Consider the following 54,371-nt stretch of genomic DNA (forward strand, 5'->3'; position numbering starts at 1 on the left):
ATCGGCGGCGGGGGCAAAGGCGGCCCCATCGGGGCGGTCAAACTCGCCCAGTTTCGATTTCAGGTGGCAGTTGAAAACCGTGATCACCGCATCGCCCACCGGCACCCGCACCTTCAGGATCGGACGCGACAGGCGGCTGATGCGGTAGCTGCCGCCATCGCTGCCATCCAGTTCGGTAAACGGGATGTCGACCGGCGCGGGCAGATCCTGGATGACCTCCGCCTCGTCCACGAAACCGAACCGTGACAGCACCGCCACACCGGGCCGCCGCTGCCCCGGCGCGCCGTCGTTCGCGTTCGGCGCGAAGGCGAGCGCCGCGTCGGTATAGGGTCGGTAGGCGAGCTTGCGGAAGATCGCCTTGCGCGCGTATCGTTTCGACCGGTCCGGCACCGTTTCCGCATTGGCCGCGATGCCCATTGCATCGGCTTCCGCGATCACGGCGCGCAGCGGGGCCTCGTCAAAAATCTCCTGAAAGCAGACAATATCGGCGGAAAGGGTCAAAAGCTGATCGGCCAGCCATGCCTCTTTCCAGGCGTATTCCTCTGGCGTGTAGCTTTCGTATTTGTAGTATTCCTGATCCGGGCCGATCAGATTTTTCACGTTGAAACTGGCGATGGTGAAATCGGTCATGCGGGGCCTTTCAGGGTGTCGAGGGCGCGGGCGAACATCGGCGCGTCGACATTCCCGCCGGAGGCAACGGCGATCACCGCATCGCAGTCGATCGTCTCGGGATGGTAGAGCGCGGCGGCTAGCGCCACCGCCCCGCCCGGTTCGATCACGATCTTCAGCCGTTCGAAGGCGACCGCCATCGCACGCAGGCAGTCCTCCTCGCTCACCACGATGCCGGGGCCGCAATGGGCGCGCAGAATTGGAAAGGTGATGTCGCCCGGCTGCGGCGTGATGATCGCATCGCAGATCGACCCGTCGTTGCGATTATTGCGCTGGATCGCGCCCGCCATCAACGACCGCGCCACATCGTCGAATCCTTCGGGTTCCACTGGCCGCGCGCGCAGCCCCGGCGCATCGGCGGCCAGTGCCAGCGCGATGCCGGAGGTCAGCCCGCCGCCGCCGCAGCAGACCAGCACGTCAGCCGCGTCGATCCCCAGCGCGTTCGCGTCTTCGGCGATCTCCAGCCCGACCGTGCCCTGCCCGGCGATGACCTGTGGTTCGTCGAAGGGTTTGATCAGCGTCATGCCGCGGTCCGCCGCGATGGCCGCGCCGATTGCGTCGCGGTCTTCGGTCGCGCGGTCATAGGTCACGACCTCAGCCCCCAGCGCGCGGGTGTTCGCGATCTTCATCGCGGGCGCGTCTGCCGGCATCAGGATCACCGCTGCTGCGCCATGTGCCCTTGCCGCCATCGCCACGCCCTGCGCATGGTTGCCGCTGGAAAAGGCAAACACACCTTTTTTCAACGCTGTTTGATCCAAAGCCGAAACCGCCGACCACGCGCCGCGGAATTTGAACGACCCGGTGTGTTGCAGGCATTCAGGTTTCACGAACACCCGCCGCCCTGCGATCTCGTCGATGAAGGGCGAGGACAGCAGCGGCGTGCGCCGCGCGTGGCCGTCGAGCCGTTTCGCGGCGGCGCGGATCATGTCGATATTCATGGCAGTTGTCCGATCCACTCGCGCAGCGCATCGAGCGCCTCGGGTTCATCCAGAAACGGCACATGCCCGCGCCCCGGCACATCGGCGCGGATCATGTCCGGGCGGCGGCGCTGCATCTCGTCCGCCGTTTCCGCCGTCAGCAGGTCGGAGTTTTCGCCGCGGATCAGCGCCAGTGGCAGACCGTCCATCGCTTCGAACAGCGGCCAGAGGTCGGGGGAGGGTTGTGCGCCTGCTTCCAGCACCGCTTCGCGCAGTTTCGGGTCATAGCGGATCACGAGGCCGTCGTCGGTTTCGCGGTAGTGGTTGCGCACCTCTGCCAGCCAGCGGTCGTGCGGGACATCCTTGAAATGGCTCCAGGCTTTCGCGCGGAACTGCGCGGCCTCTTCATACGTCTTCTGCGCCGGGTTGCGCCCGATGTAATCCTTGATCACGTCCAGCCCGCCCTGCGCGATCTCTGGCCCGATGTCGTTGAGCGCAACGCCGGTCAGCCGGTCCTTTTCCGTCGCCGCGATCACCATCGCGATCAGCCCGCCGCGCGACGTGCCGAGGATCGCCGCGCGGTCAAGCCCCAGATGATCCATCAGCGCCAGCACGTCCGCCGCCTCGCGCGGGATCGTGTAGGTGGCGGGATCGGCCCAATCCGATTGCCCGCGCCCGCGATAATCCATGCGGATCAGGTGGATGCCATCCAGATGCGGTGCCACATGATCGAAATCACCGGTGTTGCGGGTCAAGCCGGGCAGGGCGATCACGGGCGTGCCGCTGCCCTGTTCGGTATAGTATATCTCGACGCCATCGGCGGTCTGGAACTTGGCCATCAGGTCAACTCCGGTATGGTGGTCAGGTCGGGCAGGATGTGGTGGGGTTGGGCATAGAGCCTGTCGACAGGTTCCTCCGCGCGGTTGACCCATGCGGTTTGAAAACCATAGCCCGCAGCGCCCGCCGCGTCCCAGCCGTTGGAAGACACGAACAGAACCTCGGACCGGTCACAACCGAAACGGTCGCCGACTATATCGTAGACGCGCGCGTGCGGTTTGAAAACGCCGACGCTTTCCACCGACAGGGTCGCGTCGAGCAGTTCCGACAGCCCGGCGGATTTCACCGCGCCGTTCAGCATGGCAGGTGATCCATTCGACAGAATTGCCGTCTTCAGCCCTTTGCCCTGCAAGGCGGCCAGCATATCCGGCACTTCCGGGAAGGCGTCCAGTTCCCAATAGAGCGCCAGCAGCCGTTCGCGCAGTTCGGGATCGTGCAGCCTGGATGCCTCCAGCGCCCAGTCCAGACCGTCCTGCGTGACCTGCCAGAAATCGCAGTGCTGCCCCGCCACGGCCCGCAGCCAGGTGTATTGCAACTGCTTGAGCCGCCAATCGCGCGCCAGTGTCGGCCACACCTGTCTGAGCGCATCGCCGCCCGGTTCATCGGCTGCCGTGCGGGCGGCGGCGTTCACGTCGAACAGCGTGCCGTAGGCGTCGAAAATACAGGTGGTGATCGCCATGTGAAGCCTCTGCTGCCGGTTGGCTGCAAGGTGGCATGACCCGCCGGAAACGAAAACCCCAAAGCCGTTTGCATCCCCGCGCCGCGGTTGTTAGGCCTGCGCCCCGAATGAAAGCGAAATGAAAGAGAGCCAGACATGACCGCAGCGAAAAATGGCGATACCGTCCAGATCCATTACACCGGCACGCTGGAGGACGGCACCGTGTTCGACAGCAGCAAGGGCCGCGACCCGCTGGAATTCGAGGTCGGGTCGGGCATGATCATTCCCGGTCTCGACGTGGCGATTCCCGGCATGGAAGTGGGCGATCAGAAGGTCGTGGAAATTCCCTGCGCGCAGGCCTACGGCGAGGTGAACCCCGAGGCGCGCCAAGCCGTGCCGCGCGACCAGTTCCCCGACAACATCCCGATGGAGGTCGGCACGCAGTTGCAGATGCAGACACCCGACGGGCGCGCGATGCCGGTGACGATTGCCGAAGTGGCCGAGACGGAAGTGACGCTCGACGCCAACCACGCGCTGGCCGGCAAGGACCTGACATTCGACGTTGAAATGGTCGGCATCAAGGCGGCCTGAGCCAAAACGCCCGTCACGCGCGATGCGGCGCGTGGCGGGTCAGTCGACGGCCTCGGGGTTCATCCAGACCGGTTCGAACACATGGCCATCCGGGTCGCAGAAACTGCGACCATACATGAAGCCTTCGTAGTCCTGCGTCTTGTCGTTGTCGGTGCCGCCATGCGCGACAGCGGCGGCGACCATCGCGTCGACTGTCTGGCGATCTTCGAGCGACAGCGCGATCAACGCCGCCGTCTGCGTGCCGGTATCGGCAATCGGCTTGGGCGAAAAACCCGCGAACTTTTCATGTTCCAGCACCATCAGATAGATCGTGTCGGACACGACGATGCAGGCCGTCTGTTCGTCGCTGAACTGTTCGTTCACGGTAAAGCCGAGGGCTTCATAGAATTTCCGGCTGCGCGCGACGTCTTTCACCGGCAGGTTGACGAAAATCATTTGCGGCATGGGCGTGAGTCCTTCGTTTTGACAGCCTAAAAAATACGGCTGACGCGAACCCCGATCAAGATGCAATCCGTGCTACAGATGCTCAGGCTGCGGCATCCCCAGCACGTGGAAGCCGCCGTCCACCCGGATCACCTCGCCCGAGGTATGGCTGCCCGCGTCGGAGGCGAGATAGACGGCGGTGCCGCCCACGGCCTCCAACGTCGCGTTGCCCAGGGGCGCGTTTTCGCCGGTATGCTTGTAGGTCTTGCGCGCGCCGCCGATGGCCGCCCCGGCCAGCGTTTTCATCGGGCCGGGGCTGATCGCGTTGACGCGAATGCCCTGTTTGCCCAGATCGTTGGCCAGATAGCGCGTGGCACTCTCCAGTGCCGCCTTGGCGACGCCCATGACGTTATAGAACGGGGTCACCCGGTTGCTGCCCTGATAGGTCAGCGTCAGCAAGGTGCCGCCGTCGGGCATCATCTCGGATGCGCGGCGGGCCACGTCGATGAAGCTGTAGCATGAGATCGTCAGCGAGTTGCGGAAGTTGTCGGCACTGGTGTTGATGAAACGGCCGGTCAGTTCCTCCTTGTCGGAATAGGCGATGGCGTGCACGACGAAATCGAGCGTGCCCCACTTGTCCCTGATCCCGGCGAAGGCGGCATCCATCGAGGCCGCATCGGTCACATCCACATCGACCATGAAGTTGGACCCGACGGATTGCGCCAGCGGTTCCAGCCGCTTGCCGAACGCCTCGCCCTGATAGGTGAAGGCCAGTTCGGCCCCGGCAGCGGACATCGCCCTGGCGATGCCCCAGGCGATGGACCGTTCGTTGGCCACGCCCATGATCAGCCCGCGCTTGCCCTGCATGGAAATTGTCATCTTGGACCTCCCGCGAATGTATCACCCATGAGTGGACGGTAAGGGCGGGAAGGTCAAGATTTCGGTGTGTCGATCAGACGTTCATCGCGTTGATGATGCGCGAGAAATTCAGCTCGTCCACGGTTTCGAGCGCCCATCCCTCAAAATACCGTTGCGTGATCGGCTTTTCGTCGAGAATCTTGAAGCCGCTGTGGCGGGGGTCTTTTTCGATCTTGGCGAGAAGGTCGCGGACGGCGGTGTCCTCTCCTTCGAGACACTGGCAGAAGTTGCGGCCGTTGAAGCCGAGGGCACCGGTAATATCGCGCGCGGCATTGGCCTTCGTCGCATGGGCGACGATGCTTTTGACATCGTCCTCGGTCGTGTCGGCGCTGGCGGTGCTGAAGTAGAGAGATCGGATCATTGGGTCGTCACGTCTTGTTTATTAAGGTTTTACATACCTATCCGCGGGCGGCGGGATGACAAGACCTGTGGCGGGGGCTGCGAGCGGAAATCGACCGTTCGTATGTCATGTGACATACGAACGTGCGTCTTGCGGGCAATGGCGTCGGTGTCAGTCTTTGAGTTTGCTCAGCAACATGGAGCCGTTGGTTCCGCCAAAGCCGAAAGAGTTGGTCATCACCGTATCCAGTTCGGCGTTCTCTACCAGTTCGGTCGCGATTTCGGCAGGCTTCAGCGCGGGGTCGAGCGTTTCGACGTTGATCGAGGGTGCGATGAAATCGTGTTCCAGCATCAGCAGGCAATAGACGGCCTCTGATGCGCCGGTGGCCCCCTGGGAGTGGCCGGTCATGGATTTGGTGGATGAGACCGGCGGAGTGGCACCTTCGCCGAAGACGCGGCGCACCGCCTCGATCTCGCCTACGTCGCCCACGGGTGTCGATGTACCGTGCGCGTTGATGTAGCTGACCTGGCGGCCGTCGGGCAGCGTTTTTAGCGCGCCGCGCATCGCGCGTTCGCCGCCTTCGCCGGAGGGGGCGACCATATCGGCGCCATCAGAGGTGGCTGAAAATCCGGTGACCTCGGCGTAGATTTTCGCCCCGCGGGCCTGCGCGCCGTCAAGGCTTTCCAGAACAACCATCGCGCCGCCGCCCGCGATTACGAAACCGTCGCGGCCCGCGTCGAACGCGCGGGAGGCTTTGCTGGGGGTGTCGTTGTATTTCGACGACATCGCGCCCATCGCGTCGAACAGGCACGACAGGGTCCAGTCCAGTTCCTCGCCGCCGCCAGCGAACATGGTGTCCTGCGCACCGAGCGCGATCTGCTGAGCGGCCATGCCGATGCAGTGCAGCGAGGTGGAGCAGGCGGAGGTGATGGAGAAGTTCATGCCCTTGATCTTGAACGCCGTGGCAAGGTTCGCGCTGACGGTGGAGGACATGGTTTTCGGTACCGCGAACGGCCCGATGCGTTTCGTGGCCCCGGTGGTTTCCACGACCTTGTGCGCGGCGAACATGGCCGAGGTCGACGGCCCGCCGGAGCCTGCGATTACACCCGTCATCGGGTTGACGATATGATCTTCGTTCAATCCCGCGTCGGCGATCGCCTGTTGCATCGCGATGTAGGAATAGGCGGCGCCGGGACCCATGAACCGTAGCGTGCGCTTGTCCACATGGTCGGCCACGTCGAGTTTCAGCGTGCCGGCGATCTGGCTGCGGAACCCGTGTTCGGCCATCTCCGGCGATGCCTCGATCCCGGATTTCCCGGCTTTCAAGGAGGCCAGAACCTCGTCCGCGTTGTTTCCGATGGGGGATACGATCCCCAGGCCTGTGACGACGACGCGACGCATGAGCGCTCCTTTTCCAAAGTCCTCGCCTGTTTAGGGGAGGGGGCAGGGCGGGGCAAGTGTGCCTAGACCGGCAGGGCGCAGGCGTCGTGATGGCGCTGGTAGGCGGTCAGGTTCTTGTCGGGCTCGTCGGGGAACGCGGGCTCCAGCGGCTGCATTGTCCTGATCCGGTCGATCCGGAAATGGCGGAAATCGGCGCGGGATTCGCACCAGCCCGCCATGACCCAGACCGGGCTGAAGAAGAACAGCGCCAGCGGGCGCACGGTGCGGGTGCTGGCCCGGTCGGCCCCGTCGGCATAGGTGATGTAGATCGGACGGCGGGCGCGGATACATTCGCGCAGCTGTGAAAAGCTGACGGTCCAGGGCACGGTCACGCTGCTGGGCGGGGCATGGGTGGTGATCTGGCGCATCTCGCCCTGCAGTTTGCCGGGCAGCACGGCCACGATCTTTTCCAGCGCATCGGCGGCCTTTGCGGCGAATTCCGCGTCGGTCCACTGGCGCACCATGCTGATGCCGAGGCTCAGCGCCTCCAGTTCGTCGGCGTCGAAGGTGATGGGCGGCAGATAATACTGCTTGTCGATGACATAGCCGACACCGGCCTCTCCGGTAATCGGCGCGCCCGAATCCATCAGGGCCTGGATGTCGCGGTAAACGGTGCGCGTGCATATCTCGAACTCCGCGCCGATCTGTTCGGCGGTGACCGCGCGGCGGCGGCTGCGCATGAAATGGGCGATCTTGATCAGTCTGTCGGCGCGGCGCATGGGGATGTCTCCGAAGTGAATATTTTTTCGATGTATGACAACACTGCTGACACCATGCTGTCAGCAGTGTGTCGGTAGCAAGCAAATATCGAAACCCAACACACATCGGAGACTTCCATGAACCGCACCCCCGTCAACCCCTGGAACTGGTCGCAGCAGCTTGGCTACCATCAGGGTGAAATCACCACCGGCGCGACACGCCTGCTGACATGCGCGGGCCAGACCGCGGTGGACGCGCACGGCGCGCCGCAGCACCCGGGCGACATGCGCGCGCAAATCGCGCTGGCGCTCGACAATCTGGAAGCCGTGCTGGCGGGCGCGGACATGACGCTGGCCAATATCACGCGGCTGGGCGTCTATGCGACGGATGTGGACGCGGCCCTGCAGAACTTCGATTTGCTGGGAATGCGGTTCGGGCCGTTGCAGGCGGCCCCGCCGATGACGTTGCTGGGGGTGACGCGGTTGGCGATCCCCGGTCTGATGTTCGAGATCGAGGCGACCGCCGCCGATTGAGGATAAACGGAGGTGCGGCGGCCGGTCATCCGGTCGCCGCGTGCTCGTTTCAGCTTTCGCTGAGGGCGACCTTCATGTCCTTGACCTGATAGATGACCTCTCCGTCGGCCTCTACGATGCCGTCGGCGACGCCCATCGTCAGGCGGCGGGTCTGGATCGCCTTGGTGAAGTCGATCTTGTAGGTCAGCATCTTGCGGTCGGGGCGCACCATGCCGGTCAGCTTTACCTCGCCCACGCCAAGGGCATAGCCGCGCCCCTGCCAGCCGCGCCAGCCGAGGTTGAAGCCGGTCAGCTGCCACAGCCCGTCGAGGCCAAGACAGCCGGGCATGATCGGGTTGCCGGGGAAGTGGCATTCGAAAAACCACAGGTCCGGGGTGATGTCGAATTCGGCGATGATATGGCCCTTGCCATGCGCGCCGCCATCGGCGGAGACATCGGTGATCCGGTCCATCATCAGCATCGGCGGGGCCGGAAGTTGCGCGTTGCCGGGGCCGAACAGATCGCCACGGGCGCATTTCAGCAGGTCGTCCTTGTCGAAGCTGGTGGGGTAATCGGCCATGGTGTCGGCTCTCCTGCCTTGGTGTTCGGGTTGGCGCGGTCTAGCATTGCGTGGTCCCGCGCGGCAAGGGTGCGCCTGTGATCGCCCGATGCAGGGCATTTCGGTGACGTGTGCGATGAAAACCCCATTGGCAATTGAAATCCTGCGGTCAGCGCCTCTATATGAGAGGGATGACGGACGGCGGAGACAGGATGCCACCACAGCAACAGGATGCGCGGGCGGAACGGGGGACAGCATGGCTGGCCACGGCCGATCTGCGTCCGACGCGGCAGCGGGTCACGCTGGCCGGGTTGCTGGTGGGCGACGGGCGCGACCGTCACGTTACGGCGGAAAGCCTGTTCGACGCGGCCTCGCGCGGTGGCGAGAAGGTGTCGTTGGCGACGGTTTACAACACCCTGCGCGCGTTCTGCGATGCGGGGCTGATGCGCGAGATCACGGTGGATGGATCGAAAAGCTATTTCGATACCAACATCACCGACCATCCACATTTCTTCTGGGAAGAGACCGCGACGCTGAGCGATGCGCCTGCCGACGAGCTTGAGATCGCGCGGCTGCCGGGTGTGCCCGAAGGGGCCGAGATCGCGTCGGTCGACGTGGTGATCCGGCTGCGCCGGACCTGAGCCGCGCCCGACAGTAAGGGTAAGGCAATCCGCACCTTGAGCGATGCGCGGTTTCGCGGCACAGTTGCCGCGATTTCGCACGGTCCGGATCTTCCAAATGCCACATGACGCGCATCGCGACGACCTTGTCCTGTCCTATACCCGGGTGCGCACGGCACTGGGCGTGCTGGGGATGATGCTGCCGCTGGTGCTGATCCTGGGCGGGATCCTGGATGCGCCGCGGATCGACAGCGATACCGGACGGATCGAACCGACGATCAGCGATTTCTATCACACCACCTATCGCGACATCTTCGTCGGCACGCTGTGCGCCATCGGTGTGTTCCTGATTTCCTATCGCGGCTATCCGCGCCGGCGCGGCGAGTGGATCAACGACGACTGGCTGGCGACCTGCGCCGGGCTGTCGGCCTTCGGCGTCGCATTCTTTCCCAACGAGGGCGGGGGCGAGGTGATCGCGTCGATGACGCAGCGCAATCTGGGTGTGCATTTCACGCCGGTGATGCATTATTTGTGTGCACTGGTGTTCTTTTCCTGCCTCGCGATATTCTGTTTCTACAAATTCGCGCGCACGGCCCGGCCCGCACGGCGGCGTATCTACATCGCCTGCGGCTGGACGATCGTGTTCGCGCTGGTCGCGACGGCCATCGCGGTGACGTTCAAGCGGTTCATCGGTGGCGCGGGGCGGGAGTTCGTGCTGGATTACAACCTGATCTTCTGGTTCGAGGCGATCGGGATCTGGGCCTTCGGGCTGTCCTGGCTGGTCAAGGGCAAAGCCGATCTGGCGATGGCCCGCAGCGTGCCACTCCGCAAACCGCCTGCGGCGGCCGCGCCGGTTTCGGAAAACGAGCCATAGACCGTTTTTCCTGTCATCCGTTGAAAGGCTGTTAACCCTTTGCGCGGCACAGTCGGCGCATGAGTTATCAGCTCCCGGCGTTCCGCCACCGCCACAGTTTCTTTTTCGACGTGCGTTTGCATGACGATGCGCCCCAAGACCTGACCGACCATGTCGATCTGCTGCGGCAGGCGATCCGGGTCAGTCGCCGCCGTAGGCCGTTCGACATCGACGCGGCGGCGGTGCTGCCGCGCCGGGTGCTGATGATCTGGACGCTGCCACCGGGGGATGCGGGGTTCGCCGCGCGCTGGCACGTGATCAAGGCTGTGGTGCGGCGTCATGCCGGTGGCGGTCGCGGCGATTTCTGGCAGCCGGGGCTGACGGACCACATGATCCGGGATGCGCGCGATCACGAATTGCACACCCATCTGATCCTGACGGCACCGATCCGGGCCGGGCTGGTGGGACAGGCGGCCGACTGGCCGTGGTCGTCGGTGCACCACCGGGTGGATATGTCGGAAACACTGGCCCTGCGCGTGCCGGGGCGGTTGCCGCCGAAGGCCGCGGCGGGCCTGCCGACCTGGCTGATGCAGCGCGCGGGGTAAGGCGCTGCGCTTAGAACGTTGGCATGAACATCCGAACCACGCTTACAGATCGCGTCCCGTCCGGCGGCAACGCCGGTAAGCGCCGAACCACCTGCCCGGAGCGGCGCTCATGGCGCCACCCCGCGGTTCGGCGCTGTCCCTCGTGGCAAGCGTTGGTGTTGCAGTTCCTTCGTTCAGTGCACTCGCCTGGAGCTTTGCAGTGCAATTGCACAGCGCTTTATTCAGAACCACTGTCCGGTTTCCATGAGGCCGAGGTCGAGCAATTGCTGTGACGACCAGGTGAAGCGGTCGGAGTTGCGCCAGGTGAAGCTGCCGATTGCGGCGGCGGAGCCGGGATTGCGTTTCAGCGCCTTGGCGGTGCGGAACGAACAGATCGCCGCCGTCACGTTGTTGTGCCACGGGCAGGCGTAGGTGTTGTATTCGGCATCGTCGAAAGTGTGGTCGGGCCGCAGTCTCAGCCCCGGTTTCGCGCGGAACAGACCGACACGGTCGATCCGCCGTCGCTCGTAGGGGACGTGTTCTTCGAAACGCCAGCGCAGCCCGCCAAAGAAATCCAGTTGCCGGTCGAGATAGCCCGCCTCCTTGTCGTGGCGGGCCAGCGCGTAGTAGCCGGTCTTGTCCAGATGCGCGTCGTCACGGGAAACGGCGTTGGGTGCGGCGTCGATGTCGGTGGCGTAGAGGTCGATCACGAAGGTGATGATCGACGCGCGCCGTTCCTCCATGCTGAAGGCGATCATCTCGCCGACGCTGCGGTGTTCGCAGAAGGGGTAGAACAGGTATTCGCCGTTGTAGCAGTAGTAGAGCCATTGGCCCGGTGCGGCGGCGATGACCGCGTTGACGACATCGCAGAGCGCATTTTCGGACAGCATGTCGTGATCGACCCGGTGCACGCGGGCGTCTTCAGGCGCGTCCAGTACGATGTCAGACGCGCCCACGGCGATCACACTGCGAAAGCCGCAATCAAGGTGGTGCGTGACGGTCGACTCCGCCTCGACACCGTCTTCGAGCAGCACAAGCGCGATCGGCCCCTTGGCGAGGACGGTTTTGCTGTCACGCAGGAAAGTGGCGAGGGTCGGGTGGGACATGGGACCGGGTGCTGGGCGGTTTTCCCGTTTGTCCGTGAAACGGCCCTGCATTGCAAGCGGCCCGCGCCCGCGCTAACAAGCCGCGCATTCCACCCCGACAGATCGGTGCCGCCATGACCACGCCCAAGAAGCTGTTTATCAAGACCTACGGCTGCCAGATGAACGTTTACGACAGTGAGCGCATGGCCGAGGCGCTGGGCGGCAAGGGATACGTCGAGACGCAAAGCCCCGACGATGCGGATATGATCCTGCTGAACACCTGCCATATCCGCGAGAAGGCGGCGGAGAAGGTCTATTCGGAGCTGGGGCGCTACAAGGATTTGAAGGCGGAGAAGCCCGATCTGAAGATCGGCGTTGCGGGCTGTGTCGCGCAGGCGGAGGGTGAGGAGATCATGCGCCGCCAGCCGCTGGTCGATCTGGTGGTGGGGCCGCAAAGCTATCACCGGTTGCCCGCGATGGACGACGCGATCCAGACCGGGGCCAAGGCGCTGGACACCGATTTCCCCGAAGACGACAAGTTCGATACGCTGCGAGGGCGCGGCAAGGCGAAACGCGGGCCGACGGCGTTTCTGACCGTGCAGGAAGGCTGCGACAAGTTCTGCGCTTTCTGTGTGGTGCCCTACACGCGCGGGGCCGAAGTGTCGCGCCCCGCCGACCGGATCATCCGCGAGGCGCAGGAACTGGTCGATGCCGGCGTGCGCGAGATCACGCTGCTGGGCCAGAACGTGAACGCCTATCATGGCCACTCGCAGGGGTTGGCGGGGCTGATCTGGGCGTTGGACAAGATCGACGGACTGGCGCGCATCCGGTTCACAACGAGCCACCCCAACGACATGGACGACGCCTTGATCGAGGCACACGGCACCTGCGGGAAACTGATGCCCTATCTGCATTTGCCGGTGCAATCAGGGTCCGACAGGATATTGAAGGCGATGAACCGCAAGCACACCGCAGAAAGCTACATCCGGCTCATTGAACGGATCCGCGATGCACGGTCCGATCTGCTGCTGTCGGGGGATTTTATCGTGGGCTTCCCCGGTGAGACGGATGCGGATTTCCAGGCGACGCTCGATCTGATCGCGGAGGTCCACTACGGGCAGGCCTATTCGTTCAAGTATTCCACCCGGCCCGGCACCCCGGCGGCGGAAAAGCCGCAACTGCCCGAGGACGTGATGAACGACCGGTTGCAGCGGTTGCAGGCCCTACTGCGCGAGCAGCAGCGGGCGACGCAGAACGCGATGGTCGGACGCGACGTGAAGGTTCTGTTCGAAAAGGCGGGGCGCGAAGACGGGCAGATAATCGGCAAGTCGGAGTATCTGCACGCGGTCTATGCCGACGCGCCCGAGAGCGTTCTGGGCACGGTGCAGCCGGTCAGAATCATTGCATCCAGCCCCAATTCGCTCGCCGGTAGGTTGCAGGCGGCCTGACGCTGCGTCACCTGACGCCCACCCGTTTGATTTATCCACAGGACCAATCGGCGCGGTTAACCTTAACTGTTGCGCGAATAGACACAATATATGGCTATTTGTTCTTTTATTGTTGCTCAATCTTGTTAAGAATACGGCAATACTGTGTGAACAGCGAGGGGCGGCACTGCCATCCGGGGGTGCGCGAACAAGCGAGGGAATAATCGTGGCGAATTTGATGACAAAGACAGTCTCGCAAACGGTATCCGTGATGGCATCGGCGGCGGTTGCGCTGACGATGATGATGACGGCACCGGTGCAGGCGCAGCAGACCATCGTGGGCGAGGAATATACGCCGACAATCTGGATCGACCCGGACGGGTGCGAGCACTGGGTGTTCGACGACGGGTTCGAGGGGTTCATGTCGCCGCACCGCAACCGCGACGGCAGCCCGGTATGCCGCCGTCAGGAAGTGTGTGGCGTGATCCCTTCGGACACGCTTTTCGCGACGGACGAGCCGTGGGTGTCCGATGCCGCCAAGGCGTCGCTGATGCAGTTCTTCCAGAACGCCAACGCGACCGGCTTCCTGATCTACGGTCATACCGACGCCCGCGCATCGGATGAATACAACATGCGCCTGTCGCAGCGCCGGGCCGATATGGTCGCGAGCATCGCACAGGCCGCCGGCCAGCGTGTGATCGAAAGCCGCGGTTTCGGCGAGCGTCGTCCGGCGGTCGCCGGCAACTCGCACGAGGCGTATCGTCAGAACCGCCGCGTCGAAATCATTTGCCTACGGTAAGGAGCAGAACAGATGAAAATGCTTAAAGTCACTGCACTGCTGACCGCGGGTCTCTCGCTTTCCGCCTGTGCCGAAGTCATCGTCTCCGCGATCGAGGGCGGCGAGCGGACAGGGGCCGAACGGTCCTTTGACGCGGGCCGCGACTCCAAGCACCTGAGCCAGCTTGTGGCCGGTGTCTGGGTCGATCCGAACGGTTGCGACCACTGGATCATCGACGACGGGATCGAAGGATACCTGTCGGAGCGTCTGACGCCCGATGGCCGTCCGGTCTGCACCGGTATCGCGCCGCCGAACACGGCGACGGGGCCGTTCCGCGAAGGTACGGACATTCCCGATCCGCTGTAAATTCCGGCAGGACAGACTATATGGCGATGGCCGCGGTGCAGACCGCGGCCATTTGCGTTCTTAATCCTGTGACATGCGCCTGCCACTGCTTGCGCGCGGGGCGGGTTGGCGTCACCATAAAGATATCAACGCCCCGAGCGGGCAAAGGAGACATGATTGGCCACAGGTGCACCGACGATTGCAGCGTCCTACATTGCGGAATCGCTGATCGAATTTCCCGACAACTATCTGTTGATCGACCTCTGCGGTGAATTCGACCGCAACCTTGCCACCATCGAAGACCGGCTTTCGGTGCAGATCCTGCGCCGGGGCAACCAGCTTGCCGTTATCGGCGAGGAGGCGCCGCGCCGTGAGGCGGTGGAGGTGCTGCAATCGCTATACAGCCGGCTTGAGGCGGGCAAGACCGTGGAAAGCGGCGACGTGGACGGCGCGTTGCGCATGACCCCCGCGCCACCGGAGCAGCCTGCGCTGTTCAAGGGCGGCGATCTGTCGCTGCCGGTCGAGATCAAGACGCGCAAGAAGCTGATTGAGCCGCGCACCGACGCGCAGAAGGCCTATGTGCAGGCGCTGTTCGACAAGGAACTGGCCTTCGGCATCGGGCCTGCGGGCACGGGCAAGACCTATCTGGCGGTCGCCGTGGGCGTGAATATGTTCATCAACGGCAAGGTGGACAAGATCATCCTGTCACGCCCGGCTGTCGAGGCGGGCGAGAAGCTGGGCTATCTGCCCGGCGACATGAAGGACAAGGTCGACCCCTATATGCAGCCGCTTTACGACGCGCTGAACGATTTCGTGCCGGGCAAGCAACTGGCGCGGATGATGGAGGAAAAGATCATCGAGATAGCGCCGCTGGCATTTATGCGGGGGCGCACGCTGTCCAACGCCTTTGTCGTGCTGGACGAGGCGCAGAACGCTACGACCATGCAGATGAAGATGTTCCTGACCCGGCTGGGCGAGGGGTCGCGCATGGTGATTACCGGGGACCGGACGCAGATCGACCTGCCGCGCGGTGTGAATTCCGGGCTGTGGGATGCGGAGAGGTTGCTGAAATCCATCCCGAAGATCAGCTTCAACTATTTCACCGCCAAGGATGTGGTGCGCCATCCGCTCGTCGCCGCGATCATCGAGGCGTATGAGGCGGACGGGAATGTTTAGCCTGTGGCGCGGGCTGGCGCTGTGGCTGGTCGTCTTTGCCGCATCACCGGGTTACGCGCAGACACTTCTCACAGTGGACCCGGACGGCCCGGCGCATGTGCTTTATGTTGAAACCGGGGGCGACGCCCAAGTTGAAACCTCCGGCCGTTTGCGGCCCGGTGGACGGGCTGTGCAGGCGGACGATCTGTTCCTGACGGCATCGCTGGGGAAGGTCTATATGGCGGTGGCCGTGATGCAGTTGAGCGAACGGGGTCTTGTCGATGTCGACGCGCCGCTATCCGACTATCTGGACCTGCCACAATTTGACGCCACCGGCGGGCTGGACGATATCTCGCCAGCGATGCTGCTTACGATGACCAGCGGATTGCCGGACTATCTGGACGGCGACTTCGTCGATCTCGATATCGCGGGTCGGGTCACGGTTGACGATGTGGTCGCCGCTGCTTCGGCGCAGAAGCGGTCGTTCGCGCCCGGAACCGGTTTTGAATACAGCAACACCAACTACGTGCTGGCTCAGCTTTTGATCGAAACGGTGACGGGGCAATCGTTCGGTGGTTATCTGCAGGATAATATCTTTGATGTTATCGGTGACGATGCGGCCTTTGTGATCGGCACGCGGGCGGCCCCCGAGAATCTGGCGCAAAGCCTGACGAACAAGCAAACCGGGCAGTACTACACCGACCCCGGGTTCGCCGATGGGGCCATCGTCACGACCGCAGCGGGCGTGGCCGCGTTCTACCGCGCTTTGCTGGGTGAGCGCACACTGGTGTCCGCCGGCAGCCTGCGGCGGATGCTGGAGGATCCGATGGGTGAGGGATACGGCATGGGGATCGGGTTCGAGACCGACCCCGATCTGGGCCGCGTCTATGGCCACAGCGGCGGCGATCTGGGGTATGGGGCCGACGTGCGTTTCCGGCAAAAGACAGGTGACATCGCGGTCCTGTTGTCCACGGATGAAGATGCCGACCTCGACCTGACCTTTCAGGCGCTGTTCGACGCCTGCGCCACATGCTGATCGACCTCAACATCGAAAGCGGCGATTGGGACGCGCTGCCGCTTGAGCCGCTGGCCGAAGCCGCCGCCGTGGCCACGCTGGAGCGGTTGGGGCTGGAGCCTTCAGTGTTCGAGATCGCCGTGCTGGCGTGCGACGACGCGCGGATTGCCGCGCTGAACGCGGATTTCAGGGGCAAATCACAGCCCACCAATGTGCTGAGCTGGCCGTCCGAGGAGCGCGGTGCCGTGACAGAGGGCGAGGCCCCGCTTTCGCCGGATCCCGCCGAGCCGGAACTGGGGGATATTGCGATTGCCTTCGAGACCTGCGCAAGAGAGGCGCGGGACGCGGGCAAGCCGCTGGCCGATCATGTGACGCATCTGATCGTGCACGGGGTGCTGCATCTGCTGGGCTATGACCATGTGCGTGACGGAGACGCCACGCTGATGGAGAGTCTGGAGACGGAGATACTTGGCAAAATGGGTCTGCCTGACCCATATTAGGCTACCGCCCGCAGGGGCACGACAAAGGCAGGAGAGAATGGGCGACACGACTGACGGATCCTCTAGTGCGGCGCAGAGCGCGCAAGAGGATGACATACCCCCCGAAAATCGCGGTTTCCTGTCGCGTATTTTCGAAGCCCTGACCCCTGCCGCCGACATCGAGACGCCGGTGACCAACGCGCCTGCGATGCAGGGGCCGATGCCCGGGATGTTGAACCTGCGCCGGATGCGGGTCGAAGAGGTGTCTGTGCCAAAGGCCGATATCGTGGCGCTGCCGGTCACGGCGACCAAGGAAGATACGATCGCGATGTTTCGCGAAAAGGGGCTGACGCGGCTGCCGGTCTTTGACGGGACACTGGATACGCCGCTGGGTTTCATTCACCTGAAGGATTTCGCGCTGCGCTACAGCTTTGCCGAAAACGGCAACGGCTTTGATCTGGCCGAGATGCTGCGCCCGTTGCTGTTCGTGCCGCCGTCGATGCCGCTGGGCGTGCTGCTGCAGAAGATGCAGGCCGAGCGCAGCCATATGGCGCTGGTGATCGACGAATACGGTGGCACCGACGGGTTGGTCACGATCGAGGACTTGATCGAACAGGTCGTCGGCGCGATCGAGGATGAACACGATATCGCCGAGGAAAAGGGCTGGGTGCTGGAAAGCCCGGGCGTCTATATGACGCTCGCAAAAACACCGCTGGAGGCCTTCGAGGCCGAGATCGGGATGGACCTGACCTCGCATGACGAAATCGACGAGGAAGAGGTCGATACGCTGGGCGGTCTGGTGTTCATGCTGTCGGGCGCTGTGCCTGCGCGGGGGCAGGTGATCGTGCATCCGGGCGGCCCGGAGTTCGAGGTGATCGACGCCGACGCCCGCCGGATCAAGAGGCTGCGGGTGCGGATGCCGCACGCACAGGACGGCTGACCCCGTGTTCGACCGGCTGGCCGGATTGCACTGGGCCTTGCGTGGTGGCCTGCTTTTGCTGGCCGGTGCGGTGGCCGGGCTGGGGCATGCGCCCACAGGCCAGCCGCTGCTGACGGTGCTGGCGCTGGGCGGTGTGTTCGCGCTTTACAAATCCATGACCGGGGTGCGGGGCGCTGTCTGGCTTGGCTGGGCGCTGGGCGCGGGATATTTTGCACTGACCCTGCGCTGGATCGTGGCACCCTTCATGGTGCATGCAGAGCGCGACGGGTGGATGGCACCTTTTGCGCTGCTGTTCATGGCGGGCGGTGCGGCACTGTTCTGGGCCCTTGCCGCCGGGGTCGCGTGGCGGCTGCGGCCCGGTAGCGTGTCGCTTTTCGCGCTGCTGCTGGCGCTGGTCGAGGCGGCGCGATCGCTGATCCTGACCGGGTTCCCCTGGGGCTTGCTGGGCCATGTGCTGATCGACACGCCCTATGCGCAACTGGCAGCTTTCGGCGGGCCGCATCTGCTGACCGGGCTGGTTTGCCTTGCTGCCTTCGCCATCGCCGCTTTGCTACGCGGATCGCGGCGCGAGGGTGCGGCGATTGCCTTGATTGCCGCAGGGCTTTGGCCGGTTCTGGCGCCGGGGCCTGCCCCTGCCGCAGATCCCGCGGCACCGGTCGTGCGATTGATCCAGCCCAATGCCCCGCAGGAACAGAAATGGGACCCGGCCTACAGCGGCGTGTTTTTCGACCGGATGCTGGACTACACGGGCGGGGGCGACGTGCCCGATCTGGTGGTCTGGCCCGAGTCGGCGATCCCGGAATTGCTGAACTACTCCGAAAGCTATCTGGAACAGATGTCGGATGCGGCGCGGGGCGCGCCGCTGATCTTTGGCGTCAATCGTCGGGATGGAAGCCTCTATTACAACAGCTTCGTGGAACTTGGTCGCGGCGGGCTGATCGACACGCTTTACGACAAGCAGCATCTGGTGCCGTTCGGCGAGTACTTTCCAGGCGGAGAGCTGCTGGGTATGACCGGGATCACGCAATTCGCATCGTCGCAGGGCGGCGGTTTTTCCACCGGGACCACTGCGCGGCTGATGGATGTGACGGGGATCGGGGCGGTGCGCCCGCTGATCTGCTACGAAGGTATATTCGCCGAGGAAATCGGGACCGATGAACGCCCGCGCGCGATGATCCTGATCACCAACGACGCGTGGTTCGGCAAGGACGCCGGGCCGTTCCAGCACCTGTCGCAGGCCCGGCTGCGCGCGATAGAGCAGGGCGTGCCGATGGTGCGGGTCGCCAATACAGGCGTCAGCGCCATGATCGACGCCAAGGGTCGAATCACGGGGCGGATCGCGCTCAATACCGCCGGTTTCCTTGATTTGCCTCTTCCCGAACCGGCCCGCGCCACAGTTTACACAAAATCGGGGGATATCCCGGTCCTGACTGTGATGCTTTTGTTGGCCGGGGGACTCGCGTGGCGGGGACGCCGCGAAACGGGTTGACCAGCAGCAAAGCGCAACCTAACGACCCATCATCATTCCCGTCACAACGGCTTCCTGACGTGGCGGGCAAACTTTATCGGAGCACGACCCCATGAGCAGAAAAGACTATGTATTCACCTCGGAATCCGTGTCCGAGGGGCATCCCGACAAGGTATGCGACCGGATTTCCGACGCTATTCTCGATGCGTTTCTGGCCGAGGAACCCGAAGCACGTGTCGCCTGCGAAACCTTCGCCACCACCAACCGCGTCGTCATCGGCGGCGAGGTGGGCCTGTCGTCCAAGGACAAACTGGCCGAGTATATGGGCCGGGTCGAGGGCATCGCCCGCGACTGCATCAAGGACATCGGTTACGAGCAGGACAAGTTCCACCACGCCACCTGCAAGGTGACGAACCTTTTGCACGAACAGTCCGCGCATATCGCGCAGGGCGTCGATGCGGCCAAGGACAAGGACGAGGGGGCGGGCGACCAGGGTATCATGTTCGGTTATGCCACGACCGAGACCGACGCGCTGATGCCCGCACCGATCCAGTACAGCCACGCCGTGCTGCGGCGTCTGGCCGAGGTCCGCAAGGACGGCACCGAGCCGACGCTGCGCCCGGACGCGAAAAGCCAGATTTCCCTGCGCTATGCCGACGGCAAGCCGGTGGAGGTGACCTCCATCGTATTGTCGACCCAGCACCAGCACGAACACCAGACCAGCGCCGATATCCGCGCGATTGTCGAGCCCTACATCCGCGAGGTGTTGCCCGACGGGTTGATCACCGCGAAAACCGAATGGTGGGTGAACCCCACCGGCATTTTCGTGATCGGCGGGCCGGACGGCGATGCGGGCCTGACGGGCCGCAAGATCATCGTGGATACATACGGCGGGGCCGCCCCGCACGGTGGTGGCGCGTTTTCCGGCAAGGACCCGACGAAGGTGGACCGCTCTGCCGCTTACGCCGCGCGCTATCTGGCGAAGAACGTCGTGGCCTCCGGCATGGCCGAGAAATGCACGATCCAGCTGTCATATGCCATCGGCGTGGCCAAGCCGCTGTCGATCTATGCCGATCTGCACGGCACCGGTGAGGTCGACCCGGCGGCGGTCGAAAAGGCCATCGCGCAGGTGATGGACCTGACCCCGCGCGGCATTCGCGAGCATCTGGGCATGAATCGCCCGATCTATGCGCGCACCGCGGCCTATGGTCACTTCGGGCGCGAGCCTGAGGCGGACGGTGGGTTCTCTTGGGAGAAGACGGACCTGGTCGCGGCGTTGAAGAACGCGGTTTGATCACGGACAGACGATGAGGTGAGGGGGCAGATTGCGCAGGCGGTCTGCCCTTGCTACATCGCGCGCCATGAGTAAAGACACCCCCTCCGACCGCCACCCGTCCGGCGCGCCTTGGCGCAACTTCTATGGCCGGTTCAAGGGCAAGGGGATGCGCAAGAGCCAGGAAGCCTATCTGGACGAGGATCTGGCCGCATTGTCGCCCGGTGCCGTGACCTGGGAGGAAAACCCCGACCGAGATCCGATTGATTTGAGTAGCCTGTTCGGCGACCGGCCTGTCTGGCTCGAGATCGGGTTCGGCGGGGGCGAGCATCTGGTGCATATGGCCGGGCTGAACCCGCAGATCGGGCTGATCGGGTGCGAGCCCTATATCAACGGCGTGGCGATGCTGCTGGGCAAGATCCGCAAGGCCGATGTGTCGAACCTGGCCGTGCATCCCGGCGACGTGCGCGACCTGTTCGACGTGCTGCCCGATGCGTGCCTGTCAAAGGTGTTTCTGAACTACCCTGACCCATGGCCCAAGAAGCGGCATCACCGCCGGCGCTTTGTCACGCCCGAACATCTGAACCCGTTGTTTCGGGTTATGAAACCGGGCGCGGAACTGCGGGTCGCGACGGATATCGAGGATTACGTGCGCCAGACATTGGAAGAGGTGCCGCGTGCCGGGTTCGACTGGCTGGCCGAGCGGCCCGCCGACTGGCGCGACCCTTGGGACGACTGGCTGTCGACGCGGTATGAGCAGAAGGCGCTGCGCGAGGGGCGCACGCCGCACTATCTGACATTCCGACGTGTCTGAGGGGCGTGCAAATTCTTCGCGAAGAATTTGGGACAAATCCTCTGGCGAGGATTTGAAGGCAGAGTTTCTGCGAAACTCTGTGCCTCCGGCGGGAGTATTTTTGGCAAGGTGATAGACAGTGTGGTGGACCGTCCGCCGACCCTGCGCTAGAGGGTTGGCGAACAGATGGAGACAGCCCCATGTCCGGCCACGGCACCGCAATCCCGATGACGTCACGCCCCTGTGGCCCCTTGAAGGGTGAAGCGCATGTGCCCGGCGACAAGTCGATTTCGCACCGGTCGCTGATCCTGGGTGCGATGTGCGTGGGCGAGACGCGGATCACCGGATTGCTGGAAGGCGAGGACGTGCTGGACACGGCAAAAGCAATGCGCGCCTTCGGGGCGACGGTGACGGATCACGGCGACGGCAACTGGTCGGTGCAGGGCGTGGGCGTCGGCGGGTTCGCCGAACCCGATCAGGTGATCGACTGCGGCAACTCCGGCACCGGGGTGCGCTTGATCATGGGAGCGATGGCGACCTCGCCGATCACGGTCACGTTCACCGGTGACGCGTCGCTGAACGGGCGGCCCATGGGGCGGGTGACCGATCCGCTGGCGCTGTTCGGCACACAGGCGGTGGGGCGCGCGGGCGGGCGGTTGCCGATGACGCTGGTGGGTGCTATCGACCCGGTGCCGGTGCGTTATACCGTGCCGGTGCCCTCCGCACAGGTGAAATCGGCGGTGCTGCTGGCCGGGCTGAACGCTCCGGGGCAGACCGTCGTGATCGAAAAGGAAGCGACCCGCGACCATACCGAGCGGATGTTGCAGGGGTTCGGGGCGGACCTGACTGTGGAGGAGACGGAGGAGGGGCGGGTGATCACGCTCACCGGGCAGCCGGAACTGCAGCCGCAGGATATTACCGTGCCGCGTGACCCGTCCTCTGCCGCCTTTCCCGTCTGTGCGGCGCTGATCGTGCCCGGTTCCGACGTGCTGGTGCCCAATATCGGGCTGAACCCGACACGGGCGGGGCTGTTCCTCACGTTGCAGGAGATGGGCGCGGATCTGACCTTCGAGAACATGCGCGAGGAAGGCGGCGAGCCCGTGGCCGACCTGCGCGCGCGTTATTCGCCGGATATGAAAGGGATCGCGGTGCCACCGGCGCGGGCGGCCAGCATGATCGACGAATATCCGGTGCTGTCGGTCGTCGCGGCCTTTGCCAGCGGCGTGACGGATATGCAGGGTGTGAAGGAGTTGCGCGTGAAGGAAAGCGACCGGATCGACGCGATGGTCAAGGGATTGCGCGCTGCCGGGGTCGCGGTCGAAGAGGGACCCGACTGGTGGACCGTCACCGGGCTGGGTGCCGGAAACGTGCCGGGCGGGGCCGAGGTCGACAGCGTGCTGGACCACCGGATCGCCATGACGTTTATGGTCATGGGCATGGCCACGCAAAAGCCGATGTCGGTCAATGACGGCAGCCCGATCGCGACGTCGTTTCCGGTGTTCGAGCCGTTGATGGCAGGGCTGGGAGCGCAGATCGTGCGGGTGAACCGCTAGCAGGTCGCGCCCGCTTTGCCAGCGCCTGTTCGGGCAGGCGGTCCGCGCCGAGGAATTCCGCGACGGTTTTGCCCGGGCGGCGGCGGTGCGACAGCCAGTCGCGCAGTTCGTGCAGCACCACGCGGCGGCCCATACGGGCGTACCAGCGCATCGCGTGGCGGATGCGCGGATCGGGGTGCAGGAACGTGCGCCAGATCGCCTTGGGGCGGGCCTGCAATGTGATCTCGATCAGCTTTACCCAGAGGAATACGCGCCAGGAGGGGACTGCGGGGACCTCCATCACCTGATGCTTGTAGTCCCATTTGCGCTGATCGGGTTCGATCACACGGCGGTCCTTTACGGTGTCGAAAAATGGCGTCCAGCGGTGCGGGGTGGCGAAGACCGACATGATCTGGTCCGGGTCATAGCGCAGCAGGTGGCGCAGGAGGTGCCAGTAGTCGCGATCCGTTTCTTCGGCAAAGCCTATGGCGAAGGTGCAGAGCCCGATGATGCCGTGTTCGCGCAGCAGTTGGATCGCCTCGCGGTCCTTGGCGCGGGTGCCGCCCTTGCGGACGGTGTCGAGCGTGGCGGCGTCGGTGCCTTCGAGACCCATCAGGAAGCGGATGCAGCCGGCCTTTTTGTAAAGATGCAGGATATCGCGGTCGCGCACGATGTCGTCGGCGCGGGTGGAGCCGACGATCTGCACCGGCACGTCTTCGGCGATCATCGCGTCGAGGAACGCGCGCCAGGCCTTGGGTGACGTGGTGGGGTTTTCGTCTGCCAGGTTGATCAGCGTCACGCCGTGGGTGCGATGGAGCCAGGCGATTTCTGCGGCTAAGGCCACGGGGTCGCGATGGCGCCATTTTGTCCAGAACCCGCGCTGGCCGCAGTAGGTGCACAGGTGCGGGCAGCCGCGCGAAAACTGCATGATCACCGCGCGGTGCCCGCCCCAGTAGCCGTATCGCGCGAAATCGATCAGCTCCCACCCGATGCGGCAGGCCGAGAGATCCGTGATCATCGGAGCGGGGGCAGTCGCGTGGGGCCGCCCATCACGGCGGTATGCAATGCCGTTGACCTGGGCCAGGTCGGACTTTGCACTCAGCGCGGCCATCAAGGCGACGGCGGTGGCCTCGCCCTCGCCGCGCACGATGACGTCGATGGCGGGGCAGTCGCGCAGGATGTCCTGCCAGTGATACGTGGGCCAGACGCCGCCGTAGATGATGATGACATCGGGGAGTGCGGCCTTGAACCGCGCGGCAATGTTCACGACCGTGGGATGGGCGGAGGTCGACCCCGAATGACCGATCAGGATCGCGTCGGGCCGGGTGGCGACGACGGCGGCGAGGCTGTCGTCATGATCCAGCGGGCCGAGGTCGGCGTTGACCAATGCCACGTCGAAACCCGCGTCGATCAGCGGGCCGCCGATGCAGAGCAGCCCAAAGGGCGGCAGATTTTCCTTTGGCACACGGCTGCCGATGGATGTATGGGCGGGGTGAAACAGGGTGAGGCGCATTGGGGTTCTCCGGGATGTGGTTCCGAGAGTGGCCCGGTGCGTCCGCAGACGATGCGAGGGATATGATGAGTTTTACCGTGGCGATCGACGGTCCGGCTGCTGCCGGAAAAGGCACCGTATCCAAGGCTGTGGCGGCGCATTTCGGTTTTGCGCATCTGGATACCGGGCTGCTGTATCGGGCGGTTGGTGCAAAGGTGCTGGCCGGTGCCGATGCGGTGGACGCGGCGCGCGCGCTTGACCCCGCCGACCTCGAAAACGCCGATCTGCGCACACATGCGGTGGCCCAGGCGGCAAGCGAGGTCGCGGTCAATCCAGAGGTGCGCACCGCGCTTGTGGCGTTTCAGCGCGACTTTGCCCGCCGCGACGGTGGCGCGGTGATGGACGGGCGTGACATCGGCACGGTGATCTGCCCGCAGGCCGAGGTGAAACTGTTCGTCACGGCCTCGCCTGAATGCCGGGCGCGGCGGCGTCATGCGGAACTGAACGGGCGGGGCAATGCGATCAGCTATGATCAGGTGCTGGCCGATGTGATCGCGCGCGATAAGCGCGACAGTGAACGGGCGACGGCGCCGATGCTGGCCGCCGAGGATGCACATGAGATCGACACCTCGGACATGACGATCGATCAGGCCGTTGCGGCGGCGGTTGCCGTCGTCGCAGCCCGGCGCTGACACAAACGCTCACGCAGGGTTTTGTGGTGTGTGACGGGTAAGCCGCGCTAGGCTCCGGCAGCGACGAGAGGACCGTGCCGATGCTTCGCCAGATACGCCTTATGATGACCGCGCTGATGATCGTCGGTGCCGCGTTGCCCGCCGCAGCACAGGATGCCACGCCCATGACGCTGGAACGCATGGCGCAGATCGCGTCGGCGCTGGATGCCGATGCGCAGGTGACCGGGGCGGGCATTCAACTGACCATCGACGACGTGCCGGTCCTGATCGTGGCCGACCCGCAGGCCAACCGGATGCGGGCGATGGTGCCGATCCGTTCGGCGGCCGATCTGACGCCCGAAGATTTGGAGCGGATGATGCAGGCGAATTTCGACAGTGCGCTTGATGCGCGTTACGCTATCGCACGCGGGCGGCTGTGGGGGGTGTTCATTCATCCGCTGGCGGAATTGCAGCGCGATCAGTTGATTTCGGGTCTGGCGCAGACGGTGACCGTCGCGCAGACCTACGGCACGCTTTATTCCAGCGGGGCGGTGCAGTTCGGCGCGGGCGACAGCGGCGGCCTGCAGGCGGAGTTGCTGGAGCGCCTGCTGGATCAGGGCGAGGATATCTAGCCGCGCCCGCGCGTGGCACGGCAGTGCCAAAGTGTGAACGGGATGATTGCCCAAAAGCCGACACCGGCAAGATCGTCGGACAGTGTGCCGGGAGCGCGCAGGTCGATGGCGGTGCGCAACCGGCCCGGTATCTGATCGGGAAAGATGACCCATTGGACGGGCAGGTCCGCAAAGATCGTCCGGTAGAATGTGTAGAATATTTGTGGCGAGACGGCGAGAAGCAGCGCGTAGATGCCGGTGCCCGCGAGCGTCCAGGTCAGGGATGTCGCCGGTGTATGTGGCCCCGTCCGCCGGATCGACGTGGCGAGAATCAGAAAGAACAGGATCAGTCCCGTGGCGCTGATCGCGATGACCCCGATGCGGCCGATCGGGTCCAGTGTCCAGAAACTGTCGCCAGCATAGCCGTCGGTGATACCGTCGCGCACGGTGGGAGAGAGGGTGGCGATGGCGAAAGCGCACACCAGTGCCGGAGCCAATCGCCGGCATAGCCCCATCGCTCAGCTTTCGGGCAGCACGATGGGGGTGCGGTCACCCAGCAGCCAGCGCAGCACATCGGTATAGTCGAAAGCGAGCGAGATCACGATGATCGTGCAGATCGCGATCATGATCACCCGCGGCGCGCCCGGCATGTCGGGCCGCCGGATTTGATGGATCAGCCAGACGACAAGCGGCGTCCACAGGATGATATGCGGCATCCCCAGAAACTTGCTGTAGCCCATCCGCGCGTAGAGATAATCCACGCCGAGCGCGCTGAGCACACCCGCAGCTATGGCGAGCACTGCGGTCAGGCGGCTTTGCTTCCAGATCAGCAGAGTTAGCGGCAGGATGAAACCGCCCAGCAACAGCACGTAAAGCCAGTATTGCAGCCACGCGGGGCCGTGGGTTGCCATCGCCTCGGGCAGTGTCATGGCGGTGTCTCCTTGCGCAGATGCGGCGTTGGTGAGACGTTAGCGCCAAACGACGGAGCGGGCCATGGCGGAAACCAAAGTCGATCTAGCAAGCTGGCCGCGTGCGGCGCAATTCGCGCTGTTTCGCACCTATGACAGGCCACATTATGCCGTCACCAGCCGGATCGACGTGACGCATCTGCTGACCATAGCCAAGCCGCGCGGGGTGTCGCCCTATCGCGGGTGCCTCTACGCCATCGGGACCGGGCTGCACAGCGTGCCCGAACTGCGGATGCGGTTTCGCGGCGATGCGGTGGTGCTGCACGACGTCGTCACTCTGTCGATGACCGTGCCGCAGGACGGCGGCAGTTTCGGCTATGGCTATGTGCCGTTTCAGCCGGATTTCGCCCGCTTCGATGCGGATTGCGCGGACCATATCGCGCAGGTGGCACGCGGGGGTGGCCTCGATGCCAATCAGGGCGAGCGTGACGATCTGGCCTATGTGTCCTGCATGCCGTGGCTCGACTATACCAGCATCAACAACGCGATGCCGGGCCCCGAGGATTGTATTCCCCGCGTGTCCTGGGGGAAGTTTGTGGATCAGGGCGACCAGTGGGACATGGCGATGACGCTGGAGGTGCATCATGCGCTTGTCGACGGCGAACAGGTCGGGACCTGTTTCCGCACCGTGCAGGAGACGCTCGATGGCTTATAGAGTGATGCTTGTCGCGGCGGCCATCGCGCTGGTCTGCTGTGCGACGCTTTTGCACGCGCAGGACCGGCGCGCGGTCGAGGCGCAGTTTCGCGGCTGGTTGGAAAGCACCGTCTGGCCGCGCGCCAGCAGCGCGGGCGTGCCGCGTGTGGTTTTCGACGCGGCTTTCGATGGCGTGACGTTAAACTGGGACCTGCCCGATCTGGTGCCGCCCGGTACCACGGCACAACCCGTCCAGCGGCAGTCGGAATTCGGCGCGCCGGGGCGGTATTTCGCGGCGAACACCGTCGGCGGTGCGGCGTCGGTCGGGCGGCAGATGGCGCGGACATACGCGAATACGCTGGCCGCCGTCGAACGCGCGACTGGTGTTCCGGGGCGGATCGTGCTGGCGATCTGGGGGCGGGAGAGCGCCTATGGCCGCGCGTCGATCCCCTACGACGTGTTCGAGGTGTTGGGGACAAAGGGGTTCATGTCCACGCGCGCCGCATATTTTACGGATGAACTGGTGGCGGCGTTGCAGATCGCCGCGCGGGGCGACGTGCCCGAGAGTGCGATGAAAAGCAGTTGGGCCGGGGCCATGGGCCAGCCGCAGTTTATGCCGTCGAGTTTTCTGCGCTACGCTGCCGACGGGTCCGGCGACGGGCGCGCGGATATCTGGGGATCGGAAGCGGATACACTGGCCAGCATCGGCAACTATCTGGCGCAACACGGCTGGGTGCCGGGGCGCGACTGGGGGTTCGAGGTGCGGGTGCCCGCAAACGTGTCCTGCGCGCTGGAGGGGCCGGATCAGGCGCGCGCGATTGCCGATTGGGTCGCGATGGGCGTGACCCGTGTTTCGGGCAATCCGTTTCCGGCGCATGAATTGCCGCAGAGCGGGTCCCTGATGATGCCGGCGGGGCGCAACGGCCCCGCGTTCATCGTGACGCCGAATTTCTATGTGATGAAAGACTACAACAACAGCGACCTCTATGCGTTGTTCGTGGGTCATGTGGGCGACCGCATTCAGTACGGTGTGGGTGATTTCGCCGCGACCTGGGGTGCCATCGACCGGATGCGCCGCGCCGACGTCGCCGCGATGCAGAGTGGGTTGGAGGCGCGGGGCCACGATGTCGGCGGTGCCGATGGGCTGGCCGGTTTCAAGACCCGCCGCAGCATCGGCCGCTGGCAGGAAGCGACCGGGCAGGCAGCGACATGCTGGCCCGATGCCGGGATCGTCGCGGCACTGGCGCGGTAAGATTCTGATACTCCGCATAAGTGCTTTCTTCGCACAAATTTTCTAACGCTATTTCGTGAGGGATAGAGGCAATGATGGCAGATAACAGAGCGAATCCTTGGGCGGGCGATCTGCTGGGTATCTCCGAGGTTGGTGAGACATTTACCAGATTAGTTCAGTCGATCGACGACTCGAAGGTCATTTCGATCGAGGCTGGCTTCGGTCGTGGCAAGACTTTCTTTAGTCAGGCTTGGTCAGAGCATCTTCGGGCTGAAGGTGAAGTTGTAATCGAGATTGACGCCCAGTTATCTGATCATTCCGGTGATCCGGTAGTGACATTTATCGGCGCTTTGGTTGCCGCACTTGGAACAGACGAAAAAAGCGCGGTAGAAAAGGCCAAGGATGCTGGGCTGAAATACACAGGTATTGTGGCGCGGACGGTCGCGAAGACTGTGCTACGGACTGGCGCTGATGAAATCATCGAGGCTTTTGAAGAGAAGCTAGTGGGAGTGACAAAAGACTCGGAGGTTCTTGAGAAAGTTGTGGCCGAGTTTGGAGATGGTATGTCGAAATTTGCTGGGCAAATTATCGCCTCACAACTAGCCGCCGAAAGAGCGCGAGTAAAGGAGTTGCCCGAACAACTTGATGCTTTGCGTAGGGCGCTAACCAGCGGTAATGATTCCGGGCGTTTAGTTATTCTGATTGACGAACTGGATCGCTGTCATCCTGACTATGCAATCGCGCTACTTGAAGCAATGAAGCTAATCTTTAATCGCGACGGTTATATATTCTGCTTAATGGTCAATGATGATTACCTCGAAGGACTTGCGGCAAAGCGGTTCGGAAAGCTGATCACTGGTGAAAGGTATTTAGATAAGTTTATCGACATTCGCCTGAATTTACCGAATTCTGGAAAGGCAATGGGACAAGCAGCAAAATCTCTGGCACTGGGGCTGCCACTTGAAGTTCCTTACGGGGATGATGAGTCTTTTTCAATCAATGCCGCTGCGGATTTGGCTAAAGTGCTTGCTCCCATCAGTAGGCTGTCGATGAGACAGATTAAGAGTATTCTATTGAGGGTTGAGCTTGCGTTAAGGTGTTATCGAAACGTTCCTCTCGACGCCCCCCTTCTCGTATTTTTAGGTTTTCAAGAAGTGGCCGGACCAGAACTAATTTCCGACAAGTATTTGTCACGCGCCCGTTTGACTCCTCTGTTGGCGGATGAATGGAGCGAAGCCCAGAGGAACTCTGACTTTCATAATGCTGATAAAATGAATAGTCGCCTCCATAGGTTCCTGAAGAGTGGTTCTAGCGAAATGCTTACATTGGACAAAAATCGTTATTTCCTCTCGGAGGAGGACGTGGCGAGATTTGATAGCCTCTATGATTGGGCGAAAATAATGTATCTTGCGCGCAGATTTATTCCGATCCATGAGGGTGTTCTTAGAGCTGTGCATAGCGTTGCTCGAGTGGATGTTGACTGATTCCACACCCTTGCCCCGCTGCCTCAAACGCCGTATAGGCACCCTCGTCAAAGCGTCGAGACAGGCGCGGATGTGAGACTTGAGCAGGGTTCAGCGCAGGCTGGCCCTGTTGTTTTATGTTCGCACCGCGCCCATGATCGGCACGCGACCAACCCGAAACCCAAAGACCGGCGGAGACAACCGCACGGCCCGTATAAACAAACGATTAGGAAACCAACGCCACATGGCTAACAACGTATCTATGGACGAATTCGAAGCGCTCTTGAACGAGAGCTTCGAAATGGACACACCCGCCGAAGGGTCTGTCGTCAAAGGCAAGGTCATCGCCGTCGAGGCAGGCCAGGCCATCATCGACGTCGGCTACAAGATGGAAGGTCGCGTCGACCTCAAGGAATTCGCGAATCCCGGTGAAGAGGCCGAGATCAACGTGGGCGACACTGTCGAAGTGTTCCTGCGTCAGGTCGAGAACGCCCGCGGCGAAGCCGTCATTTCCCGTGAAATGGCCCGCCGCGAGGAAGCCTGGGATCGTCTCGAAAAGGCCTATGCCGACGAAGAGCGTGTCGAAGGCGCGATCTTTGGCCGCGTCAAGGGCGGTTTCACCGTCGATCTGGGTGGTGCCGTCGCGTTCCTGCCCGGCTCTCAGGTCGATGTGCGCCCCGTGCGCGATGCCGGCCCGCTGATGAACCTCAAGCAGCCGTTCCAGATTCTCAAGATGGACCGTCGCCGTGGCAACATCGTCGTGTCGCGTCGTGCGATCCTCGAAGAATCCCGTGCCGAACAGCGCGCCGAAGTCATTGGCAACCTGGTCGAAGGTCAGGAAGTGGACGGCGTGGTCAAGAACATCACCGAATACGGTGCCTTTGTTGATCTGGGCGGTGTCGACGGCCTGCTGCACGTGACCGATATGGCATGGCGCCGGGTCAACCACCCCTCCGAGATCCTGTCGATCGGCGAGACGATCAAGGTGCAGGTCATCAAGATCAACAAGGAAACCCACCGCATCAGCCTTGGCATGAAGCAGTTGCAGGACGATCCATGGGATTCCGTGCAGGCCAAGTATGCGCTTGATTCCACACACACCGGCCGCGTGACCAACATCACCGACTACGGTGCGTTCGTCGAACTGGAGCCCGGTGTCGAAGGTCTGGTTCACGTCTCCGAAATGTCCTGGACCAAGAAGAACGTGCACCCCGGCAAGATCGTGTCGACCTCTCAGGAAGTCGAGGTGATGGTGCTGGAAATCGATCCCGTGAAACGCCGCGTGTCGCTTGGCCTCAAGCAGACGCAGCGCAACCCATGGGAAGTCTTTGCCGAGACGCACCCCGAGGGCACAGAGGTCGAGGGCGAGGTCAAAAACATCACCGAATTCGGTCTGTTCGTGGGTCTCGAAGGCGACATCGACGGCATGGTTCACCTGTCCGACCTGACATGGGAAGGCCGTGGCGAAGATGTCATCGGCGATTTCCGTAAGGGTGACGTGGTGAAGGCCAAGGTTGCGGAAGTCGACGTCGAGAAGGAGCGCATCTCGCTCTCCATCAAGGCGCTGGACGGCGATCCCTTTGCCGAAGCCATCGGCGGCGTGAAGCGCGGTTCGATCATCACAGTCGAGGTGACGAAGATCGAGGACGGCGGTATCGAGGTCGAGTATGAAGGCATGAAATCCTTCATCCGGCGCTCCGACTTGTCGCGCGACCGTGCCGAGCAGCGCCCCGAGCGTTTCGGCGTGGGCGACAAGGTCGACGTGCGTGTGACCAACGTGGACAGCAAGACCCGCAAGCTGGGTCTGTCGATCAAGGCACGCGAGATCGCCGAGGAAAAGGAAGCCGTGGAACAGTTCGGCTCCTCCGACTCCGGTGCGTCGCTGGGCGACATCCTGGGTGCGGCGCTGAAGGGCGACGACAAGTAGCCCGCCGCCGTGTGGTACGGATGGAAAAGCCCCGCCGCATGGCGGGGCTTTTTTCGTCCAGCGTGCCGACCGTGGTAGGCAATCCGGAACCGCCTGTCCGATGTCTGCATTCTGTTGGTGTCGACTGTATGAACCGAAAGGGCAGACCGATGGAGATCAACGATATTTTTGTGAGTATCAATGCAGCGGATTTCGAGCCTCAGTCGGAATGGTGGAGCCGTCTGATCGGACGCCGGTGGGACCGGGAGCCAATGCCCTCCTGCCGCGAGTGGAGCCTGACGGAGGATGTGCTGTTTCAGGTTCTCGACAATGACAAGGCGCAGGGCAAAACCACCGTTACCCTGCGCGTGCCGGAACTGGCACCGGAAATCACACGGCTGGACAAGGTGGGGATCGCGGTGCCGGAGCCTGTGAGGATCGACGGATTTGAGAGCCTGCGCTATGCCGAGTTCACCGATCCAGAGGGCAACACGGTGGGTTTGCTGGACGGACGCTGAAAAAGCACCGGTAAGGGTAGTCGCTCGCGATATGGACAATTCAATGGACGGTGCTGTGCACCCTGCCTAGGGTTGCCGCCATGACACAAAACTATGCGTTGACTGGCCCGGCGGGGCCACGGACGGATGTTCCGGCGGCACCCAAGTGGTATCGTACGCGGGTCGACCCGGCGGCGATACGCGCGCTTATGGTGAAATCAGACGCCATCGCCACACGTGACACCGCGCTTTGGCTGGGCGGGATGATCGTGTCCGCGGCCATCGCCGTCTGGCTCTGGCCGTCGTGGTGGTCGGCCCCGTTCTGGCTGATCTACGGGGTGCTTTATGGTTCCGCGTCCGATGCGCGCTGGCACGAATGCGGACACCAGACCGCGTTCAGGACACCGTGGAAGAACACGGTCGTCTATCATATCGCGTCCTTCATGCTGATGCGGAATCCTTATGCCTGGCGGGCGAGCCATGTGCGCCACCATACCGACACGATCATCGTGGGCCGCGACCCGGAGATCGTGGCGATGCGCCCGCCCGACCTTCTGCGTGTCGTGCTGAACCTCGCAGGGCTGGTCGATACCTTCCATCTGATCCGACGGATGATCATCCACGCATCAGGGCGTGTTCTGCCGGATGAGGCGACATATGTGCGCGCTGCTGATCACCCGAAGATCATCAGCGCCGCGCGGATCACCTTGGCGATCCATCTTGCCGTCGTCGGGCTGGCACTTTGGCTGGGGTCGTGGCTGCCGGTGATGCTGGTGGGGCTACCGCGGCTTTATGGTGCGTGGCATCATGTGCTGACGGGTCTCATCCAGCATCTGGGGCTGGCTGAAAATGTGACCGACCACCGGCTGAATACCCGCACGGTGATGATGAACCCGGTCAGCCGGTTTATCTATCTGAACATGAACTATCATCTGGAACACCATATGTTCACGATGGTGCCCTACTACCACTTGCCCGCGCTGCACGCGCTGATCCGGCACGACACGCCGACGCCGGACCCGTCGATGATCGTGACCTTCCGTCGCCTTCTGCCTGTGCTGATCCGACAGTTGCGCGACGAAAAGGCGGTGATCGTGCCTGAATTGCCACCCACCGCGACACCATACCGGCCCGAGGTGGACGCCCTGCGACCCCACGCGGTCTGATTGCCCGCGCGCGTCCGGCCAGCGCCTGCGAATCGGTGAATATTTCCGGCGAAGACGACCCTGCGACTTTCCGGCATCGCTCCGCTGATCGGATTTCCGGTGCATTGCGGGACAGGGCGGGGGCGGAATGTGGCCGCTTTTTCCGGGTTTTCCCAATAGCTTCTATTTCGTGAACAGATTTTTGTCGCTAAGGTTGCGGAATGCCGGGCGCGCGAAGACCCGCTGAATACCAAGACTGCCTTTGGGGGGCACCATCATGATACGGTCGGAACTGATCCAGAAAATCGCGGACGCCAATCCGCATCTCTATCAGCGGGACGTCGAGAAAATCGTGAATACCATCTTCGAGGAAATCATCGGCGCGATGGCCAAGGGCGACCGCGTCGAACTTCGCGGCTTCGGCGCGTTCTCGGTCAAGAAACGCGACTCGCGCATCGGACGGAACCCGCGTACTGGTGAATCCGTTAACGTCGAAGAGAAACACGTGCCGTTCTTCAAGACCGGCAAGCTGCTGCGAGACCGCCTGAACGGCGGCTAAGAGGACAGATGAATACCATTCGCTACATTTTCTGGGCCATCGTCGGCCTTTGTCTGGTTCTGGTCGGCCTGGCGAACCGCGGTATCGTGACGCTGCAGGCGATGCCGTCCGCACTTGCCGATCTGCTGGGGATTTCGCCGGTCATCAGCCTGCCGCTCTTCGTGGTGATCTTTCTGGCGGTGGGCGCGGGCCTGCTGATCGGATTCCTGTGGGAATGGGTGCGCGAGCATCGTGTCCGCGCCGAAGCCCGTGCGCGTGCGCGCGAGGTCGATCAACTGAAGACCGAAGTCGCGCGGTTGAAGACCGCCAACAAGAGCCACGATGACGACGTGCTGGCGATGCTGGACAGCCCTCGGTGACATCTGACATCGCGGTCAAGATCTGCGGACTGCGTACGGCGCAGGACGTGCGCGCAAGCGTGGACAGCGGCGCGCGTTATCTCGGGTTCAACTTCTTTGCAAAATCGCCGCGGAGCGTCACGCCCGCGGAGGCCAGTGCATTGGGTGCGGACGTCCCGGTCGGCGTCGCCCGGGTTGCGCTCGTAGTAAACCTGGAAAATGCCATGCTGGATACTATCGTGGCGGATGCTGCGCCGGACATGATCCAGTTGCATGGTAAGGAAAGTCCGGAGCGTGTCGCGCAGGTCAAGGCGCGTTACGGTCTGCCGGTGATGAAGGTCGTGGGCGTTTCGGAACGGGCCGATCTGGCGGAGATCGACGCGCATCTGCCGGTCGCCGACCAGATTCTCATCGACGCCAAGGCCCCCAAGGATGCGGTACTGCCCGGCGGCAACGGTCTGGCCTTCGACTGGGCACTGCTGCAGGGACGCCGCTGGCCGATCCCCTGGATGCTGGCGGGAGGGCTGACGCCCGCGAATGTCGCGGAAGCGATCCGTCAGACGGGTGCGCGGCAGGTCGATGTGGCCTCCGGCGTGGAGAGTGCGCCGGGCGTTAAGGATGCTGGGCTGATTGCCGCTTTTTGCGCGGCGGCGCGTGGTTAACCACGCGTTTACTGTGATCCCGTAACCAATGCACATGACGCGAATGCCAATTCATGTAACGCCCGACCGGTGGCTGCGCCAGATGTTCTCATCAAAGGCAGCCTGTGACGGCGGTATCGTCCGGCGGCAAGTCCGCGATGTCGAGCGGCTGGTGGGTCGCCGCACGTTTGAAAATGAAATCCGACGACGCGGGTATCGCGCGATCGAGAACGCCGGACAGTACATTGTGATCTGTAATCGCGATGCGTTGCGACTGATCGACTGAGCGACAAATTTCTTCGAAGAAATTTGCCAAGACTTTTGGAAAAGTCTTGGCGGCACGCTGTGTACTTTACCCTCTCGCGTGTTCACGCTAATCCTGACCGGCAACGCGCAGGGGGCATGGCCATGGCAAACGATCTCTTCAATTCCTTCATGACCGGACCGGACGAAAACGGCCGGTTCGGCGATTTCGGCGGGCGCTTCGTGTCGGAAACGCTGATGCCGCTGATCCTCGAGTTGGAAGCGCAGTACGAACACGCGAAGACAGACGACAGCTTCTGGGCCGAGATGCATGACCTGTGGACGCATTACGTGGGCCGCCCAAGCCCGCTCTACTACGCCGAACGTCTGACGCAGCACTTGGGCGGCGCGAAGATATACCTCAAGCGCGACGAGCTGAACCACACCGGCGCACACAAGATCAACAACGTGCTTGGGCAGATCATCCTCGCCCGCCGCATGGGCAAGACCCGCATCATCGCCGAAACCGGCGCTGGGCAGCACGGGGTCGCCACCGCCACCGTCTGCGCGAAGTTCGGTCTGAAATGCGTCGTCTACATGGGCGCGCATGATGTCGAACGCCAGGCCCCCAATGTTTTCCGCATGCGCCTGCTGGGCGCGGAAGTGGTGCCGGTGAAATCCGGACGCGGGACGTTGAAGGACGCGATGAACGACGCCTTGCGCGATTGGGTGACCAACGTGCGCGACACGTTCTATTGCATCGGCACCGTCGCTGGGCCGCACCCCTATCCGGCGATGGTCCGCGATTTCCAGGCGATCATCGGCAAAGAGACCAAAGAACAGATGCAGACTGCCGAGGGGCGACTGCCCGATACCGTCATCGCCGCGATCGGCGGCGGGTCCAACGCGATGGGGCTGTTCTTTCCCTTCCTCGACGACAAGAGCGTCAACATCATCGGCGTGGAGGCCGGTGGCAAAGGTGTGAACGCCAAGATGGAACATTGCGCCTCGCTCACCGGTGGTCGCCCCGGCGTGTTGCACGGCAACCGCACCTATCTGCTGCAGGACGACGACGGGCAGATCCTCGAAGGTTTCTCGATTTCAGCGGGCCTCGATTACCCCGGCATCGGGCCGGAACACGCCTGGCTACACGAGATCGGGCGCGCGCAATATGTGTCGATCACCGACAAGGAGGCGCTGGAGGCGTTCCAGCTGTGCTGTGCGCAAGAGGGGATCATCCCCGCGCTGGAGCCGTCACACGCGCTTGCCCATGTGATGAAGATCGCGCCCGATCTCCCCGCCGATCATCTGCTGGTGATGAATATGTGCGGGCGCGGCGACAAGGATATCTTTACTGTGGCCAAGCACCTCGGCTTCGAGATGGGCGATTTCGCCTAGCTGTCGTCCAGTGCCTGCGCGCGCAATATGTCCAGCGGCACGATCTCCAGTGCGCGTCTGTGGGTCGCGGCAAGGTTGACCTGCGGCGCGCAGCCCTCGTCATGGGCTTGCAGAAAGCGCGACGCGCAGAGACACCAGCTGTCACCCGGTTTCAGCCCCGCGAAACCGAATTCGGGGCGCGGTGTGCTGAGGTCGTTGCCGACGTATTTCGAATAGGCCAGAAACTCCGCCGTCATGACGGCGCAGACCGTATGGCTGCCGGTATCGGCGGCGCAGGTGTTGCAGGCCCCGTCGCGGAAATATCCGGTCAGGGGGTCCGTCGAACAGGTTGTGAGCGGGTCGCCCAGCACGTTGATGGGGTCGTCCTTTTCCATGGTCACTCCAGACTGTCCGCGATCAGGCGGAAGATGTCCTCGTTCTGCCGCGACACGCCCGGTTCGCGGAACGCCCGGTCGGCGGCGGTTGTGGCGATGACGATATTCCGGCGGCGGTCGATCCAGATATACTGCCCATAGATGCCCCGCGCCATGACCTGGCCGGGGGCGGAATCAGGCGGGATCCACCACTGGAAACCATAGCCATGTTCGTCCGGTCCTGTGTTGGCCGAAGCCCGGGTCGACACATCGACCCATCCGCCCGGCACGATCTGCTGCCCGTTCCAGGTGCCGCCCTGCGCGATCATCTGGCCGAAACGGGCGTAGTCGCGTGTTGTCAGGTTCAGCCCGCCCAGCACGAACGCGACATCAAAGCCGTCGGTCAAGTAGTAGGGTTCCGCCTCCAGCCCCAGCGGTTGTATGATCTTTTCGGACAAGAGATCGGGAATACTGCGTCCGGTCGCGCCGCGGATCACCATGCCGATGACATGGGTGTCGATAGAGACATACTGCCAGTCGGTGCCGGGTTCGGTGAAGGTTGCAGTCAGGTCGGCGGCGAAATCGTCCATCGAGCCGCCCAGCGCCAGCACCCGACCCATGCGGTTGATATCGCTGTCGTAGTCGAGATAATCCTCGTCGAAAGTCACGCCGGAAGACATCTGCAATACGTCGCGGATGCTGGCCCCGTCGTAGGCACCGCCAGTCAGCTGTGGCGCGTATTTGGTGACGGGATCGTCGAGACTGTCGATGGCGCCTTCGGCGAGCAAAACGCCGGTCAAGGCCGATAGAAAGCTCTTCGCGACCGACCAGCTGATGCGGCGGTCGTCGGATGCCGTGCCCAAATAGTAGTTCTCGAACACGATTCTGCCTCGGTGCAGAACGACCAGCGAGGTCACATTTCGTTCTGCCACCCAGTCATCGACTTCGGCGGGCAAGGTAGCGGGCGGGCCCGACGGCAGGTCCGAGACCGGGCCGGTGCCGCGCGGCACAGGGATCGTCAGAAAAGCACTGTCCATATGCGAGAAGTTTTCCACGATCTTTTCCTCGGAGAAGAGGCTGTTGACCGCCAGCAGGCGTGCGATCTCCTCGCGTTTCCAGATGCCGACGACAAGCGCCGCCAGCAGCAGTGCCAGCACGATCCGCAATCCCCATTTCAGCGCAGTCCGCATGATCTATCCTCGCAAAGACGTCCCCTATCCTGCCGCAGCGCGGATCAGGATGTAAGGGTCGGATCGGGTGCGATCCAGTTGACCCAGCGTCCGTGAAAGTCGACCCGTCCCATCGGAATGGTCAGGTCGCCGGGCCAGAGCCGCAGGGTGAGCGCCGCGCCGAGGGCATTGCCGTCCGGCTCCATGCCGAACCACGCCAGCGGGCGGTTGGGGGTCGCGCGGGCACCCGCCGCCGCGATGAGGGCTTCGCCTTCGGCTTGAGTCGGTTTCGGGAAATATTGCCACGCGATGGTGTGGTAGATCAGGTGAAGCGTGCCGTCCGGCTGGTCGAGATTGTCACGCAGCCAGTCGATGGCGTCTGCCTGCTTCACGGTCGCGTCGTTGATGGAAATCGCGGCTTCCGTTCGCGCCAGCCGCTCGGGTTGATCCGGCCAGAGATAGGCGCGCAGGCGCAGGGCATCGTGCGGGTCACGCGGGTTCAACGGGTTGAGGTCCACGCCACGGCGATGGGTGATGCTGGGTGTCGCATCCGGTGGTAGTTCGCCGGTCCAGTTGGGCGACAGCACCAGCGCGCTTTTATCCGGCCCAAATTTGTGATCGCCGATCTGCATGGCGAAGCGGTCCCACATCAGGTTCAAGCCTCCGCTCGCCCCCAACTCGCTGATCTGCATCGGCAGGTCGTATCGCCGGGTCAGCCAGTGGCCGACGGCGATCAGCACCGCCGCGCGGCGCACCTCGTTCGTCTGGGGCGGACTGTCGATCCAACGGTCGATGAAATCGGCGTGGGTGGAGAACGCACTGCAAATGGCGTCCCACAGAGTATCGTCCGGCACCATTTTGGGCGGGTAGATGGCCTGCAGGTTGGGCGCATCGCCGCGGAGCACCAGCGCGTGGAACGCGCCACACAGCCGCAGCGGCACGGACTCGGCGCGCGGTGATATGTCGCCGGGCCAATCATAGAGCCGCTGGCGCAACGGGGTTTCGGGCAGAGGGCGCGCGGCCAGAAGATCGCAAAGCTGCGCCATGAACGGTGAGCCGAGGTCGGCACAGGCGCGCGATTGAAACGCGAAGGCGTCGGACAGTTTCGAAGGAATCACTTGAACCGGTCCATTAGCTTTTGCATCGGGCTGCGGGTGTCTTCCGGTGTCGGCGCGGGTGCGGCGGTTTTGTCCGGTGCTGGCTTTGCCTTACCGGTCGATGGTTGCGCCGGGGCGACGCGCAATGCGATGGCGTTGAGAAACCGCCCGCTGTCGCCCGCTACCAGATCGCCGATCCCGTCGCTAATGCCGCGCAGAACGTCGTCCAGCCACGCATGATCAGCCTTGGCGAAGTCGCGCAGAACGTAGCCGGGCACGGCGTCCTTGTGGCCGGGGTGGCCGATGCCCATGCGCACACGGTCATAGTCCGGACCCAGATACCCGTGGATCGACCGCAGGCCATTGTGCCCCGCGTGTCCGCCGCCGGTCTTGACCCGCACCTTGCCGGGGGCCAGGTCCAGTTCGTCATGGAAAACGATCACATCCGCGGGGTCCAGCTTGTGAAACTGCATGGCCGCCTGCACCGACTGTCCACTCAGGTTCATGAAGGTTTCAGGCTTGAGCAGGATCACTTTTTCAGACCCGAAACGTCCGTCGCAGGTCTGTCCCTGGAATTTCGACCGCCAGGGCGAGAACCCGTGATCCGCCGCGATCCTGTCAACGGCCATGAAGCCGATGTTGTGACGGTTCTGCGCGTATTTCGCGCCGGGATTGCCAAGGCCAACGATAAGTTTCATGGCGGCACTCTAGGGGATGGTGCGGGGCTGTGCCAGAGGTGCGCACCCACGAAAAAGGGCACCCGTCGGGTGCCCTTCTCTTTTTCTTAAAGGGGAACGGAATTACTCCTCTTCGCCCTCTGCGGCATCCTCGTCCGTGGTCGGGACCTCGTCCGGTGCGACCTCGTCTTCTTCCTCGTCCTCGGCGACGACAGCACGCGGTGCGGTGACGGCGGCGATGGTGAATTCACGGTCGATGACCGGGGTTACCCCATCAGGCCATGTCACGTCGCTCGACGTGATCACGTCACCCATTTCGGCGTTCGACAGGTCGATGTCGATGCTTTCAGGGATGTTGTTGGCGGTCACGAGCAGTTCGACTTCGTTGCGGTTCACGGTCAACATGCCGCCCTGCGGCTTGAAGGGTGCCTCCTCCTCGTTGAGGAAGTTCACGCTGACGAACAGTTTGACCTTCGATGTCTGACGCAGGCGCATGAAATCGACATGCGTTGGCAGGTCCTTGACCACGTCACGCTGAACGCCGCGGCAGATCACGCGGACGTCCTCTTCGCCCTCGACCTTCAGGTTGAAGAGCGTCGCAAGGAAACGGCCCTTGCGCAGGCGTGTCAGAAGGTAGTTGAAATCAAGTTCGATCGGCATCGGGTCTTTCCCGCCGCCATAAACGATCCCCGGCACCATGCCATTGCGACGTGCTGTGCGGGCGGCCCCCTTGCCTGTCCCCGCGCGTGCTGTCGCTTCCAGATCTGGAATCTTACCAGCCATGTGTATTCTCCATATGCAAAAGGGCCGCCCTCCAAGGGTGTGCGACCCGGTGAAGCCGTGCCTATAGGGCGGAATCGCGGGCAAGGGAAGGGTGTTTTTTGGCCGCATTTAGAAGCACGCGCCGGCAAATCCTCATCGAGGATTTGGGTACAGACTTTCGGGGAAAGTCTGCCGTGCGATGATTTGCGGGCCTCAGGCCTTGCGCAGGCAGGATTTCCCTGCAATCGCTTGCGCCATGTCCATTCGCAGCGCCCTCGTCACCTCTTATCGCCCCGCCACCGCCTTTGTCATCGTCGGCATGTTCTGGGGGTGTTTCGCCGCGCACGTGCCGGTGCTCAAGGCGCAGCTTGGCGTGAACGATGCGGTGTTCGGGACGCTGCTGCTCGGCTCTGCTACGGGACTGGTCGGGTCGATGTGGCTGGCCCCTTGGGCCGACCGACTGTTGCGGTCACGCGGGATGCAGGTGGGAGCTGTCATGCTGGCCTGCGCCTGGCTGTTGCCGTCGCTGATTTCCACACCGTTATTTTTCGCGCTGAGCCTCGGTCTCGTCGGCCTCGCCTCCGGTCTGCTGGACGTCGTGATGAACGCGCGCGTCAGTGAGCTGGAAGCCCGCACCGGCCGATCCCTGATGAATGCCAATCACGCAATGTTCTCTGTCGCCTATGCGGCCTCTGCCATCATCTGCAGTTTCACGCGCGACGCGGGTGTGCAGCCGATCTGGGTCTTTGCGGGCTTTGGCATCGTGGCGGTTCTGTGCCTGCCGTTGCTGCGGCAGGAGGTCACGATCGTCGATGCCGAGGACGGCTATACCGGGCGCTATCCGCTCTGGCCGATCATCCTGTGCGGCGGGATCGTGCTGGTGGCCTTCATGTCCGAGGCCACGGTCGAGGCCTGGTCGGCACTGCATGTCGAACGCACGCTGGGCGGCGGTGCCGCCGAAGGCGCGCTCGGCCCGGCAATGCTGGGGTTGACGATGGCGTTCGGGCGGTTTGCCGGGCAGGTCGTGTCGGACAGGTTGCGCGAGGTGCAGGTCGTGGTGTGGGCCGCTGTCATCTCGGCATCCGGTGCCGTGATCGCAGCACTCGCCGGATCGCCCGCGATGGCCTATCTGGGTTTCGGTGTGCTGGGGCTGGGTGTGTCCGTCATCGGGCCGATGGGGCTGGCACTGATCGGCAAGGTCGTGGCACCGCACCTACGGACAGAGGCGATTTCACGTGCTGCGGTGATCGGTTTCTCCGGGTTCTTTTTCGCACCGGTCCTGATGGGGCTGGTGTCAGAGGCTGTGGGGCTGCGCTGGGCATTTGCCTGCGTGGCGGGGTTGCTGCTGGTCGCGGTGCCGCTAGCGATCATGGCGTCGCGATTGCCGGAGCCTGCGCGACGCAAGCCTGCCGTATAGCGTCAGGCCCAGTCGCCCTCGAACCCCTTGGGCACCAGCAGGATATCGCGGTCGACCTCCTTGATATCACGGCGACCGCAGAGGGCCATGGTGACATCCATTTCCCTATGAATGATCTCAAGTGATTTGGTCACGCCCGCCTCGCCCATGGCACCAAGGCCATAGATATAGGCGCGCCCGATCATGACGCCCTTCGCGCCGAGTGCCACGGCCTTGAGCACGTCCTGACCGGACCGGATGCCACTGTCCATCAGGACCTCTGTCCGGTCGCCGACGGCGGCCACGATGCCGGGCAGCACGCGGATCGCCGACAACGCACCGTCAAGCTGCCGGCCGCCATGGTTCGACACCACGATCGCATCGGCGCCGACATCGGCGGCCCTGCGCGCGTCGTCGGCATCGAGGATGCCTTTCAGGATCAGTTTGCCGCCCCATTTTTCCTTGAGGCGCGCGACGGTGTCCCAGCTGAGCTTGGGGTCGAACTGTTCGTTCGTCCATGAATTGAGCGACGCCATATCGCCCACCGACTTCGCGTGCCCGACGATGTTGCGAAACGTGCGGCGATTGGTCTGCAGCATTTCGATTCCCCACCGCCATTTGGTCGCGAGGTTCAGCATCGTCTTCGGGGTCAGCTTGGGCGGTGCGGTGAGGCCGTTCTTGATGTCCTTATGTCGCTGCCCGAGGATTTGCAGGTCCAGCGTCAGGACCAGCGCATCGCAACCGGCGTTCTTGGCGCGGGCGATGATGTTGTCGACGAAATCCTCGTCCTGCATCACGTAAAGCTGGAACCAGAAGGGTGCCTGCGTGTGTTCGCGGACATCCTCGATCGAACAGATCGACATCGTGGACAGGGTGTAGGGCACGCCGAATTTCTCGGCGGCGCGGGCAGCCTTGATTTCGCCATCGGCGGATTGCATCCCGGTCATGCCGACAGGGGCCAGCGCGACCGGCATCGCGACCTCACGCCCGATCATGGTGCTGGCGGTGGTGCGGTTCGTCATGTCGACGGCAACACGCTGGCGCAGTCTGATTTGATCGAAGTCGGACGAGTTTTCGCGGAACGTCTGTTCTGTCCAGCTGCCGCTTTCCGCGTAGTCATAGAACATTTTGGGCGCGCGGCGTTTATGCAGGCGCTTGAGGTCGTCGATGTTTGTGATGATCGGCATGGTGACGCTTCCGGAATTGGTTAGGTTTGCTTACCAATTTCGGCGGCCAGCTTCAAGATGCGGTGTCGGAGCCTCCGGCGGGAGTATTTTGGGCAAAATGATACGAAGGGGCGCTCTCAGCCCCGGTGCGCGCCTTCGGCCAGCGATTTGACGAATGCCAGAACATCGGCAGGGCTTTCGCCCGCACCGATCTTTTCCACGATGGCGGAACCGACGACCGCACCGTCGGCGATCTTCGCGATATTCTCGGCAGCGTCGGGGGTCTTTATCCCGAAACCCACGATCACCGGCAGATCGGTCTGTGATTTGATGCGCGCGACCTCTGGTCCGACCTCTGCCGCCTGTGCCGCCGCCGCGCCCGTGATCCCGGTGACAGAGACGTAGTAGACAAAACCGGAGGTGTTTTCGAGCACTTTGGGCAAGCGCTTGTCGTCGGTGGTCGGGGTGGCCAGCCGGATGAAGTTGATACCGGCTGCCTGGGCCGGGATGCAGAGTTCGTCGTCTTCCTCGGGCGGCAGGTCGACGATGATCAGACCGTCGATGCTGGCCTCTTTCGCCTCTTTCAGGAAGCGGTCGACGCCGCGCAAATAAATCGGGTTGTAGTAGCCCATCAGCACGATGGGTGTGTCACTGTCGGTTTCGCGCACCGCGCGCGCGTAAGCCAGCGTCTTGTCGAGGTTCTGGCCGTTTTCCAGCGCGCGCTGACCTGCCAGCTGGATGGTCGGGCCGTCGGCCATCGGGTCGGTAAACGGCAGGCCAAGTTCGATGATGTCGACACCCGCATCCGCCAGACCGCGCACGATTTCCAGCCCGGTGTCGTAGTCGGGGTCACCTGCCATCACGTAGGCCACAAAGGCTTTCCTGTCCTTTGCCCGCAGTCGTTCGAAGGTGGCGTCGATCCGGCTCATGTCTGTTGTCCCCGCGCTGTCGTCAAGGCGGTTTGCTGGATTGCGCGGGGAAAATCAATGGGGCAGGCGGCTATTCTGCGGGGGTCGCGGTGTCGATCATCCATCGGATGCCGAACCGGTCCGTCAGCGTGCCGAACCCCGGCGACCAGAACGTCGGCTCCCACGCCATCCGTACTTCGCCGCCGTCGGCCAGCTTGTCGAACACTGCCTTGCTTGCCTCGGGCGTCGGCAGGGCCATCGCCACGTTGCAGCCTGCCATCGGTTCGCTGTTCGCGGCGAAATCGTCGGACAACATGATCGTGCCGCCGCCAAAGTCCATCTCGCAATGCATGATCCAGTTCTTGCGGTCTTCGGGAACGTCCATCTCGGGCGGCGCGCCGTCCATCGTCATGAATTCGGGCACTGCCACGTCGAATATCTCGGCGTAGGCGGTGGCGGCTTCGCGGCAGGTGCCGTTGAAAAACAGGTAGGGTGTCGGGTTCATGATCGTGTCCTCCTGAAGGGTAGCCTAGCAGATTGTGCGCGTCGTCATAGCTTGCACGCGCAGGCGCGGCGTCTTAGACGGGCGCAACTGTCAAAGGAGTGCCGCCATGGGTTTCAAAATGGGTATCGTCGGGTTGCCGAATGTCGGTAAATCGACCCTGTTCAACGCGCTGACCAAGACGGCGGCGGCGCAAGCCGCGAATTTTCCGTTCTGCACGATCGAACCCAACGTGGGCGAGGTCGCGGTGCCCGATGCGCGGCTGGAAAAACTGGCGGCGATAGCCCAGTCCAAGCAGATCATCCCGACGCGGATGACCTTCGTGGATATCGCCGGGCTGGTGAAGGGCGCGTCCAAGGGCGAGGGGCTGGGTAACCAGTTTCTGGCCAACATCCGCGAGTGCGACGCCATCGCCCATGTGCTGCGGTGTTTCGAGGATGACGACATCACCCATGTCGAGGGCCGCGTGGATCCGGTGGAAGACGCCGGCGTGATCGAGACGGAACTGATGCTGGCCGATCTGGAGAGCATCGAGAAGCGTTTGGCGAACCTGACCCGCAAGGTGCGCGGCGGCGACAAGGAAGCGGTGCAGCAGGTGCGGCTGTTGGAAGCGGCGCAGTCGGCACTGGAAGACGGCAAGCCCGCGCGCACCGTCGACGTGGATGCCGACGACCGCCGTGCCTGGAAGATGCTGCAACTGCTGACGACGAAACCGGTTTTGTATGTCTGCAACGTCGAGGAAGACAGTGCCGGCACGGGCAACAGCCAATCGGCCCGCGTCGCTGAAATGGCAGCGGCACAGGGCAATTCGTCGGTCGTGATCTCTGCCAAGATCGAGGAAGAGATTTCGCAGCTGGAGCCGGAAGAAGCGGCGATGTTCCTTGAAGAAATGGGTCTGGAAGAGCCGGGTCTGGATCGGCTGATCCGCTCGGGCTACGAGCTTTTGCACCTGCAGACCTATTTCACTGTCGGCCCGAAAGAGGCGCGCGCCTGGACCATCAAGGAAGGCACATCCGCCCCACAGGCCGCCGGTGTGATCCACGGCGATTTCGAACGCGGTTTCATCCGCGTCGAAACTATCGCCTATGACGATTTCGTCACGCTGGGTGGTGAACAACCCGCCAAGGAAGCGGGCAAGATGCGGGCCGAGGGCAAGGGCTACATCGTCAAGGACGGCGATGTTCTGCATTTCCTGTTCAACACCTAGGTCAGGCGGCCAGCGTGTTCAGATGTGCGTGCGCCGCGCGCAGATCGTCGACGAAAGCGGCCTCGGCCTCTGATCGCGCAGAATCGGGCAGCCGCAACAGATAGCTGGGATGAACGGTGATGAAGACCGGGCCGAATGCGCTGTCGTCGATCCGGCCGCGCCGTTTCAGCAAACCGGCACGCTGCCCTGTCAGGCTTTCGACCGCCGTCCCGCCCATGGCGAGGATCAGCTTTGGCTTGACCAGCGCGATCTCTGATTGCAGCCACCACTTGCAATGCTCGATTTCCGACCGCTCCGGGTTCTGGTGAATGCGCCGCTTGCCGCGCTGCTGGAATTTGAAGTGCTTGACGGCATTGGTGACGAATGCGGTATCCCGGTCCAATCCGGCCACCGTGGCCAGCTTGTCGAACATCTGACCGGCAGGGCCGACGAACGGCACACCCGCCAGATCCTCCTGATCGCCGGGCTGTTCACCCACGATCATCAGCGGCGCATCGCGCGGCCCGACGCCCGGCACCACCTGTGTCGCGGGGCCGTGCAGAGGGCAGCGGGTGCAGGCACGCAACCCGGCCTCCAGCATGTTCCATGACGCGGGCTGCGGTTTATCGGTCAACTGTTCGCGGATACGTGCCACCCTGTCCGGTGCCAATGTGGGTGCTTTCGCCTGCATTTCGGCCACCTTTGCCTCTGCCCCCGCAATCAGGGCGGGGATATGGCGCGCCTCCGGCATGTTCTTCCAGTATTTCTTTGGCATCTCGGAGGTCATCGCTGAAATCTTCAGACGTGCAGGATTGAAGATATTGCAGAAATACGTGCCCCAAAGCGCCTCTGCCGCGTCTTCGGGCAGGTCAGGTTTTTCCTGACCGGAGGCAAAGCGCAACGTGCCATCGGCGAAATGTGCGGTCACGTCGGGGGTGACGATCATCCAGTCCATGTCGGCAAAGCGGCGGGCAAAGAACGGGGCGGTGGGTTCCACGGTATGGTGTGTCGGTTCGAACCAGGCGGCAAAGGCACGGCGCGGGCCGTCCGTCGCCAGATCGCGGAACCGGACAAAGGCTTTCATCTTGTGTTTGCAGCGGCTCACGTTTTTTTCCAAACCACGCAGCATCGCCAGCGCCGGATCGGCCCGGTCGCGCATCAGCTGCGGGTCGGATTGCAACCGCCACAGCATCTCGTAAAGCCGGGCGAAACGCTGCGGGTCACTGTGCCAGACGACATTCTGTGCAAGGCTGACAAAGCTGCGGGGTGCCGTCACACTGTGCGTAGCCGCAGGCAGCGGCGTTTGCGTCGCGAAAAGATCGCCATCCGCACCGTCGAAATTCCACACGATATCCGTCGGCGGCACCCGCGCGCCGGCCAAGGCCCGCGCTGCATCGCGCCAGGCGGTATCGGTGCCGATCCGGGGCAGGGGAACCGTGATCATCAGAACAGCGACAGTTGTTCCGGTGGCGGGGCGAACCGCGCGCGCAGGTCAGCGCTGTCGGTCAGTGCGCCGGGCGTCCAGCCCGCCGCGGTGATGAAGGCACACGCTTTCTTCAGGCTTGCGCCCATGCGGGTCAGATCCTCGTATCGCAACGTCCGGTAGCGCCGGGTCGTCAGGATGCGGTTCACCGTTTTCACACCGAACCCCGGCACGCGGAGCAGCATGTCCCGGCTCGCATGATTCACGTCGAGCGGGAAGTGATGCCGGTTTTGCAGGGCCCAAGCCAGTTTCGGGTCGATCTCAAGATCAAGGTTGCCGTCCATCGTGGCCAAAGTGATGTCCTCCAGCCCGAAGCCGTAGAACCGCAACAACCAGTCGGCCTGATACAGACGATGCTCGCGCGCCAGTGGCGGCTTGATCAGTGGCAACCGCTCCGTGGCATCCGGAATCGGCGAAAAGGCCGAATAATAGACACGCTTGAGCTTGAAGCCGCTGTAGAGCCGCGTCGACTGGTCCAGGATCGTCGCATCCGTCGCCCCATCGGCCCCGACGATCATCTGCGTGGATTGCCCGGCCGGGGCGAAACGCGGCGGGCGCTTGCCGGTAAAGCTGCGTTCCTTGCCCGCATCCTTGCGCGCCTTCACATCGCCCATTGCCTTGCGGATCGTCTTTGGTGATTTTTCCGGCGCAAAGGCCCCCAGCGCCTTGTCGGTCGGCAGCTCCACATTGATCGACAGCCGGTCGGCATACAGCCCCGCTTCCTCGATCAGCAGCGGATCGGCATCGGGGATCGTCTTGAGGTGAATGTAGCCGCAAAAGTTCTCTTCCTGCCGCAGGCGGCGTGCGATCTGCACCATGTCCGACATCGTCGCATCCGGCGATTTGATAACGCCTGACGACAGGAACAGCCCCTCGATATAGTTGCGGCGGTAGAATTCCAGCGTCAGCCTTACCACCTCGTCGGGGGAAAACCGCGCGCGGTCGACGTTGGACGACACGCGGTTGATACAGTAGGCGCAGTCGTAGATGCAGAAGTTCGTCATCAGGATCTTCAGCAGGCTGATGCACCGCCCGTCCGGCGCATAGGCATGGCAGATGCCGGATCCTTCGGTCGATCCCAGCCCCTTGCCATCGCGGCTGTCGCGCCGCGACGTGCCGCTCGACGCACAGGACGCATCGTAACGGGCAGCGTCACTGAGGATCGCGAGCTTTTGCTGAAGGTCCATACGCGCCATATGTTCATGATATGTTCACTGTGTGTCGGAGGCAATAACCGATGGCGGCAGAGGGGCGGAAATCCCTTGCGGCGCGTTGCCGCAGCGGATATGCGGGTCAGCGGAGACGTGGCCGAGTGGTCGAAGGCGCTCCCCTGCTAAGGGAGTAGGCGAGGAATCGTCTCGAGGGTTCGAATCCCTTCGTCTCCGCCACCGCCCCCCACCTTTATAATTCTGCGTTGGCGGCTATTGCGACTGCTCTGCGGGGAGTGGCGCGGGTGTCGAGGGCGCCGGTGCCGCCGATGGATTGGACGGCTGCCGCGCCGCAGGAGTTGCCGCGCGACAGGCAGTGGTCCAGCGGCTTACCCGCAAGCCATGCGGACAGAAAACCGGCATTGAAGGAGTCGCCCGCGCCCGTCGCGTCGCGCACCTTGACCGGCGTCGTGGCGACCGATGTCCATTGTTGGTCATCGCGATGCCGTGCCTTTGCGCCCCGGCTGCTTTCCTTGACGACCGTCAGTGCGGCGCAGCGGTCGGGCACGCCGCATGCGGCAAGGGCCTTGGCCTCTGCCGCGTTGGGCAGGAAGACATCCAGGTTCGCAATGAGGTCTGCGACTGCCGGGTCGAAGCGATCCTGCCAGCCGCAATCTGCCGATATCGTCAGCCCTGCCGCTCTGGCCGCCGCGATCAACCCGGGTGAGTCCTGCAAGGTCCGTAACTCGCCGATGTGGAAGTGGGCAAAACCGTTCGTGTCCAGTGTGGTCACATCCGGCGTGGCAGGGCCGTCGGCGCGGGTCAGAAATGCGCGGTCGCCTGCGCAGGCCATCGCGACGGTGATCTGTGGCTCTGCCGCGGGATCTGCGGGCTGACACCGGTTTGTGGAAACGCCAAGACGCGCCATTTCCGCGGTGACGATCCCGTCGAAGGGCGGCGCGGGCAAAGTGGAAAATTGTGCTACCTGATGCCCCAGCGAGGCAAGGGTGGCGGCGGTGATGAACGCGCCGCCGCCTGCGTGCATGGTAAGCCCGGGGGCAAAAACCTCCGTTCCCAAAGACGGCAGGCGCGGAACATCCGGAAAGACCAGATCGCAGTAGAGCCTGCCGGCACAGAGAACCGACTTCTTCACGACAGCGCATCGCCTGTTTGTGCGTCGAAGACATGCAAGTTTTCGGGTGCCGCGCCAAGCTGCACGATCTCACCTACCTGTGGCGGGGTGCGGCCGTCGGCCTTGGCGATGATCTCGCCCGATGCGGTTTCGACGTAGATCAGCGTTTCCGCGCCGAGCGGTTCGCGGAGGATCACCTTGCCGGTCAGGATGGTATTGCCACTGTCCGGGTGCAGGTCATCCGGTCTAACGCCCAATAGAATGCTTTGATTTTCAGTGCTTTGCAGGTTCGGGACATGGACCTGTTCGCCGGCGTCGAGTGCGACCTGCGCGCCGTTGATGCGGCCCGGCAGCAGGTTCATCGACGGTGCCCCGATAAAGCGGGCGACGAAAGTGTTGGCGGGTTTGTGGAAGACCTCTGCCGGGGTGCCGACCTGCTGGATGTGACCGTCTTTCATGATCACGATCCGGTCGGCCATGGTCATCGCCTCGACCTGATCGTGAGTCACGAAAATGATGGTGTTGCCGACGCGCTGGTGCAGCTTCTTGATCTCCAGCCGCATTTGCGTGCGCAATTGCGCATCGAGGTTCGACAGCGGTTCATCGAACAGGAACACCGCCGGATCGCGCACCATTGCGCGGCCGATGGCGACACGCTGCCGCTGCCCGCCGGACAAAGCGTTTGGTTTGCGGTCGAGCAGCGGCACCATGTCGAGAATACCGGCAACCTCTTGAATACGCTTTTCTTTATCCGCTTTTGGCATCTTCGAAGACCGCAGGCCGAAGGCGATATTCTTCTTCACCGACATATGCGGATAGATCGCGTAGTTCTGGAACACCATCGCGATGTCGCGTTCCTTGGGTTCCAGGTTGTTGACCTCGCGTCCGCCGATCTCGATCACGCCGCTGGTGGTTTCCTCCAGGCCCGCGATCATCCGCAGTGTCGTGGATTTGCCGCAGCCCGACGGGCCGACGAAGACTACGAATTCGCCGTCCGCCACGTCGAGCGATATGCCGTGCAGCACTTCGGTCGTGCCGTAGGATTTGGTCAGATTGTGCAGGGCAAGGTTGGCCAAGATCAGGTCTCCAGCAGTTGGGCGAAGGCGGTGGCGCGGGTTTTTTCGGAGTCGCGAATCCGCGTTTTCCGGGTGTCACTTTGCGTGCACAACCCGTGCACCGCACGTGCACTGGCTTTCAGCGCCTTATCAAGGGCTGCGGGGGCGGGGCCACCAGTGCGGTCGCGCCGGGTGACGAAGTTTTCGGGTGACACGGCGGCGGCAAAATCGGCCGCGCTGAGCGATGTCATGCGCCCGTTGTTGCGCGTCGTTGCCTTGAGCAGGGCATCATAGCCGGCGCTGAGCGGTTTGCCTTCAAGCGCAAGCGCGCGTGCCACGTCGGCGGCGACCTCGTGCGCCTGTCGGAACGTCATGCCGTCGTCGCGCACGAGCGTGTCTGCCAGTTCGGTGATGGTAATGCTGGCGGCATCGGTGTTGCGGCGCACCTTGTCCGCGTTGATCGAACAGGCGGGCAGGAAGGCCGTCAGCAAATCCAGCACGCGGCCGCCGCTCTCGAATGCGGCGTAGCCCGCCTGCTGCACTTCGCCTTCGCTGTCATTCATGTCGGTGAACGGCGTGTTGTGCATCGTGTTCACGACCATATCGCAGCGCCCGCAAGTAACAGAGGACAGGTGCCGCATATGTTCGATAGGGACCGGATTGCGTTTCTGCGGCATGATGGAGCTGATCTGCACCAGCGCATTCGGCACATACAGCTGCCCGACTTCGAAGCTGGACCAGAACGCGAGGTCTTGGATGACGCGGCCCAGATGCAGGAACACCAGCTTGATTGCGGAATACAGCCCGGTCACGTAATCGACGCTTGCGATGCAGCCGTAGGAATTCACCAGCGGCGCGTCGAAGCCCAGCAGGTCGGCCATCCGTTCGCGGTCGATCGGAAAGCCGGATGTGGTGATCGCGGCGGCGCCCATCGGACAATGCTGCAGGTTGTCGATGGCGGCCGACAGCCGCGCGCCGTCGCGGATCAGCACCTCGATCATCGCCGCCAGGTAGTGGCCGAAGGTGGTGGGTTGCGCGGGCTGACCGTGGGTGTAAGCGACGATCAGCGTGTCCGATTCCGCCCGCGCCTTGGCGATCAAGGCGTCGGTGAGCGTGGTTATCTGATCCAGCATCTGTTCCGCCCGTGTGCGCAGGGCCATCTTGAACAGCGTGTGGTCCATGTCGTTGCGGCTGCGGGCGGTGTGCAGTGCGCCGCCCAGATCGCCAAGGCGACGTTTCAATTCCGCTTCGACGTAAAAGAAGTAATCCTCGTGCTCGCCGGTGTATTGCAGTGCCGCCACATCCGTGTCCGCGTCGATAGCGTTCAGCGCCTGCGCGATCTTTTTCCCGTCGCCCGGAGGCAGGATGCCGGATTCCACCAGCATCACCAGATGCGCCCGGTTGATCGCCGCCATGTGGGCCGCGTAGTGCGTCTTTACGCCTTCGAACAGCGGGGCGAGGACCGTGGTTTTGTAGGTCGGATCGGGGAATCGCGAAGTGTCGGTCATGACTGCAATGCCTCGCGCGCCGCTTCGTGTTCGTATGTGACGAGTTCGAGGTGATTCCCCGCAGGATCAAGAAAGTTGAAGGTCAGCGCGAGGCCATAGTCGTGATGGCCAGAGGGCAGCAAGGTGTTGCCGTCGATGGCTTTGATATCGTCGCGCGGCAGGGCGCGCGCGAACGTGATGAACTGCGCTGCCGTTGCGTGAAAAGCGACAGTCCGGTCGCCGCCTGTCGGCCTTGCGCCGACGAAAACAGAGACGCAATGATCGGGCGTATTTGCCGGTGCCAGAAATACAGGATGGTCCGGTGCGGGATCGTCGTTGCGCCATTTGCCGAATGGGCCGAGGCCAAGAACGCGGCCATACCAGTCGATCGTGGCGGGTCGGTCCTGTACGTAGAGGTGTACATGATCGAGACCCCGGGTCTGGATGAGGGCGTCGTGCGCAGGGCTTTCGCCGTTGCGCCGGGGTTCTGCCGGACCGCCGCTCACCCTTTCAGCCCCGCCATGACCACACCGCGGATGATGAACCGCTGGAAGATCAGGAACACGACCAGCGTGGGGATCGTGGAAATCGCGGCTCCGGTCATGATGAGTTCCCACGCCACGTCCGCCTCGTCCCCGAAACCCGACAGCCCCACGGGGATCGTGTACATATCGACCGAGTTGGTCACGATCAGCGGCCACAGGAACGCGGTCCAGTTGCCAAGGAAGACGAAGATCGCAAGTGCTGCCAGCGCCGGTTTCACCAGCGGCATCGCCACGGTCCACCAGATCTGCAACTCGTTCAGCCCGTCGATCCGTGCGGCCTCGATGAAATCATCGGGGACGGATTCAAAAAACTGCTTCATCAGGAAGGTGCCGAAAGCGGTCATCAACCCGGGGAACATGATGCCCCAGTAAGTGTCCAGCCAGCCGAAGGACTGCGACATCAGATACCACGGGATGACCAGCATTTCGGTGGGGATCATCAGCGTCGACAGAATCGCGATGAAGACGATCATCCGGCCCGGGAAGCGGAATTTGCACAGGGTATAGCCGACCAGTGAATCGAACAGCAGGTTACAGATCGTCGTGATCGTCGCGATAATGATCGAGTTGACGAACCACCAGTAGAACCTCCCGTCCTCCAGCACGTAACGGTAGTTGTCGATGGTTGGCTCTTCTGGAATCAGGTTTACGTTATAGACCTCGTGCGGCCACTTGAGCGAGGTCGAGATCATGTAGGCGATGGGCATCACCATCAGAATGCCGCCGATGAATAACAGCAACCAGCGGATGATCTGGCCCATATTGCGCGGCCGCTTGGCCGGTTCGGTCTTCAGCAGGGCCTCTGCACTCGCGCGGGGGACATCGGGGGCGGCGACCATATCAGTTACTCCGCAGCAGGCGCAGCTGGATCAGCGACACGATCAGCAGGATGGTGAACAGCACGACCGTCTGCGCCGCCGCATAACCCATGTCGAACCCGTTGAAGGCGGTGTCGTAGATCATCAGCACCAGCGGCTTGGTTGCATTGAGCGGCCCGCCGGGATTGTTCGTCGTCATGTTGAAAACGTGGTCGAAGATGCGCAAAAAGCCGATGGAGGAGAAGACGACGATGAAGACGATTGTCGGGCGCAGCAATGGCAGCGTGATCTGGGTCAGAACGGTGAACCATCCGACGCCGTCGATCTTGGCCGCCTCGTAGTAACTGGTTGGGATCGCCCGCAGCCCGGCCATGAAGATGATGACCTGAAAACCGAGGCCCGCCCAGACGGCAGGGGCCAGCACGGCGGGCAGCGCGTTGGTGGTGGATTGCAGGAACTTGATCTGCGGGATGCCGAAACCGGCAAGGATGTTGTTGAACAGACCGATCGGCACGTCCTGATAGAACCAGCGCCAGACCCACGCCATCGCCACGGCGGAGGTCATGAACGGCAGGAAATAGAGCATCCGCAGAAACCCGTGCATGAACCGGGTCTTGTCCAGCTGGTAGGCGATCACGAATGAGATCACGAGGCTGACGGGTGTGCCGAGCAACAGATAGACGAACGTGTTCTGGAAGACTTTCCAGAAGACCGGGTCGTTCCACAGCTTGACGTAGTTTTCCATACCGGCCCAGGTCCGGTCGCCGAGCAGGTTCCAGT

Annotated in this window: 61 protein-coding genes, 1 tRNA gene and 1 riboswitch (2 of these 63 cut by a window edge); of the genes, 32 read left to right on the forward strand and 30 right to left on the reverse strand. The window is 63.0% G+C overall.

What is annotated here, in order from left to right; genetic code table 11:
* The 4 genes in view from AC04PH_RS13870 to AC04PH_RS13885 are tightly spaced (each overlapping or abutting the next) and all read right to left on the reverse strand, a layout consistent with a single transcriptional unit that may run on beyond the window.
* A protein-coding gene (locus AC04PH_RS13870) for an endonuclease/exonuclease/phosphatase family protein (RefSeq protein ID WP_483066411.1) crosses the window boundary here: on the reverse strand, positions 1-630 show its 5' portion. It extends 582 nt beyond the left edge of the window; the window shows 630 of its 1,212 coding nt (coding positions 1-630); its start codon is at positions 628-630; the stop codon falls past the left edge of the window.
* A complete protein-coding gene (locus AC04PH_RS13875) occupies positions 627-1,607 on the reverse strand; it encodes a threonine ammonia-lyase (protein ID WP_483066412.1) in 981 nt (326 codons plus the stop codon). The genes AC04PH_RS13870 and AC04PH_RS13875 overlap by 4 nt, the downstream gene beginning before the upstream one ends.
* The gene (locus tag AC04PH_RS13880; protein WP_483066413.1) at positions 1,604-2,425 is read right to left on the reverse strand and encodes an alpha/beta fold hydrolase; all 822 of its coding nucleotides are present in this window, start codon (positions 2,423-2,425) and stop codon (positions 1,604-1,606) included. Before AC04PH_RS13880 ends, AC04PH_RS13875 begins: the two co-directional genes overlap by 4 nt.
* Positions 2,425-3,102 (reverse strand): haloacid dehalogenase type II, encoded by a 678-nt coding sequence (locus tag AC04PH_RS13885; protein ID WP_483066414.1) that lies wholly within the window; start codon positions 3,100-3,102, stop codon positions 2,425-2,427. Before AC04PH_RS13885 ends, AC04PH_RS13880 begins: the two co-directional genes overlap by 1 nt.
* A 135-nt stretch (positions 3,103-3,237) precedes the next feature.
* On the opposite strand from AC04PH_RS13885, the gene AC04PH_RS13890 reads away from it, so the two are divergent.
* On the forward strand, positions 3,238-3,672 hold the full coding sequence (locus AC04PH_RS13890) for an FKBP-type peptidyl-prolyl cis-trans isomerase (RefSeq protein WP_483066415.1): 435 nt from the start codon (positions 3,238-3,240) through the stop codon (positions 3,670-3,672).
* A 39-nt stretch (positions 3,673-3,711) separates the two neighbouring features.
* Here the strand turns inward: AC04PH_RS13890 and AC04PH_RS13895 are convergent, their stop codons facing one another.
* The 5 genes from AC04PH_RS13895 to AC04PH_RS13915 all read right to left on the reverse strand — a co-directional run bounded on the left by AC04PH_RS13895 (position 3,712) and on the right by AC04PH_RS13915 (position 7,512).
* A complete protein-coding gene (locus tag AC04PH_RS13895) occupies positions 3,712-4,116 on the reverse strand; it encodes a VOC family protein (RefSeq protein WP_483066416.1) in 405 nt (134 codons plus the stop codon).
* Positions 4,117-4,188: 72 nt separating this feature from the next.
* Positions 4,189-4,974: an enoyl-ACP reductase FabI gene (locus AC04PH_RS13900; protein WP_483066417.1), complete on the reverse strand. Its 786-nt coding sequence runs from the start codon at positions 4,972-4,974 to the stop codon at positions 4,189-4,191.
* Positions 4,975-5,047: 73 nt separating this feature from the next.
* Positions 5,048-5,374, reverse strand: a complete 327-nt coding sequence (locus tag AC04PH_RS13905) for a BLUF domain-containing protein (RefSeq protein ID WP_483066418.1) — start codon at positions 5,372-5,374, stop codon at positions 5,048-5,050.
* Between the two features lie 150 nt (positions 5,375-5,524).
* Positions 5,525-6,754, reverse strand: a complete 1,230-nt coding sequence (locus tag AC04PH_RS13910; RefSeq protein WP_483066419.1) for a beta-ketoacyl synthase N-terminal-like domain-containing protein — start codon at positions 6,752-6,754, stop codon at positions 5,525-5,527.
* Positions 6,755-6,816: 62 nt separating this feature from the next.
* On the reverse strand, positions 6,817-7,512 hold the full coding sequence (locus AC04PH_RS13915) for a helix-turn-helix transcriptional regulator (protein WP_483066420.1): 696 nt from the start codon (positions 7,510-7,512) through the stop codon (positions 6,817-6,819).
* 117 nt (positions 7,513-7,629) lie between these two features.
* On the opposite strand from AC04PH_RS13915, the gene AC04PH_RS13920 reads away from it, so the two are divergent.
* Positions 7,630-8,025 (forward strand): RidA family protein, encoded by a 396-nt coding sequence (locus AC04PH_RS13920; protein WP_483066421.1) that lies wholly within the window; start codon positions 7,630-7,632, stop codon positions 8,023-8,025.
* 49 nt (positions 8,026-8,074) lie between these two features.
* On the opposite strand, the gene fabA is transcribed toward AC04PH_RS13920, so the two are convergent.
* Complete coding sequence (fabA, locus tag AC04PH_RS13925) at positions 8,075-8,584, reverse strand: bifunctional 3-hydroxydecanoyl-ACP dehydratase/trans-2-decenoyl-ACP isomerase (RefSeq protein ID WP_483066422.1); 510 nt, start codon at positions 8,582-8,584, stop codon at positions 8,075-8,077.
* Between the two features lie 191 nt (positions 8,585-8,775).
* Here fabA and irrA point away from each other — a divergent pair, with 191 nt between their 5' ends.
* From irrA to AC04PH_RS13940, 3 genes are all read left to right on the forward strand, one after another.
* Positions 8,776-9,204 carry an iron response transcriptional regulator IrrA gene (gene irrA / locus AC04PH_RS13930; RefSeq protein WP_483066423.1) on the forward strand — a complete coding sequence of 143 codons (429 nt, stop codon included), beginning with the start codon at positions 8,776-8,778 and terminating at the stop codon, positions 9,202-9,204.
* 97 nt (positions 9,205-9,301) lie between these two features.
* The gene (locus AC04PH_RS13935; RefSeq protein ID WP_483066424.1) at positions 9,302-10,057 is read left to right on the forward strand and encodes a hypothetical protein; all 756 of its coding nucleotides are present in this window, start codon (positions 9,302-9,304) and stop codon (positions 10,055-10,057) included.
* Positions 10,058-10,116: 59 nt separating this feature from the next.
* Complete coding sequence (locus AC04PH_RS13940; RefSeq protein WP_483066425.1) at positions 10,117-10,641, forward strand: REP-associated tyrosine transposase; 525 nt, start codon at positions 10,117-10,119, stop codon at positions 10,639-10,641.
* A gap of 221 nt (positions 10,642-10,862) precedes the next feature.
* On the opposite strand, the gene AC04PH_RS13945 is transcribed toward AC04PH_RS13940, so the two are convergent.
* On the reverse strand, positions 10,863-11,726 hold the full coding sequence (locus AC04PH_RS13945) for a glycosyltransferase family 2 protein (RefSeq protein WP_483066426.1): 864 nt from the start codon (positions 11,724-11,726) through the stop codon (positions 10,863-10,865).
* 113 nt (positions 11,727-11,839) lie between these two features.
* Here AC04PH_RS13945 and miaB point away from each other — a divergent pair, with 113 nt between their 5' ends.
* From miaB to aroA, 11 genes are all read left to right on the forward strand, one after another.
* Positions 11,840-13,153 (forward strand): tRNA (N6-isopentenyl adenosine(37)-C2)-methylthiotransferase MiaB, encoded by a 1,314-nt coding sequence (gene miaB / locus AC04PH_RS13950; RefSeq protein ID WP_483066427.1) that lies wholly within the window; start codon positions 11,840-11,842, stop codon positions 13,151-13,153.
* A 217-nt stretch (positions 13,154-13,370) separates the two neighbouring features.
* Entirely contained in the window at positions 13,371-13,931 is a 561-nt protein-coding gene (locus tag AC04PH_RS13955) for an OmpA family protein (RefSeq protein WP_483066428.1), read from the forward strand.
* 12 nt (positions 13,932-13,943) lie between these two features.
* Complete coding sequence (locus AC04PH_RS13960; RefSeq protein ID WP_483066429.1) at positions 13,944-14,276, forward strand: hypothetical protein; 333 nt, start codon at positions 13,944-13,946, stop codon at positions 14,274-14,276.
* Between the two features lie 156 nt (positions 14,277-14,432).
* Positions 14,433-15,431 (forward strand): PhoH family protein, encoded by a 999-nt coding sequence (locus AC04PH_RS13965; protein WP_483066430.1) that lies wholly within the window; start codon positions 14,433-14,435, stop codon positions 15,429-15,431.
* On the forward strand, positions 15,424-16,446 hold the full coding sequence (locus tag AC04PH_RS13970; protein WP_483066431.1) for a serine hydrolase domain-containing protein: 1,023 nt from the start codon (positions 15,424-15,426) through the stop codon (positions 16,444-16,446). The genes AC04PH_RS13965 and AC04PH_RS13970 overlap by 8 nt, the downstream gene beginning before the upstream one ends.
* Positions 16,440-16,925 carry an rRNA maturation RNase YbeY gene (ybeY, locus tag AC04PH_RS13975; RefSeq protein WP_483066432.1) on the forward strand — a complete coding sequence of 162 codons (486 nt, stop codon included), beginning with the start codon at positions 16,440-16,442 and terminating at the stop codon, positions 16,923-16,925. The genes AC04PH_RS13970 and ybeY overlap by 7 nt, the downstream gene beginning before the upstream one ends.
* Before the next feature lie 37 nt (positions 16,926-16,962).
* The gene (locus tag AC04PH_RS13980; RefSeq protein ID WP_483066433.1) at positions 16,963-17,844 is read left to right on the forward strand and encodes a hemolysin family protein; all 882 of its coding nucleotides are present in this window, start codon (positions 16,963-16,965) and stop codon (positions 17,842-17,844) included.
* A 4-nt stretch (positions 17,845-17,848) separates the two neighbouring features.
* Positions 17,849-19,333, forward strand: coding sequence for an apolipoprotein N-acyltransferase (gene lnt / locus AC04PH_RS13985; protein WP_483066434.1), 1,485 nt, complete (start codon positions 17,849-17,851; stop codon positions 19,331-19,333).
* A gap of 35 nt (positions 19,334-19,368) precedes the next feature.
* Positions 19,369-19,417, forward strand: a riboswitch (SAM-SAH riboswitch).
* Between the two features lie 7 nt (positions 19,418-19,424).
* Positions 19,425-20,606, forward strand: a complete 1,182-nt coding sequence (metK, locus tag AC04PH_RS13990; protein WP_483066435.1) for a methionine adenosyltransferase — start codon at positions 19,425-19,427, stop codon at positions 20,604-20,606.
* 67 nt (positions 20,607-20,673) lie between these two features.
* The gene (trmB, locus tag AC04PH_RS13995; protein ID WP_483066436.1) at positions 20,674-21,399 is read left to right on the forward strand and encodes a tRNA (guanosine(46)-N7)-methyltransferase TrmB; all 726 of its coding nucleotides are present in this window, start codon (positions 20,674-20,676) and stop codon (positions 21,397-21,399) included.
* A gap of 179 nt (positions 21,400-21,578) precedes the next feature.
* Positions 21,579-22,931 carry a 3-phosphoshikimate 1-carboxyvinyltransferase gene (gene aroA / locus AC04PH_RS14000; protein ID WP_483066437.1) on the forward strand — a complete coding sequence of 451 codons (1,353 nt, stop codon included), beginning with the start codon at positions 21,579-21,581 and terminating at the stop codon, positions 22,929-22,931.
* Here the strand turns inward: aroA and bchE are convergent.
* Entirely contained in the window at positions 22,840-24,423 is a 1,584-nt protein-coding gene (gene bchE / locus AC04PH_RS14005) for a magnesium-protoporphyrin IX monomethyl ester anaerobic oxidative cyclase (protein ID WP_483066438.1), read from the reverse strand. The genes aroA and bchE overlap by 92 nt on opposite strands.
* A gap of 65 nt (positions 24,424-24,488) precedes the next feature.
* Between bchE and AC04PH_RS14010 the strand changes: the two genes are divergently transcribed.
* Positions 24,489-25,094: a (d)CMP kinase gene (locus AC04PH_RS14010; protein WP_483066917.1), complete on the forward strand. Its 606-nt coding sequence runs from the start codon at positions 24,489-24,491 to the stop codon at positions 25,092-25,094.
* Between the two features lie 80 nt (positions 25,095-25,174).
* Complete coding sequence (locus AC04PH_RS14015) at positions 25,175-25,705, forward strand: hypothetical protein (RefSeq protein WP_483066439.1); 531 nt, start codon at positions 25,175-25,177, stop codon at positions 25,703-25,705.
* On the opposite strand, the gene AC04PH_RS14020 is transcribed toward AC04PH_RS14015, so the two are convergent.
* Both AC04PH_RS14020 and AC04PH_RS14025 read right to left on the reverse strand, forming a co-directional pair.
* Positions 25,702-26,181, reverse strand: a complete 480-nt coding sequence (locus AC04PH_RS14020; protein ID WP_483066440.1) for a hypothetical protein — start codon at positions 26,179-26,181, stop codon at positions 25,702-25,704. The genes AC04PH_RS14015 and AC04PH_RS14020 overlap by 4 nt on opposite strands.
* A gap of 21 nt (positions 26,182-26,202) precedes the next feature.
* The gene (locus AC04PH_RS14025; RefSeq protein ID WP_483066441.1) at positions 26,203-26,613 is read right to left on the reverse strand and encodes a hypothetical protein; all 411 of its coding nucleotides are present in this window, start codon (positions 26,611-26,613) and stop codon (positions 26,203-26,205) included.
* A 64-nt stretch (positions 26,614-26,677) separates the two neighbouring features.
* Between AC04PH_RS14025 and AC04PH_RS14030 the strand changes: the two genes are divergently transcribed.
* From AC04PH_RS14030 to trpB, 11 genes are all read left to right on the forward strand, one after another.
* Entirely contained in the window at positions 26,678-27,307 is a 630-nt protein-coding gene (locus tag AC04PH_RS14030) for a CatA-like O-acetyltransferase (RefSeq protein ID WP_483066442.1), read from the forward strand.
* Positions 27,308-27,311: 4 nt separating this feature from the next.
* Positions 27,312-28,538, forward strand: a complete 1,227-nt coding sequence (locus AC04PH_RS14035) for a lytic murein transglycosylase (protein ID WP_483066918.1) — start codon at positions 27,312-27,314, stop codon at positions 28,536-28,538.
* A gap of 71 nt (positions 28,539-28,609) precedes the next feature.
* Positions 28,610-30,001 carry a KAP family P-loop NTPase fold protein gene (locus AC04PH_RS14040; protein ID WP_483066443.1) on the forward strand — a complete coding sequence of 464 codons (1,392 nt, stop codon included), beginning with the start codon at positions 28,610-28,612 and terminating at the stop codon, positions 29,999-30,001.
* Between the two features lie 223 nt (positions 30,002-30,224).
* Positions 30,225-31,907 (forward strand): 30S ribosomal protein S1, encoded by a 1,683-nt coding sequence (rpsA, locus tag AC04PH_RS14045; RefSeq protein WP_483066444.1) that lies wholly within the window; start codon positions 30,225-30,227, stop codon positions 31,905-31,907.
* 149 nt (positions 31,908-32,056) lie between these two features.
* Positions 32,057-32,404, forward strand: a complete 348-nt coding sequence (locus AC04PH_RS14050) for a VOC family protein (RefSeq protein WP_483066445.1) — start codon at positions 32,057-32,059, stop codon at positions 32,402-32,404.
* Between the two features lie 80 nt (positions 32,405-32,484).
* Positions 32,485-33,549, forward strand: coding sequence for a fatty acid desaturase (locus AC04PH_RS14055; protein WP_483066446.1), 1,065 nt, complete (start codon positions 32,485-32,487; stop codon positions 33,547-33,549).
* A gap of 256 nt (positions 33,550-33,805) precedes the next feature.
* Positions 33,806-34,087 carry an integration host factor subunit beta gene (gene ihfB, locus AC04PH_RS14060; RefSeq protein ID WP_483066447.1) on the forward strand — a complete coding sequence of 94 codons (282 nt, stop codon included), beginning with the start codon at positions 33,806-33,808 and terminating at the stop codon, positions 34,085-34,087.
* 8 nt (positions 34,088-34,095) lie between these two features.
* The gene (locus AC04PH_RS14065) at positions 34,096-34,446 is read left to right on the forward strand and encodes a lipopolysaccharide assembly protein LapA domain-containing protein (protein ID WP_483066448.1); all 351 of its coding nucleotides are present in this window, start codon (positions 34,096-34,098) and stop codon (positions 34,444-34,446) included.
* Positions 34,443-35,087 carry a phosphoribosylanthranilate isomerase gene (locus tag AC04PH_RS14070; RefSeq protein WP_483066449.1) on the forward strand — a complete coding sequence of 215 codons (645 nt, stop codon included), beginning with the start codon at positions 34,443-34,445 and terminating at the stop codon, positions 35,085-35,087. The genes AC04PH_RS14065 and AC04PH_RS14070 overlap by 4 nt, the downstream gene beginning before the upstream one ends.
* Positions 35,088-35,130: 43 nt before the next feature.
* Positions 35,131-35,352 carry an N-(5'-phosphoribosyl)anthranilate isomerase gene (locus tag AC04PH_RS14075; RefSeq protein WP_483066450.1) on the forward strand — a complete coding sequence of 74 codons (222 nt, stop codon included), beginning with the start codon at positions 35,131-35,133 and terminating at the stop codon, positions 35,350-35,352.
* Positions 35,353-35,474: 122 nt separating this feature from the next.
* Positions 35,475-36,707: a tryptophan synthase subunit beta gene (trpB, locus tag AC04PH_RS14080; RefSeq protein WP_483066451.1), complete on the forward strand. Its 1,233-nt coding sequence runs from the start codon at positions 35,475-35,477 to the stop codon at positions 36,705-36,707.
* On the opposite strand, the gene AC04PH_RS14085 is transcribed toward trpB, so the two are convergent.
* From AC04PH_RS14085 to AC04PH_RS14105, 5 genes are all read right to left on the reverse strand, one after another.
* Positions 36,704-37,081: a DUF2237 family protein gene (locus tag AC04PH_RS14085; protein ID WP_483066452.1), complete on the reverse strand. Its 378-nt coding sequence runs from the start codon at positions 37,079-37,081 to the stop codon at positions 36,704-36,706. The genes trpB and AC04PH_RS14085 overlap by 4 nt on opposite strands.
* Before the next feature lie 2 nt (positions 37,082-37,083).
* The gene (locus AC04PH_RS14090; RefSeq protein WP_483066453.1) at positions 37,084-38,250 is read right to left on the reverse strand and encodes a serine hydrolase domain-containing protein; all 1,167 of its coding nucleotides are present in this window, start codon (positions 38,248-38,250) and stop codon (positions 37,084-37,086) included.
* 44 nt (positions 38,251-38,294) lie between these two features.
* Positions 38,295-39,347: a DUF2332 domain-containing protein gene (locus AC04PH_RS14095; RefSeq protein WP_483066454.1), complete on the reverse strand. Its 1,053-nt coding sequence runs from the start codon at positions 39,345-39,347 to the stop codon at positions 38,295-38,297.
* Positions 39,344-40,024 carry an aminoacyl-tRNA hydrolase gene (pth, locus tag AC04PH_RS14100; RefSeq protein ID WP_483066455.1) on the reverse strand — a complete coding sequence of 227 codons (681 nt, stop codon included), beginning with the start codon at positions 40,022-40,024 and terminating at the stop codon, positions 39,344-39,346. Before pth ends, AC04PH_RS14095 begins: the two co-directional genes overlap by 4 nt.
* A gap of 102 nt (positions 40,025-40,126) precedes the next feature.
* Positions 40,127-40,786: a 50S ribosomal protein L25/general stress protein Ctc gene (locus tag AC04PH_RS14105; RefSeq protein ID WP_483066456.1), complete on the reverse strand. Its 660-nt coding sequence runs from the start codon at positions 40,784-40,786 to the stop codon at positions 40,127-40,129.
* A 235-nt stretch (positions 40,787-41,021) separates the two neighbouring features.
* Here AC04PH_RS14105 and AC04PH_RS14110 point away from each other — a divergent pair, with 235 nt between their 5' ends.
* Positions 41,022-42,182 carry an MFS transporter gene (locus tag AC04PH_RS14110; protein WP_483066457.1) on the forward strand — a complete coding sequence of 387 codons (1,161 nt, stop codon included), beginning with the start codon at positions 41,022-41,024 and terminating at the stop codon, positions 42,180-42,182.
* 2 nt (positions 42,183-42,184) lie between these two features.
* Here the strand turns inward: AC04PH_RS14110 and AC04PH_RS14115 are convergent, their stop codons facing one another.
* From AC04PH_RS14115 to AC04PH_RS14125, 3 genes are all read right to left on the reverse strand, one after another.
* Positions 42,185-43,348, reverse strand: a complete 1,164-nt coding sequence (locus AC04PH_RS14115) for an alpha-hydroxy acid oxidase (RefSeq protein WP_483066458.1) — start codon at positions 43,346-43,348, stop codon at positions 42,185-42,187.
* Between the two features lie 116 nt (positions 43,349-43,464).
* On the reverse strand, positions 43,465-44,256 hold the full coding sequence (gene trpA / locus AC04PH_RS14120) for a tryptophan synthase subunit alpha (RefSeq protein WP_483066459.1): 792 nt from the start codon (positions 44,254-44,256) through the stop codon (positions 43,465-43,467).
* Between the two features lie 70 nt (positions 44,257-44,326).
* Positions 44,327-44,740 (reverse strand): VOC family protein, encoded by a 414-nt coding sequence (locus AC04PH_RS14125; protein WP_483066460.1) that lies wholly within the window; start codon positions 44,738-44,740, stop codon positions 44,327-44,329.
* Positions 44,741-44,846: 106 nt separating this feature from the next.
* Here AC04PH_RS14125 and ychF point away from each other — a divergent pair, with 106 nt between their 5' ends.
* Entirely contained in the window at positions 44,847-45,944 is a 1,098-nt protein-coding gene (gene ychF, locus AC04PH_RS14130; protein ID WP_483066461.1) for a redox-regulated ATPase YchF, read from the forward strand.
* Between the two features lies 1 nt (position 45,945).
* On the opposite strand, the gene AC04PH_RS14135 is transcribed toward ychF, so the two are convergent.
* Both AC04PH_RS14135 and AC04PH_RS14140 read right to left on the reverse strand, forming a co-directional pair.
* On the reverse strand, positions 45,946-47,367 hold the full coding sequence (locus AC04PH_RS14135; protein WP_483066462.1) for a UdgX family uracil-DNA binding protein: 1,422 nt from the start codon (positions 47,365-47,367) through the stop codon (positions 45,946-45,948).
* A complete protein-coding gene (locus AC04PH_RS14140) occupies positions 47,367-48,602 on the reverse strand; it encodes a putative DNA modification/repair radical SAM protein (protein ID WP_483066463.1) in 1,236 nt (411 codons plus the stop codon). Before AC04PH_RS14140 ends, AC04PH_RS14135 begins: the two co-directional genes overlap by 1 nt.
* A 102-nt stretch (positions 48,603-48,704) precedes the next feature.
* On the opposite strand from AC04PH_RS14140, the gene AC04PH_RS14145 reads away from it, so the two are divergent.
* Positions 48,705-48,794: transfer RNA gene (locus AC04PH_RS14145), tRNA-Ser, on the forward strand.
* 13 nt (positions 48,795-48,807) lie between these two features.
* On the opposite strand, the gene AC04PH_RS14150 is transcribed toward AC04PH_RS14145, so the two are convergent.
* The 6 genes in view from AC04PH_RS14150 to AC04PH_RS14175 are tightly spaced (at most 2 nt apart) and all read right to left on the reverse strand, a layout consistent with a single transcriptional unit that may run on beyond the window.
* Entirely contained in the window at positions 48,808-49,707 is a 900-nt protein-coding gene (locus AC04PH_RS14150; protein WP_483066464.1) for a carbohydrate kinase family protein, read from the reverse strand.
* Positions 49,704-50,762, reverse strand: a complete 1,059-nt coding sequence (locus AC04PH_RS14155; protein WP_483066465.1) for an ABC transporter ATP-binding protein — start codon at positions 50,760-50,762, stop codon at positions 49,704-49,706. Before AC04PH_RS14155 ends, AC04PH_RS14150 begins: the two co-directional genes overlap by 4 nt.
* A gap of 2 nt (positions 50,763-50,764) precedes the next feature.
* Complete coding sequence (gene argH, locus AC04PH_RS14160; protein ID WP_483066466.1) at positions 50,765-52,249, reverse strand: argininosuccinate lyase; 1,485 nt, start codon at positions 52,247-52,249, stop codon at positions 50,765-50,767.
* The gene (locus tag AC04PH_RS14165) at positions 52,246-52,734 is read right to left on the reverse strand and encodes a VOC family protein (protein ID WP_483066467.1); all 489 of its coding nucleotides are present in this window, start codon (positions 52,732-52,734) and stop codon (positions 52,246-52,248) included. The genes argH and AC04PH_RS14165 overlap by 4 nt, the downstream gene beginning before the upstream one ends.
* Positions 52,731-53,612, reverse strand: a complete 882-nt coding sequence (locus AC04PH_RS14170) for a carbohydrate ABC transporter permease (protein WP_483066468.1) — start codon at positions 53,610-53,612, stop codon at positions 52,731-52,733. The genes AC04PH_RS14165 and AC04PH_RS14170 overlap by 4 nt, the downstream gene beginning before the upstream one ends.
* A gap of 1 nt (position 53,613) precedes the next feature.
* Positions 53,614-54,371, reverse strand: partial view of a carbohydrate ABC transporter permease gene (locus AC04PH_RS14175; protein WP_483066469.1) — the 3' portion only. 130 nt of this gene lie beyond the right edge of the window; only the last 758 of its 888 coding nucleotides appear in the window; its start codon lies beyond the right edge, outside the window; it ends in the stop codon at positions 53,614-53,616.

The organism is Yoonia sp. KMU-150 (assembly GCF_056858355.1).

What these genes read in the sequence shown, in the direction of transcription:
- AC04PH_RS13875 (WP_483066412.1), bottom strand. Translation starts at nt 1,607, where the DNA reads ATGAATATCGACATGATCCGCGCCGCCGCGAAACGGCTCGACGGCCAC.
- AC04PH_RS13880 (WP_483066413.1), bottom strand. Translation starts at nt 2,425, where the DNA reads ATGGCCAAGTTCCAGACCGCCGATGGCGTCGAGATATACTATACCGAA.
- AC04PH_RS13885 (WP_483066414.1), bottom strand. Translation starts at nt 3,102, where the DNA reads ATGGCGATCACCACCTGTATTTTCGACGCCTACGGCACGCTGTTCGAC.
- AC04PH_RS13890 (WP_483066415.1), top strand. Translation starts at nt 3,238, where the DNA reads ATGACCGCAGCGAAAAATGGCGATACCGTCCAGATCCATTACACCGGC.
- AC04PH_RS13895 (WP_483066416.1), bottom strand. Translation starts at nt 4,116, where the DNA reads ATGCCGCAAATGATTTTCGTCAACCTGCCGGTGAAAGACGTCGCGCGC.
- AC04PH_RS13900 (WP_483066417.1), bottom strand. Translation starts at nt 4,974, where the DNA reads ATGACAATTTCCATGCAGGGCAAGCGCGGGCTGATCATGGGCGTGGCC.
- AC04PH_RS13905 (WP_483066418.1), bottom strand. Translation starts at nt 5,374, where the DNA reads ATGATCCGATCTCTCTACTTCAGCACCGCCAGCGCCGACACGACCGAG.
- AC04PH_RS13910 (WP_483066419.1), bottom strand. Translation starts at nt 6,754, where the DNA reads ATGCGTCGCGTCGTCGTCACAGGCCTGGGGATCGTATCCCCCATCGGA.
- AC04PH_RS13915 (WP_483066420.1), bottom strand. Translation starts at nt 7,512, where the DNA reads ATGCGCCGCGCCGACAGACTGATCAAGATCGCCCATTTCATGCGCAGC.
- AC04PH_RS13920 (WP_483066421.1), top strand. Translation starts at nt 7,630, where the DNA reads ATGAACCGCACCCCCGTCAACCCCTGGAACTGGTCGCAGCAGCTTGGC.
- fabA (WP_483066422.1), bottom strand. Translation starts at nt 8,584, where the DNA reads ATGGCCGATTACCCCACCAGCTTCGACAAGGACGACCTGCTGAAATGC.
- irrA (WP_483066423.1), top strand. Translation starts at nt 8,776, where the DNA reads ATGCCACCACAGCAACAGGATGCGCGGGCGGAACGGGGGACAGCATGG.
- AC04PH_RS13935 (WP_483066424.1), top strand. Translation starts at nt 9,302, where the DNA reads ATGCCACATGACGCGCATCGCGACGACCTTGTCCTGTCCTATACCCGG.
- AC04PH_RS13940 (WP_483066425.1), top strand. Translation starts at nt 10,117, where the DNA reads ATGAGTTATCAGCTCCCGGCGTTCCGCCACCGCCACAGTTTCTTTTTC.
- AC04PH_RS13945 (WP_483066426.1), bottom strand. Translation starts at nt 11,726, where the DNA reads ATGTCCCACCCGACCCTCGCCACTTTCCTGCGTGACAGCAAAACCGTC.
- miaB (WP_483066427.1), top strand. Translation starts at nt 11,840, where the DNA reads ATGACCACGCCCAAGAAGCTGTTTATCAAGACCTACGGCTGCCAGATG.
- AC04PH_RS13955 (WP_483066428.1), top strand. Translation starts at nt 13,371, where the DNA reads ATGACAAAGACAGTCTCGCAAACGGTATCCGTGATGGCATCGGCGGCG.
- AC04PH_RS13960 (WP_483066429.1), top strand. Translation starts at nt 13,944, where the DNA reads ATGAAAATGCTTAAAGTCACTGCACTGCTGACCGCGGGTCTCTCGCTT.
- AC04PH_RS13970 (WP_483066431.1), top strand. Translation starts at nt 15,424, where the DNA reads ATGTTTAGCCTGTGGCGCGGGCTGGCGCTGTGGCTGGTCGTCTTTGCC.
- ybeY (WP_483066432.1), top strand. Translation starts at nt 16,440, where the DNA reads ATGCTGATCGACCTCAACATCGAAAGCGGCGATTGGGACGCGCTGCCG.
- AC04PH_RS13980 (WP_483066433.1), top strand. Translation starts at nt 16,963, where the DNA reads ATGGGCGACACGACTGACGGATCCTCTAGTGCGGCGCAGAGCGCGCAA.
- metK (WP_483066435.1), top strand. Translation starts at nt 19,425, where the DNA reads ATGAGCAGAAAAGACTATGTATTCACCTCGGAATCCGTGTCCGAGGGG.
- trmB (WP_483066436.1), top strand. Translation starts at nt 20,674, where the DNA reads ATGAGTAAAGACACCCCCTCCGACCGCCACCCGTCCGGCGCGCCTTGG.
- aroA (WP_483066437.1), top strand. Translation starts at nt 21,579, where the DNA reads ATGTCCGGCCACGGCACCGCAATCCCGATGACGTCACGCCCCTGTGGC.
- bchE (WP_483066438.1), bottom strand. Translation starts at nt 24,423, where the DNA reads ATGCGCCTCACCCTGTTTCACCCCGCCCATACATCCATCGGCAGCCGT.
- AC04PH_RS14010 (WP_483066917.1), top strand. Translation starts at nt 24,489, where the DNA reads ATGAGTTTTACCGTGGCGATCGACGGTCCGGCTGCTGCCGGAAAAGGC.
- AC04PH_RS14015 (WP_483066439.1), top strand. Translation starts at nt 25,175, where the DNA reads ATGCTTCGCCAGATACGCCTTATGATGACCGCGCTGATGATCGTCGGT.
- AC04PH_RS14025 (WP_483066441.1), bottom strand. Translation starts at nt 26,613, where the DNA reads ATGACACTGCCCGAGGCGATGGCAACCCACGGCCCCGCGTGGCTGCAA.
- AC04PH_RS14030 (WP_483066442.1), top strand. Translation starts at nt 26,678, where the DNA reads ATGGCGGAAACCAAAGTCGATCTAGCAAGCTGGCCGCGTGCGGCGCAA.
- AC04PH_RS14035 (WP_483066918.1), top strand. Translation starts at nt 27,312, where the DNA reads ATGCTTGTCGCGGCGGCCATCGCGCTGGTCTGCTGTGCGACGCTTTTG.
- AC04PH_RS14040 (WP_483066443.1), top strand. Translation starts at nt 28,610, where the DNA reads ATGATGGCAGATAACAGAGCGAATCCTTGGGCGGGCGATCTGCTGGGT.
- rpsA (WP_483066444.1), top strand. Translation starts at nt 30,225, where the DNA reads ATGGCTAACAACGTATCTATGGACGAATTCGAAGCGCTCTTGAACGAG.
- AC04PH_RS14050 (WP_483066445.1), top strand. Translation starts at nt 32,057, where the DNA reads ATGGAGATCAACGATATTTTTGTGAGTATCAATGCAGCGGATTTCGAG.
- AC04PH_RS14055 (WP_483066446.1), top strand. Translation starts at nt 32,485, where the DNA reads ATGACACAAAACTATGCGTTGACTGGCCCGGCGGGGCCACGGACGGAT.
- ihfB (WP_483066447.1), top strand. Translation starts at nt 33,806, where the DNA reads ATGATACGGTCGGAACTGATCCAGAAAATCGCGGACGCCAATCCGCAT.
- AC04PH_RS14065 (WP_483066448.1), top strand. Translation starts at nt 34,096, where the DNA reads ATGAATACCATTCGCTACATTTTCTGGGCCATCGTCGGCCTTTGTCTG.
- AC04PH_RS14075 (WP_483066450.1), top strand. Translation starts at nt 35,131, where the DNA reads ATGCCAATTCATGTAACGCCCGACCGGTGGCTGCGCCAGATGTTCTCA.
- trpB (WP_483066451.1), top strand. Translation starts at nt 35,475, where the DNA reads ATGGCAAACGATCTCTTCAATTCCTTCATGACCGGACCGGACGAAAAC.
- AC04PH_RS14085 (WP_483066452.1), bottom strand. Translation starts at nt 37,081, where the DNA reads ATGGAAAAGGACGACCCCATCAACGTGCTGGGCGACCCGCTCACAACC.
- AC04PH_RS14090 (WP_483066453.1), bottom strand. Translation starts at nt 38,250, where the DNA reads ATGCGGACTGCGCTGAAATGGGGATTGCGGATCGTGCTGGCACTGCTG.
- pth (WP_483066455.1), bottom strand. Translation starts at nt 40,024, where the DNA reads ATGAAACTTATCGTTGGCCTTGGCAATCCCGGCGCGAAATACGCGCAG.
- AC04PH_RS14105 (WP_483066456.1), bottom strand. Translation starts at nt 40,786, where the DNA reads ATGGCTGGTAAGATTCCAGATCTGGAAGCGACAGCACGCGCGGGGACA.
- AC04PH_RS14110 (WP_483066457.1), top strand. Translation starts at nt 41,022, where the DNA reads ATGTCCATTCGCAGCGCCCTCGTCACCTCTTATCGCCCCGCCACCGCC.
- AC04PH_RS14115 (WP_483066458.1), bottom strand. Translation starts at nt 43,348, where the DNA reads ATGCCGATCATCACAAACATCGACGACCTCAAGCGCCTGCATAAACGC.
- trpA (WP_483066459.1), bottom strand. Translation starts at nt 44,256, where the DNA reads ATGAGCCGGATCGACGCCACCTTCGAACGACTGCGGGCAAAGGACAGG.
- AC04PH_RS14125 (WP_483066460.1), bottom strand. Translation starts at nt 44,740, where the DNA reads ATGAACCCGACACCCTACCTGTTTTTCAACGGCACCTGCCGCGAAGCC.
- ychF (WP_483066461.1), top strand. Translation starts at nt 44,847, where the DNA reads ATGGGTTTCAAAATGGGTATCGTCGGGTTGCCGAATGTCGGTAAATCG.
- AC04PH_RS14135 (WP_483066462.1), bottom strand. Translation starts at nt 47,367, where the DNA reads ATGATCACGGTTCCCCTGCCCCGGATCGGCACCGATACCGCCTGGCGC.
- AC04PH_RS14140 (WP_483066463.1), bottom strand. Translation starts at nt 48,602, where the DNA reads ATGGCGCGTATGGACCTTCAGCAAAAGCTCGCGATCCTCAGTGACGCT.
- argH (WP_483066466.1), bottom strand. Translation starts at nt 52,249, where the DNA reads ATGACCGACACTTCGCGATTCCCCGATCCGACCTACAAAACCACGGTC.
- AC04PH_RS14170 (WP_483066468.1), bottom strand. Translation starts at nt 53,612, where the DNA reads ATGGTCGCCGCCCCCGATGTCCCCCGCGCGAGTGCAGAGGCCCTGCTG.